Origin of the sequence: Kocuria sp. UBA5001, from assembly GCF_002398425.1 — a bacterium.
In the GTDB taxonomy this organism is placed as follows: Bacteria; Actinomycetota; Actinomycetes; order Actinomycetales; family Micrococcaceae; genus Kocuria; species Kocuria salsicia.
On the sequence record NZ_DGYR01000010.1, the window covers coordinates 57976 to 115646 of the forward strand.

A 57671-nucleotide genomic window follows, 5' to 3' on the forward strand; every position below is an offset into this window, starting at 1 on the left:
CCACGGTCACCGTGGGCCTGCCCTCCCCCGATGCGCGCTCCACCATCGCCCCGCTCGGACTCACCGCCGAGGCGCGGACCATCGTGGGCTCCTACCTGGGCTCCGCCGTGCCGTCGCGGGACATCCCCGTCTACCTGGACCTGTGGCGCGCTGGCAGGCTTCCCATCGAGGAGCTGATCACCGAGCGGGTGGCCCTCGCGGACATCAACGAGAGTTTCGACCAGCTCGCGGACGGCCGCGCGGTGCGTCAGGTCATCCTCTTCGAGGACTGACGCCCGCGGACACGCGCACCACCACGGCCCCACCAGGGCGACGAGCGGAGTCCTGTCCCCGGCCTCGGGGTGGACCGGCGCGTTGCACTGTCACGGCCACGCCGCGCCGCGGGACTGAGCACCCGCGCGGCCCCGCGGCGTCGTCGGTGCCCCGGGGATCAGGCCAGGCTGATGAGGTCCTGGTACTCCTGGCTCCACAGGTCCTCCACGCCGTCCGGGAGCATGACTACGCGCTCGGGCTCAAGGGCCTCCACCGCGCCCTCGTCGTGGGAGACCAGGACCACGGCGCCCTCGTAGGTGCGTAGCGCGTTGAGGATCTCGCGGCGCGACGCCGGGTCAAGGTTGTTGGTGGGCTCGTCGAGCAGGAGCACGTTCGCCGACGACGCCACCAGGGTGGCCAGCGCCAGGCGCGTCTTCTCGCCGCCGGAGAGCACCCCGGCGGGCTTGTCGACGTCGTCGCCCTGGAACAGAAAGGAGCCGAGGATCGTGCGGACCTGGGTGTCTGCGAGGTCCGGTGCGGCGGACTTCATGTTCTCCAGCACGGTGCGGTCCGTGTCCAGGGTGTCGTGCTCCTGGGCGAAGTACCCGAGCTTCAGGCCGTGGCCGGGGATCACCTCACCGGTGTCCGGCTCGGACTGCCCGGCGAGCATCCGCAGCAGAGTGGTCTTGCCTGCGCCGTTGAGGCCCAGGACCACCACTCGGGAGCCGCGGTCGATCGCGAGGTCCACGTCCGTGAAGATCTCCAGGGACCCGTAGGACTTTGACAGCCCCTGTGCGGTCAGGGGGGTCTTGCCGCAGTCCGCCGGCTTGGGGAAGCGGATTGCGGCCACCTTGTCCTGCACGCGCTCGCCCTCGATGCCCGCCATGAGCCGCTCGGCGCGGCGGATCATCTGCTGGGCGGCGGAGGCCTTGGTGGCCTTCGCGCGCATCTTGTTGGCCTGGTCCATCAGCACGCCAGCCTTCTTCTCGGCGTTCGCGCGCTCGCGCTTTCGCCGGGCCTGGTCCTGCTCGCGCTGCTGCAGGTAGTTCTTCCACGTCATGTTGTAGACGTCCACCACGCAGCGGTTGGCGTCCAGGTAGAGCACCTTGTTCACGACCATCTCCATGAGCTCCACGTCGTGGGAGATCATCAGCAGCCCGCCCTGGAAGCCGCGCAGGAACTCGCGCAGCCACACGATGGAGTCGTGGTCCAGGTGGTTGGTGGGCTCGTCCAGGAGCATGGTGTCCGCGTCCGAGAACAGGATCCGCGCGAGCTCCACGCGGCGGCGCTGGCCGCCGGAGAGCGTGTGCAGCGGCTGGTCCAGCACACGGCCGGGAAGATTCAGGTTGTTCGTGATCGTGGCGGCCTCGGACTCCGCCGCGTAGCCGCCGCCCGCGAGGAACTCGGACTCCAGCCGGTCGTAGCGGCGCATCGCCTTTGCGCGCACGGTCTCGTCCTCCGAGGCCATCTCCTCCTCGGTGCGGCGCAGCCGGGAGATCACGCCGGCGAGGTTGCGCGCGGAGAGGATGCGGTCCCGGGCCAGCTGGTCCATGTCGTCCACCTTGGGGTCCTGCGGCAGGTAGCCGATGGACCCGGAACGCGTGACCTCGCCGGCGGCGGGCAGCGTGAGCCCGGCCAGCACCTTGGTCATGGTGGTCTTCCCGGCTCCGTTGCGGCCCACCAGGCCCACCTTGTCGCCCTTGTCCACCCGGAAGCTCACCTCGTCCATGAGCAGGCGTGCTCCGGCGCGCAGTTCGAGGTTCGTGACGGTGATCAAGGGTGCAGGGCCTTTCGTGGGCGGTCTCGCTCGGGGCTGCTTCCGGGGCCGGTGCGCTCGTGCGCTGCGCGGGCCCGTGACACGGTCACGGGGTGCGGGCCTCCCGGGGCAGACAGAAACCCCGTGGATCCGGGGCACTGCCCAGTCTACCCGGGGCCGCAAATCGGCGCCGCGGCGTCGTCCCCGCCCCATGGCGCCGCCGCGCGCGAGGCGACAACTAGACTGCCTGCCATGACTTCTCCCGCGCGGGAAACCCGCTCCCTCACGTCCTTCGACCTCGCCAACATTGCCGTGTTCGCCGCCCTGACGTGCGTGCTGGCGCTGGCGCCGGCGATACCCGTGGGTGCCGTCGGTGTGCCCATCACGCTGCAGACGCTCGCCGTGTTCCTCACGGGCATGATCCTCGGAGGCTGGCGCGGTTTCCTGGCGCTGCTGCTCTACGTGGTGGTGGGTCTGCTGGGCGTGCCGGTCTTTGCCGGATTCGTTGGCGGACCGGCAGTGCTGGCCGGACCCTCCGCCGGCTACCTGCTCTCCTTCCCGTTCGCGGCCGCGCTCGTTGGCGCGCTCGCCCACCGCAGCGTGCGCGGTGAGCGGGTACGACGACGCGACGGCGCCACCTCCGTGGCTCCGGAACGGCGCGGGGGTCTCACCGTCAAACTGATCGGCGCGGGCCTCGCCGGTCTTGTGCTCTCCCACGTGGTGGGCACCGCGGGCCTGATGATCAACGCGGGGCTCGGACTCGGGGCGGCCGTTGTCACGGACCTCGCCTTCGTCCCCGGGGACATCGTCAAGGTGGTTGTCGCCGCACTGATCGCCGTGGCGGTGCACCGCGCGTTCCCCCGCATGGCCGGGGCGGTTCTCTGAGTGGCTGACGAGCCGCGTGCCGCCCCATCCCAGCAGCCGGGCGGGGAGACGCCGCACGGGGAAATCCCGGACTTGGAGCCCCCGCACCGGGAGTCCCTGTACTGCGCGGACGTGACCGTGACCGTGGAGGGACCTCGCGGACCCGTGACCGTGCTGGAGGGCGTGGACTGCGAGTTCACCGCACGGCGCACCGCGGTGGTGGGGCTCAACGGCTCCGGCAAGTCCACGCTGCTGCGGCTGTTCAACGGGCTCGTCACGCCGTCCTCGGGAGTGGTGCGGACGGGCAATGTGGACCCGGCGGCATTCCCCCGGCACGCCCGCTCCCTGGTGGGCTTCGTCTTCACGGACCCCGCATCCCAGATCCTCATGCCCACCCCGCTCGAGGACATCGAACTGTCCCTCCGGCGTGGCGTTCGGGACCGCGCCGAGCGCACCGAGCAGGCGATGGCCTGGCTGCGGCGGCTGGGCCTCGAGGACCGCGCGCACCACAGCGTCTTCGACCTCTCCGGGGGTGAGCGGCAGCTCGTTGCCCTGGCCGCCGTGCTGGCCGTGGAGCCCCGCGTGCTCGTGCTGGACGAGCCCACCACTCTGCTGGACCTGCGCAACCGGCTGCGCCTGCGCCAGCTCCTGGACGGCCTCCCCCAGCAGCAGCTGCTCAGCACCCACGACCTCGACCTCGCGGCCTCCGCGGACCACGTGGCGGTCGTCCACGAGGCACGCCTGATCGACCAGGGCCCGCCCGAGCGGATGCTGCACCTCTACCGGCACTGGTGCGAGAACGGCTTCCCCGGGAAGACCGCGGCGTGAGACGTCGCGCCCGCCCCCGGGGTGACGACCTGCTCGGCACCTACGTTCCCGGCACGTCCCCACTGCACCGCTGCCCGCTGTGGCTCAAGGCGCTCCTGGTTCTTGGAGCATGCCTGGTCGTCATGACCGCGCGGGACTGGCGGGTCTCCCTGGGTGCCCTCGCACTCACGGCGGCGGCCGCTGCCGCCTGCGGTCTGGGCGTGCGCCGGTGGGTGCGCTCGCTGCGCCCGCTGCTGCTGCTCGTCATCCTGCTGACGGCCTACCACCTCGTCGCCAATGGCCCGGCGCGCGCCGCCGACGTCGTGCTGTCCCTGCTCGCCGTGGTCACCCTCACGCGCCTGCTCATCTCGACCACGCCCCTCCCCCGACTCATCGACGGGCTCGTGCTGCTGTGCTCACCCCTGCGCCTCGCGGGCGTGGATCCCGAGCGCATTGGACTTGCGGTGTCCCTGATGATCCGCTCGGTCCCCTGGCTGTTCGGAGTCCTCACCTCCCTGCGCGATGCCGCCGCTGCCCGCACCGTGCGCCCGCACCCCGTGCAGCTGGTCACCCCCGCAGTCATCGCCACAGTCGACTACGCCCACCGCACCGGGGAGGCGCTCGCGGCGAGAGGACTCGAGTAGCCGCGCCACGGCGTCGTCCCCGCCCAATCGCCCCGGTGCCCGCACAGTGGCCCTATGCTTCCCCCATGAGCTTCAACGACAACTCCCAGCTGAACTCCGGGCGGGTCAGCTCCGGCGGCGGTGGTGGACGCGGCATCGCCGTGGGTGGAGGGCTGGGCGGTGTGGTCCTGCTGCTGATCGCGGGCCTGTTCTTCGGTCAGGACGGCATCGACGCCCTCACCGGCGGTGGCACCCAGGACACCGACGGGACCCAGCAGGTGGACTCCGGACTCGCGGACCGCTGCCGCACCGGCGCGGACGCCAACACTGACACCTCCTGCCGCATGGTGGCCACGGTGCAGTCCCTCGACCAGTTCTGGGGCGACTACCTTCCCCGGGCCACGGGGAAGCAGTACACGGAACCGGGGGTCGTGCTGTTCACCGGCACGGACAACACGTCGTGCGGCCAGGCGTCCTCGGCCACCGGCCCGTTCTACTGCCCGTCGGACTCGACCGTCTACCTGGACACCGGCTTCTTCGAGGAGATGCGCACCCAGTTCGGCGCGGATGCGGATGCCCTCGCCCAGGAGTATGTGATGGCGCACGAGGTGGGCCACCACATCCAGGACCTGCAGGGCACCCTGGGCAGGGCCCAGCAGGACCCAAGTGGCGCCAATTCCGGCGCGGTTCGCACCGAGCTGCAGGCCGACTGCTACGCGGGGATGTGGGCCCACCACGCCACCGAGTCCGGCGGTGCGGTGCAGCTGCAGCCGATCACACGCGCGCAGCTCTCGGACGCGATCGAGGCCGCCGGAGCCATCGGTGACGACCGCATCCAGGAGGCCGCCCGCGGTCGTGCCAACCCGGAGTCCTTCACGCACGGCACCGCTGCGCAACGCCAGGCCTGGTTCCTCACCGGGTACCAGACCGGCGATCTCACGGCCTGCAACACGTTCTCCGCGCGCAACCTGAACCACCCGGACGCGCTGAGCTAGGACGGAGGGGCGGGGCTCCGTACAAACGGACCGTTCCCCGTGCCGGCACCTCAGACGAGACCGGCCACCACCCTCGGGCCGACCTCTGCTCCGGGGTCCTGGCGCGGTTCAGGCCCGATCCGTGTTCCCCGCCCGCTCCAGCCACGGTGCGCGCATCGACGTGGGGCCCAGGTCCGCGATCGACCCGGCTCCCATGAGCATCATGTCCGTGCGGATCTGCGCCTCCAGCAGCTCGATCACCCGCGAGACACCCTGCTCGCCGCCGGCCATGAGTCCGTACAGGTACGCCCGCCCGATCAGCACGAAGTCCGCGCCGGCGCACAGCGCGGTCACCACGTCCGCGCCGGAGAGGACTCCGGAGTCCAGGATCAGGGGGACGCCCGGGCCCACCTCCTCGCGCACGCCCGGCAGAGAGGTCAGCGCCACGGGTGCCCGGTCCAGCTGGCGGCCGCCGTGGTTGGAGACCACGAGCCCGTCCGCGCCCACGCTCATGGCCCGCCGGGCGTCGTCGCGAGTGAGGACACCCTTCACGAACAGCTGGCCGTCCCACTGCTCGCGGATCCAGGCGAGGTCGTCCAGGTCCAGGCCGGGGTCGAACATCGAGGAGATCAGGTCCGCCAGCGTGGAGGACGTGTTCGAGAGGGACGCGAACTTCAGCGAGTCCGTGGTCAGGAAATTGAACCACCACTCGGGCCGGTAGGAGGCGTCCAGCACGGTGCCGGGCGTCAGGCGCGGCGGGATGACCATGCCGTTGCGGACGTCCCGCAGCCGCTGACCGGGAACTGGCGTGTCCACGGTGACGAGCAGCGTGCCCACACCGGCGGCCTTCGCGCGCTGCAGCAGGTCCAGCGACGCCGCGTGGTCGCGCCACAGGTAGAGCTGGAACCAGCGCTCGGCGTCCGGGGCGGCGTCCCGCACCTCCTCGATGGAGCGCGTGCCCATGGTCGACAGTGAGAACGGGATCCCGGCCTTCTCGGCGGCCCGCACTCCCCCGATCTCACCCTCTGCGTGCATGAAACGCGTGAACCCGGTGGGCGCGATCCCGAACGGCAGCGCGCTGCGGAAGCCCGCGATCTCCGTGCTGAGATCTGCCGTGTCAGTGCCGTGCAGGATCTTCGGCAGCAGCTCCACGGACTCGAACGCCTTGCGGCTGCGCCGGTAGGTCAGTTCTTGGCCGGCAGCGCCGTCCACGTAGTCGAACGCGGGTTTCGGGGTGCGACGCCGCGCGATCCGCCGCAGCGCCTCCACGTCCGCCGCCTTGGCGAGCCGGGCAGCACGGCGGTCCGGGTTGAAGGAGCCGAACCGCATGAGTGGCTTGAGCTCCGAGAGCTGGGGCAGGTGGCGTTGCACATGAGTCCTCACAGTCGCGGGTGGTCGGTTCCGAATCTAGCACCGTGCCCGGTGGCGGTCCCGCTCCGGGCGGACCGGACGGCCTGTGGAGGACCCGGACATTTTCCAGCGAGACCCCGGATACGGAACAGGGCACGACCGTGGTGGTCGTGCCCTGGTGGCGGTCATGTCCTGCCGTACCGTGGCGGTGGTTCGGACCTCAGATGTTGAAGCCCAGCGCCCGCATCTGGTCCCGGCCGTCCTCGGTGATCCGCTCCGGACCCCACGGGGGCATCCAGATCCAGTTCACGTGCCACTCGTCCACGGTGGGCGAGAGGTTCTGGGCAACCTGCTCCTCGATGACGTCCTGCAGCGGGCAGGCCGCCGTGGTCAGGGTCATGTCGAGGCGCAGGGAGTCATCGTCCTGGTACTGCAGGCCGTACAGCAGGCCCAGGTCCACGACGTTCACGCCCAGCTCCGGGTCGATCACGTTCTTCAGCAGGTCCTCGATCTCCGCGAGCGAGGCCTGGCCCTTGGGGCCCTGCTCCGCCGCGGCGGTCTCGGTGGAATCACTCACGGAATCCTCCTCCGGTCTCGTGTGCGCCGCGCCTACTTGGCGGCGGCCTGCACGTAGCGGTCGTAGCCCTCGTTCTCGAGCTGCTCCGCGAGCTCGGGTCCGCCCTGGTCCACCACGCGGCCGTCCGAGAACACGTGGACGAACTGCGGCTTGATGTAGCGCAGGATCCGGGTGTAGTGCGTGATCAGCATGATGCCGGTGTTGTCCTGCTCAAGGGCGCGGTTGACGCCCTCGGAGACGATCTTCAGGGCGTCGACGTCCAGACCGGAGTCGGTCTCGTCAAGCAGCGCGATCTTCGGCTTGAGGATCTCGAGCTGCAGGATCTCGTGACGCTTCTTCTCACCGCCGGAGAAGCCCTCGTTCACGTTGCGCAGCAGCATGTCCGTGTCGATCTTCAGCTTCTCCATGGCGGCGCGGACGTCCTTGGTCCACGTGCGCAGGGAGGGGGCCTCGCCGTCGACGGCCGTCTTGGCCGAGCGCAGGAAGTTGGAGGTGGTCACGCCCGGGATCTCCACGGGGTACTGCATGGCCAGGAAGAGCCCGGCGCGCGCCCGCTCGTCGACGGACATGGCCAGCACGTCCTGGCCGTCCAGGGTCACGGAGCCGGAGTCCACCTGGTACTTGGGGTGACCGGCGATGGTGGAGGCCAGCGTGGACTTGCCCGAGCCGTTGGGGCCCATGATCGCGTGCACCTCACCGGAGTTGATGGTCAGGTTCACGCCCTTGAGGATGGGCTTGGTGGTCTCGTCGTCCAGGATGACGGACGCGTGGAGGTCCTTGATCTCCAGAGTTGACATGGGGTGATTCTCCTTGTGGTCGTGGGCACAGGCCCGGTCACGGGCTCGGGTGCGACGTACGTGGGTGAGGGCTGCGGCGCGGGGCCGGTCTCAGTTCTCGGTGCGGGCGAGCTCGTCCTCGAGGGACGCGCGCAGCTGCTCCTCGAGGGCCTCGACGCCCACCTGCTGGATGATCTCGAAGAGGAATCCGCGCACGACCAGGCGGCGTGCCTGGTCCTCCGGGATGCCGCGGGACATCAGGTAGTACAGGTGCTCGTCGTCCAGCTGGCCCGTGGTGGAGGCGTGGCCTGCGCCGGCGATCAAGCCGGTCTCGATCTCCAGGTTCGGCACCGAGTCCATACGGGGGCCGTCGTTGAGGATCAGGTTGCGGTTGAGCTCGTAGGTGTCCGTGCCCTCGGCCTCCGCGCGGATCAGGACGTCCCCGACCCACACGCCGTGGGCGTTCTCACCCTGCAGCGCGGACTTGTAGTTCACGCGGGACTTGCAGCGCGGCACCGAGTGATCCACGAACAGGCGGGACTCAAGGTGCTGGCCCTCGTCCACGAACGTGAGACCGTACATGGCCACGTCGCCGCCGGTTGCGGTGAAGCGGGTGGACGGCGTGACGCGCACGAGGTCCCCTCCGAGGCTCACGAGCACGTGCTTGAACGTGGCGTCCTTGCCCAGGCGGGCCTGCTGCGAGGACGCGTGGACGGAGTCGTCCGTCCACTCCTGCAGCGAGACCACGGTGAGGGAGGCGCCGTCGGAGACGGAGAACTCCACGTTCTGGGACAGCACGGCCGTGCCCACGTGGCGCAGCACCACGAGCGCGCGGGAGTTCTCCCCCGCGTCGATCACCACGTGCTGGGCCGCCGGGCGGTCCGACTCGCCGGTGAACGTGACGATCAGGGGCTCCTGGACCTCCGCGTCACGGGGGATCGAGATGACGGTGGCCTCGCGGAAGGAGGACCACGCGTTTGCGGAGACCCGGTCCTCGGGGATGCCGGCCGAGCCGATGCGGGCGTCGTCGCGGGGCACCGAGGTGACCTCCACGGCGTCGTCCCCGGTGACGGAGACCGCGGGGGCTGGACCGTCCAGGGCGGCGTCGTCGAGACCGCGCAGCCGCTTCAGGGGCGTGAAGCGCCAGTCCTCGAGCGTGCTGGTCAGCGGCGGGAAGTCCGCGACGTCGTAGGACGTGAAGCGCCCGGCGCGCGAGGAGTCGGGCACACCCGAGATGTCACCGTGCTGCGTGTGCCTGATCTCGGGCTCACCAGCCTGGTTGCGGCCCTCCTGCAGGGTCTCGCCCTCCTGGCTCATGCCGGGGATGGCCACGCGGTCCTCACCGGTGGGGACCCCGCCCACCTCCTCGCTCGTGTCCTGGGTGTCGCGGGCGGTCTGATCAGTGGTGGACATATCAGCCAACGGATCCTTCCATTTGCAGTTCGATGAGACGGTTGAGCTCGAGGGCGTACTCCATGGGCAGCTCGCGGGCGATCGGCTCGACGAAGCCGCGGACGATCATCGCCATGGCCTCCTCCTCCGGCATGCCGCGCTGCATCAGGTAGAACAGCTGCTCCTCGGAGACTCGCGAGACCGTGGCCTCGTGGCCCATGGTGACGTCGTCCTCACGGATGTCCACGTACGGGTACGTGTCCGAGCGGGAGATCGTGTCCACCAGCAGGGCGTCGCAGACCACGTTGGACTTCGAGTGGGTGGCGCCCTCGCGCACCTGCACCAGTCCGCGGTAGGCCGAGCGGCCGCCGTTGCGGGCCACGGACTTGGAGACGATCGAGGAGGACGTGTTCGGGGCGATGTGCACCATCTTGGAACCCGTGTCCTGGTGCTGGCCCTCGCCCGCGAAGGCGATCGACAGGGTCTCGCCGCGAGCGTGCTCACCAGTCATGTAGACCGCCGGGTACTTCTGCGTGACCTTGGAGCCGATGTTGCCGTCGATCCACTCCATGGTGGCGCCCTCGTGGGCGATCGCGCGCTTGGTCACCAGGTTGTACACGTTGTTGGACCAGTTCTGGATGGTCGTGTACCGCACGCGTGCGTTCTTCTTGCAGATGATCTCCACCACGGCGGAGTGCAGCGAGTCCGTCTTGTAGATCGGCGCCGTGCAGCCCTCGATGTAGTGGACGTAGGAGTCCTCGTCCGCAATGATCAGCGTGCGCTCGAACTGGCCCATGTTCTCCGTGTTGATGCGGAAGTAGGCCTGCAGGGGAATGTCCACGTGCACGCCCTTGGGCACGTACACGAACGAGCCACCTGACCACACGGCGGTGTTCAGCGCGGCGAACTTGTTGTCGCCCACCGGGATCACCGTGCCGAAGTACTCCTCGAAGAACTCCGGGTGCTCCTTCAGCGCGGTGTCCGTGTCCAGGAAGATCACTCCCTGCGCCTCGAGGTCCTCGCGGATCTGGTGGTACACCACCTCGGACTCGTACTGGGCGGCCACACCGGCCACCAGGCGGTTGCGCTCCGCCTCCGGGATGCCGAGCTTCTCGTACGTATTGCGGATGTCGTCCGGCAGCTCCTCCCAGGAGCCGGCCTGCTGCTCGGTGGAGCGCACGAAGTACTTGATGTTGTCGAAGTCGATCCCCGAGAGGTCCGCGCCCCACGTGGGCATGGGCTTGCGGTCGAAGAACTTCAGGCCCTTCAGACGCAGCTGCGTCATCCAGTCCGGCTCGCTCTTCTTGGCCGAGATGTCCCGGACCACCTCTTCGTTGATGCCGCGGCGCGCGGAGGCGCCGGCATCGTTCTTGTCGGACCATCCGTACTGGTACTGCCCGATCCCCTCGAGCTCCGGGTTCATCTCCAGGATCTCGGAAATCGTGGTGTCGCCTGTCATGTCGCCCGCGGTCTCCGCGGGCACGATGCGCTCGGTCATGACAACCCTCCCTGTCGTGCGGTTGTGTGGTTGGTGGAGTGTGTGGATCCCGCGCTGCGAAGCTGCAGCGGGACGTGTGTGGTGCAGACGTGGGCCCCGGCCGCCATGGTGGACAGCCTGCGGACGTCCACGTCCAGCAGCTCGGAGATCAGCTCCGTCTCCTGCTCGCAGAACTCGGGGTGCTCGTTCGCGATCTCCTGGATGGGACAGTGGCCCTGGCACAGCTGGGCGGAGCGCAGCGCCACGCCCTTGGGGCCCCGCGGCGTGACCGTGGTGTGGGAGGCCACGAAACCGTCGCGGCTCATGGCTGCGGTGAGGGCGCTGAGGCGGTCCTCGACGTCGTCCCCGGCCGCTTCGACTTGCGGGCGGTAGCGCTCGCGCATCTGGTCCATGTGGCTTACGACGAACGCGCGGAGAAGCTCGTCCCCGCCCACCCGTTGCATCGTGTCGATGGCTTCCCGGGCCAGTCCCAGGTAGTCGTGGCCGAGCTGCTCGTGGCCCCCGGGGGCGACGACGTAGCGCCGGGCGGGGCGCCCCGCGCCGGAGCGCGTACTGCGCACCGGGGAGACCTCGATGATCAGTTCGGCCTCGAGCGCGTCCAGGTGGCGGCGCACGGCGGCCGGGGTGAGGCCGAGGTCCTTGGCGATCTGCGCCGCCGAGATGGGGCCGTGGGCGAGCACCAGGGAGAGCACCCGCGAACGGGTGGTGTCGTCCTGCTCCGAGCGGACCGCGGGTGCGCGGTCCGTGGCCGGTGAACTCATGCTCCGTGCAACATCCTTACGGGAGAGAGGTGAGTGGGGTGCGTTCGGCGCACCTGTCCGTCCCGGGGACGGCACCGCGCGCTGAACACGCAATACACAACGAGCGTATGCCTTATTCCATTCCCGTCAAAACGCTCCCGGTGCTCCGCGCCGCCCCCGGGAGCGGCCGTCCGGCACCCCCGCGCGCCGCGACGTCGTTCCCGGCCGCCGTGGCCGCGGGTGCTGCCGCGGGTCCGGCCGAGGTCCTAGACTGACCGGGTGCAGACCCCGCCCCACCCAGCTCCCGCCAGCCTGGACCAGACCTCCCGCCCCGCCCCCGTGGCCCTGCAGGTGGACGGTCTCGTGAAGACCTTCGAGGGCCGGGGAGAACCCGTCCGTGCCGTGCGCGGACTGAGCATGGCGGCGCACCAGGGCAGGATCACCGCCCTGCTCGGGGCCAACGGCGCTGGCAAGACCACCACCCTGCAGTGCGCCCAGGGGCTGCAGCGGCCCACCTCCGGCAGCGTCCGGCTGCTCGGTGAGGACCCGTGGCAGGCCTCGGCCCAGTTGCGCGCCCGCGTGGGCGTCATGCTCCAGGACGGCGGACTGCCCCAGTCGGTGCGCCCGGGAGAGCTGCTGCGGCACGTGAGCCGGCTCTACGCGGACCCGGTGCCCCTGGATGAGCTCGTGGAGCGGCTGGGCATCGGCCCGTTCCTCGGCACCGGCATCCGGCGGCTCTCCGGGGGCCAGAAGCAGCGCGTGGCACTGGCCGCCGCGCTCGTGGGCCGCCCGGACGTGCTGTTCCTGGACGAGCCCTCCGCCGGGCTCGACCCGCGCTCGCGCAACATCGTCTTCGACCTCGTGCAGCAGCTGCGCGACTCCGGCGTCTGCATCATCCTCACGACCCACCTCATGGACGACGCCGCCCGCCTGGCCGACTACGTCTACATCGTCAACCGCGGCACCGTGGCTGTGCAGGGAACGGTGTCCGAACTCGTGAGCGCCGAGCGGGAGGCACCTCTCGTGATGACCGTGACCCTCGCGCCGCAGGACGCGCACAGGCTGCGGGAGGATCCGCCCTGGCGCACGCCACGGTTCACGGACGTGACCTGGAGCGTCAAGGACCGCACCGTGACCCTCACCGGCCCCCTCGACGGCGCTCGCGTGCGCGAGGTCACGGGGTGGGCCACACTGGACGACCGACTGCCGGAGGCGCTGAGCGTGCAACCCCGATCCCTGGAGGACGTGTTCCTGGAGGTCTCCGGCGGTGATGTCCGATGAGCAGAACGCAGCACCTCCCCACTGCGGGCACTGCACCGCAGTCCCACCAGCTGACCGGCAGCGCCTCGCAGCGTCCCCGGGCGGCGTCGCTGTCCCGGCGCGTGCTGGCCCAGGCCCTCTTCGAGACCATGACCATGGTCCGCAACGGCGAGCAGCTGCTGCTGCTCGTGATCCTGCCCGTCATGGCGCTGGTGGGGCTGACGTTCACCGATCTTCTGGACCCCTACCGCGTGGACGGTGCCTCCCGCGTGGACGTGGCCGTTCCGGGCATCCTCGTGCTGTGCGTGATCTCCAGCGCATTCTCCGGGCAGGGCATCCAAACCGGTTTCGACCGCCGCTACGGGGTGCTGCGCCACCTCTCCACGACCCCGCTGGGACGGTCGGGGCTCATCGCGGGCAAGCTGCTGGCCATCCTGGCCGTGCTCGTCCTCCAGTACCTCGTGATCGCCGCCGTGGCCGCGTGGCTCGGGTGGCGACCCTCCGGTCTCGCGGTGCTGGGTTCGATCCCCCTGCTCGTCCTGGTGGCCGTCACGTTCACAGGCCTGGGGATGCTCATCGCCGGCACGCTGCGGGCCGAGGCCACCCTCGCCGTCCTCAACGTGGTGTGGGTGGCCCTTGCCGCGGGAGGTGGCGTCCTCTTCCCGCTCACCGCTCTGCCCGGCTGGCTCTCCCGGCTCGTGGCGCTGCTGCCGTCCTCGGCGGCGGGTGAGCTGGTGCGCGAGTGCTTCCTGGGGATACCGGCCACCCTGGCGCCGCTGCTCGTGCTGGGCGTGTGGGCGGTCCTCAGCTGGGCCGCCACCGTCAAGTGGTTCCGCTGGGTCTGATCGCAGGGAGGCACCTGATGTCCCCGCCGGGTCCGGGCACTCCGGGGACCGTCCGGCGTGCCTGAGACATCCCTGGGTCCTCGGGGGTTCCCAGGCCGCGCTGGCTACACTGGGAGCGTCTTCGTTCCCACTGCCCCTGGATGCACCGCTCATGTCTGACGCCGCCGCCCGTACCGCCACCGACTCCTTCTGGTGGCCCAGCACCGTGACCCCGTGGGTGCGGCGACTCGCCGTCGCCTCCCTGCTCACCAACTCGCTGCTGATCCTCACCGGTGGGCTCGTGCGGCTCACGGGATCGGGGCTGGGATGCCCCACATGGCCGCGCTGCTCGGCGGAGTCCTGGACGAACACCCAGGAGATGGGCATCCACGGGATCATCGAGTTCGGCAACCGACTGCTCACATTCGTGCTGGCGGTGGTCGCGGTGCTGATGTTCCTCTCCGTGATGCGGATGGTCCGCACGCACCCGAAGCTCTTCTGGCTCGCCCTCGCCCTGGGCATCGGTATCCCGCTGCAGGCGGTCGTGGGCGGGATCACCGTGCTGGTGGGCCTGCACCCGCTGATGGTGGGCGTGCACTACCTGATCTCCGCGGCCATGATCTCGCTGTCCACGCTGCTCGTGCTGAACACGCGCCGCGAGGGGCTCTCCGCCGTGGCGCACGACCAGCGTCCGGGTCAGCTGCACTCCTCCCGCACCGCCGTGCTCGTGCTCGGCATCCTCACGGGGCTGCTGAGCGCAGTGATCCTCTACGTGGGCACTCTCGTCACGGGCACCGGCGTGCACGCCGGGGACGACTCCAGCGCCCGCCTGGCCTTCGACTCCGTAGCCATCACGCGCGCCCACGCCGTTCCCGTGTACCTGCTGACCTTCACGGTCCTGGCCGGGATCGTGCTGTGCACGGTCAAGGGACTGCCCACGGTGCTGCGCAACGCGTACCTGATCATGGCTGCGATCATCGTGGCCCAGGGCCTGGTGGGCTACTACCAGTACTTCAACCACGTGCCGATCCCCGCGGTGGCCCTGCACATGGTCCTCTCCGCCGTGGTGATCTGGGCTGCCACGCGCGTGGTCTCGTTCTCCGTGTACCTCGCTCAACCCGAGCACGCCCACGCGGCCCCCGTCGACCTCGGGGAGAAGAACGACGCCGCGGCGCAGCCCGTCGGCTGAGCCCGGCGTCCTGCCGCGGGGGTTGCGGACCGGGTGCCAGGGCAGTTCTCGTCCCGGCGCGACATCGCCGGAGCAGGATCGCTCGGGCGGGTCCCGTTCCCGGGGGTCCAGAACGTGGGCGCCCCGTCACTCGACCCGGGGCACCCCCGGGCCCGGTGACGGGCCCTCGCACGCTCAGCGCGACGTCGACGACGGCGCCGTCTCACGCAGGCGCGCCACTGCCGTGGCGAGGGCGTCCCGGCTGTGGGACGGAATGGGCAGCAGGGGCCGGCGCGGGGCGCTCGTGCGCACACCGCAGACCTCCGCCAAGGCGTAGAGCACCGACAGCGGGCGTTCGTGGCCCATCAGCTGCATCAGCGGCCGCAGGGCCCGGCTCCACGCGGCGGCGTCCTCGGTCCTGCCCTGGGTCACTGCCTCGTGGAAGGCAACGAACTCGGGAGCCAGCAGCGCCGCCATGCCGCTGTGCCACGCCGCATCCGGGTGCTCGTCCACGATCAGCTGGTCACGACTTGCACCGTGCACGGTGCCGGGCTCCGACTGCTGGGCGAAGAGCAGCTGCCGCGAGTGGAAGAGCCTGCCGGATGCGGCGGTGTCCTTGAACGCGACCACGTCGTCCAGCCAGGACAGCTCCGCCGCGAGCTCGACCGGGTACGTGAAACCCGTGGTGGAGGGGTTGTTGTACAGGCACAGCGGCAGCGAGACGGCCGAGGCGACCGTTTCCACCTGGTCCGCGATCTCCTGCGACACCAGGGGAATGTAGCTCACGGGGCTCAGCACGAGCCCGTCCGCACCGTTGTTCTCCGCGGAGTAGGCGAGCTGAAGCACCTCCCGCGTGGTGATGGCCGAGATACCCACCCCCACCGGAACACCCGAGCCGGAGGCGGCCCTCACGGCCGTGCGCACGACGTCGGCGCGCTCCTGCGCGTCGAGGTAGGCAAAGAGCCCGGACGTTCCGAGGACGACGATGCCGGAGACGCCGCTGTGCGCGAGCCGCGCCACTGTGCATTCCAGGGAGTCGAGGTCCAGGGCGCCGCCGGGGTGCAGGGGGGTCACGGGATAGGCGGTCACGCCTGAGAACGTCATGGAGAGCATGGGACAAGTTTAGGTGAGCCTTACCGGTACCGGGCATCGACCGGTCGGATGATCCGACCGTGGCCGTTCAGGGCGAGCGCCCTACGGCGGGTGCAACCCGTAGTCTGAGCCGTGGCCCGCGCGGCTTCTGCGGACACGAGGGTGTCCGCGCAGCGACTAGAAGATGGGGCCGCCGACGAACGGGTCCAGCGCCACACCCACGAACACGAACGTGATGTAGGCGATGGAGCCGTGGAAGACGTACATGGCCTGCTTCAGGGTCGGCTTGCCCGCGGTGGCCAGGCCGTAGAGCTTGTGGCAGTGGTACGTGAACCAGCCCCCGGAGACCAGCGCAATGATGCCGTACACCCAGCCTGCCCCGCCCACGGGGATGAGCAGTAGCGAGCAGATCACGGTGGCCCACGCGTAGAGGACCACCTGGGCGCCGACGGTGCGCGCGGTGTCCACGGCGCCGAGCATGGGGACGCCCGCACGGGAGTAGTCCTCCGCGTACTTCATGGACAGCGGCCAGTAGTGAGGGGGCGTCCACAGGAAGATGAACGCGAAGAGCACCAGAGCCGGCCACTCGAGGGTGCCGCGCACCGCCGCCCACCCGATCAGCACGGGCATGCACCCCGCGATGCCGCCCCAGACGATGTTCTGGGCGGTGCGGCGCTTGAGGACGATCGAGTAGAACACCGCGTACAGGGCGATCGCCACCACACCGAGCACGCCGCACAGCACGCTCACGCCCAGAGTCAGCCAGGCCACGGCCACGGCGGAGAGCACCCAGGCGAAAACGAGGGCCTCGCGGTCGCTGACCTCACCCGTCACGAGCGGCCGCTTGGCCGTGCGGCGCATGAGCCGGTCCTCGTTGCGGTCGATGTAGCAGTTGAACGCGCCTGCGGCCCCGGCCGCGAGTGTGCCGCCCACAAGGGTGTTGAGCACGAGCCACAGGTTCGGCACACCCTGCTGGGCGAAGAACATGGTGGGGATGGTGGCCACCAGCAGCAGCTCGATGATCCGGGGCTTCGTCAGTGCCACGTAGGCCTTGATCTTGCGACCGGCCGTCATGGGGCCCTCGTACCCGACGGGCGCGACCTCCGAGATGCGACTCCCGGTGGCTCCGTGGCCGTGCGACGCGGGGGATCCCGAGGAGTCCGGGTGCGTCGCGGTGTCGAGGTGATTCACGGAATCGATGCTCCAAAGAACGTTGGTGGCCGGCCCGGGGGCGGCGTTGAACGGGCGGGGCGAGACGGGCTCGCACCGACACCCGGTCGCCAGTATAGCCGCCTGCGCCGCTCAGGGGCGCGGTGACGAGGCCCACGGTGAGCCGTGAGCGATCACCCGGGGCCACGTCCCTGACGCTCGCGGTCCCGCCGGACTAAGGTTGAGCGCGGAACAGGCGTTGCGGCCGGACCACCGTGGCCACGGAACGGGACCGGGCAGCGCCGCGCACCATCCACTCCCACGAAAGGGGCTCGCCACCGTGCCGAACCTTGATCAACCGTTGAACTGGACCGAGCAGGACGCCCGCGCGGTGGACACCGCCCGTGTCCTCGCCGCCGATGCCGTGCAGAAGGTCGGCAACGGCCACCCGGGCACCGCCATGTCCCTGGCCCCCGTGGCGTACATGCTCTTCCAGAAGGTGATGCGGCACGATCCCTCGGACGACCGCTGGACCGGGCGCGACCGCTTCATCCTCTCCCCCGGGCATACCTCCCTCACCCTGTACCTGCAGCTGTTCTTCTCCGGCTACGGCCTGGAGATGGAGGACCTCGAGTCGCTGCGCACGTGGGGCTCCAAGGTTCCGGGCCACCCGGAGTACCGCCACACCACGGGCGTGGAGATCACCACCGGTCCGCTGGGCCAGGGCCTGGCCTCCTCCGTGGGCTTCGGCTACGCGCAGCGCTACACCCGCGGTCTCTTCGACGCGGACGCCCCCGCCGGTGAGTCGCCGTTCGACCACAACATCTTCGTGATCGCCTCCGACGGAGACCTCGAGGAGGGCATCACCTCCGAGGCGTCCTCCCTGGCCGGGACCCAGCAGCTCGGCAACCTCGTGGTGATCTACGACGACAACAAGATCTCGATCGAGGACGACACCAACGTGGCGTTCAACGAGGACGTCCTGGCGCGCTACGCCGCGTACGGCTGGGACACCGCTCGCGTGGACTGGCGCAACGGCGGTGAGTACAAGGAGGACGTCGAGGCCCTGTACGACGCCGTGGTGGCGGCCACCAAAGTCAAGGACAAGCCCTCGATCATCGCCCTGAGCACGATCATCGGCTGGCCCTCCCCCACCAAGCAGAACACCGGCGGCGTGCACGGCTCCGCCCTGGGCGCGGAGGAGGTCGCGGCAACCAAGAAGATTCTGGGCTTCGACCCCGAGAAGTCCTTCCAGATTGAGCCGGAGATCCTCGCGCACGTGCGCGAGGTGGCCGAGCGGGGCAAGCAGGAGCGCGCCGAGTGGGAGAAGTCCTTCCAGGCGTGGCGCGAGGCCAACCCGGAGAAGGCCGAGCTCTACGACCGGATCAAGAACGAGGAGCTGCCCGAGAACTACGCGGCCGCGTTCCCCACCTTCCCCGCGGGCAAGGCCGTGGCCTCCCGCAAGGCCTCCGGCGAGGTCATCAACGCCATCGCCGGGACCTTCCCCGAGCTGTGGGGGGGCTCCGCGGACCTCGCGGGCTCCAACAACACCACGATCGAGGGTGCGGACTCCTTCATTCCGCAGAGCCGCTCCACGGCCAAGTGGAAGGGCTCCCCGTACGGCCGGGTGCTGCACTTCGGCATCCGTGAGCACGCGGCCGCGGCGATCGTCAACGGCATCGTGATGAGCAGCCAGACCCGGGCCTTCTCGGGCACGTTCCTCATCTTCTCGGACTACCAGCGTCCGGCGGTGCGCCTGGGTGCGCTCATGAAGGTGCCGTCCATCTACGTGTGGACCCACGACTCGATCGGCCTCGGCGAGGACGGCCCCACGCACCAGCCCGTGGAGCAGCTCTCGGCGCTGCGTGCGATCCCGGGGCTCGACGTCGTCCGGCCCGCGGACGCCAACGAGACCGCCGTGGCCTGGCGCACGATTCTCGAGAACCACGAGCACCCGGCAGGGCTGGCGCTGACGCGCCAGGATCTGCCCACGGTTCCCCGTGAGGATCTGCACCCGGAGTACGACGGTGAGAAGTTCGCCTCCGCCGAGGGCGTGGCCCGCGGCGGCTACGTGCTCGCGGACACCGAGGGCACCCCTGACGTGGTGCTTATCGGCACGGGTTCTGAGGTCCAGCTGGCCCTCGAGGCCCGGGAGCAGCTCGCGGCGAAGGGCGTTGCGGCCCGCGTGGTCTCCATGCCCTGCCGCGAGTGGTTCGACTCACAGGACGAGCAGTACCGCGAATCGGTCATCCCGAAGGCCGTCAAGGCCCGCGTGAGCGTTGAAGCTGGGATCCGCATGTCGTGGAACGACCTGCTCGGCGACGCCGGCCGCGCCGTGTCCTTGGAGCACTTCGGCGAGTCCGCCGACTACCAGACGCTCTACCGCGAGTTCGGCATCACGTCCGAGGCCGTGGCACAGGCAGCCGAGGAGTCCATCGCCGCCGCGAGGTGACCCCGCAGCTCAGCACAGCAGCAATCGTGGGCGGGGCTCCGGCCCCGCCCACCACACCCCAGATGCTCTTCTCTCACGAATCGAGGACAGAGAACATGACCACCCCCACCCAGAAGCTCTCCGACGCCGGCGTCTCCATCTGGCTCGACGACCTCTCCCGCCAGCGCCTCACCAGCGGCAACCTGCAGGAGCTCATCGACACCAAGAACGTCGTCGGCGTGACGACCAACCCCACGATCTTCGCCGCGGCGCTCGCCAACGGCGAGTCATACCGCGAGCAGGTCGCGGCGCTCGCCGCCGAAGGGGTCTCGGTCGACGACGCCGTGTTCCGCATCACCACGGACGACGTCCGTGAGGCGTGCGACCTCTTCGCCCCCGTGGCGGAGGCCACGCAGGGTGTGGACGGGCGCGTGTCCATCGAGGTGGACCCCCGCCTGGCGCAGGACGCCGACGCCACTGCCTCGATGGCGCAGAAGCTCTCCCAGACAATCGACCGCCCGAACGCGCTGATCAAGATCCCCGCGACCGAGAAGGGCCTGCCCTCGATCGCGGCCACGATCGCGGAGGGCATCTCCGTGAACGTCACGCTGATCTTCTCGCTCGAGCGTTACCGCGGCGTCATCAACGCCTACATGGAGGGTCTCGAGCGTGCGCTGGAGAACGGCAAGGACCTCTCCACGATCCACTCCGTGGCGTCCTTCTTCGTTTCCCGCGTGGACACCGAGGTCGACAAGCGCCTGGACGCCGTCGGTTCCGCGGAGGCCGTGTCCCTCAAGGGCAAGGCCGGCCTGGCCAACGCGCGTCTCGCCTACCAGGTCTACGAGCAGTCGCTCCAGACCGAGCGCTGGAAGCGTCTTGCCTCCGCCGGCGCCAACCCGCAGCGTCCGCTGTGGGCCTCCACCGGTGTGAAGGACCCCAACCTGCCGGACACCCTGTACGTGACCGAGCTGGTGGCCCCCAACACCGTGAACACCATGCCGGAGAAGACGCTGGACGCCACGTACGACCACGCGGACGTCACAGGTGACACCGTGAGCGGCACCTACGAGGACTCCGCCGAGGTCCTCGACGCGGTTGCCCGTCAGGGCGTGTCCTACCGGGAGGTCGTGGAGCTGCTCGAGACCGAGGGCCTCGAGAAGTTCGACAAGTCCTGGGAGGAGCTGCTCGAGACCGTGCGCACGGCGCTCGACGCCGCGAGCTGACCTCGTCTCGCCGCCCGCGGCTGTGCAGGAGCACCCGGTGCCCCACGACCGCGGGTGGCGGTCCCGTTGCAGCACCACTTCCGGGCGGTGTGGCCCAGCCGCTGCACCGCCCACCCACCACGTTTGAGGAGGCTCCCCGTGAGCTCATTGTCATTGCAGGCCGCCGGTGCCGCGCGAGAGGCGATCGACACGAACGTCCCCCGCCTGGTCGCCGAGAATTTCGCGTCCAAGCTTTTTGCGCAGGACCCCGCCCTCTGGGGCGCCGCCGCGGAGCAGGAGGCGGCAGTCCGCCTCGGGTGGACGGACGCCGTGAGCGTCTCCCGTCCGCTCGTACCGGAGATCGAGGAGTTGCGGGACGACTTCGCCCGCGAAGGTGTCACGCGTTTCGTGCTCGCGGGCATGGGCGGTTCCTCCCTGGCTCCCGAGGTGATCACCCGCAGCGCCGGCGTGGAGCTGTTCGTGCTGGACTCCACCGACCCCGAGATGGTCACCAAGGCGCTCGAGGACCTCGAGCACACCGCGCTGATCGTCTCCTCCAAGTCCGGCTCCACGGTGGAGACGGACTCCGCGCGCCGAGTGTTCATCGACGCTTTCCAGCGCGCCGGGTTGGACGCCCCTTCGCGGATCGTGGTGGTCACGGACCCGGGCTCCCCCATGGACTCGGCCTCGCGTGAGGCGGGCTACCGCAAGACCTTCAACGCGGACCCGAACGTGGGCGGGCGCTTCTCCGCGCTCACGGCGTTCGGACTCGTGCCCTCCGGACTCGCCGGCGTGGACGTCGCGGCGCTGCTCGACGACGCCGAGGAGGCCGTCGAGATGCTGCGCGAGGACGACGAGAACAACATCGGCCTGCAGCTCGGTGCCGCCCTGGGCGGTACCTCACCGCTGCGCGACAAGATCGTGCTCGTGAACCAGGGCGCGCCGTTCGTGGGCTTCGCGGACTGGGCGGAGCAGCTGATCGCCGAGTCCACCGGCAAGTCCGGCACGGGCGTGCTGCCCGTGGTCGTGCACGACGGCGCCCCCGAGCTGACCTCCGGCGCGTCGGACGTGCTGGTCGTCTCGCTCGTGGCTGAGGAGGACATGGACCCCGAGCAGTCCGAGGGGGTGCGCGTGGCCGGTTCGCTGAGCGGCCTCATGATGGCCTTCGAGGTCGCGATCGCGGTGGCGGGCCAGCTGCTGGGCATCGACCCGTTCAACCAGCCGGACGTCGAGTCCGCCAAGGCGGCAACACGCGAGCTTCTGGCCTCCAAGCCCGAGCCCTCACCCGCGGCCGCCACGGACGGGGAGATCGAGATCCGCGGCGCCGAGGACGTGCTGCGCGGCGCGACCACCGTGCCCGCGGCCCTCTCGGCGCTTCTGGAGCAGCTGCCTGAGGACGGCTACGTGAGCGTCCAGGCGTACTTCGACCGGCTCGGCTGGACCGAGCTGGAGTCCGTGCGGGACGTGCTGGCGCGGCGCACCGGGCGTCCCGTGACCTTCGGGTGGGGCCCGCGTTTCCTGCACTCCACCGGCCAGTACCACAAGGGCGGTCCCGCCCAGGGTGTCTACGTGCAGATCACTGCGGCCACGGACACGGACGTGGACATCCCCGGCATCCCCTTCACCTTCGGCGAGCTCATCAACGCGCAGGCGGACGGGGACGCCACCGTGCTCGCCGAGCACCACCGCCCTGTCCTGCGGCTGCGGCTGCTGGACCGGGAGGCCGGGGTGGCCCAGCTGCTGCGCGCGGCGTCCGAGCTGTGATCCCCACCCGACAACCCGCGAACGGACGGCGAGCCTGTGCCTGAGAACACCCAACACAACCCCCTGCGTGATCCACGCGACCGGCGTCTGACACGCGTCGCGGCGCCGTCGGCCCTCGTCCTCTTCGGCGTCACCGGCGACCTCGCGAAGAAGAAGCTGCTGCCGGCCATGTACGACCTCGCCAACCGCAGCCTGCTCCCTCCGGCCTTCTCCCTCGTGGGGTTCGGCCGGCGGGACTGGAACGACGCCCAGTTTGCGGAGTACGTCAAGGAGCACGTCGCCGAGCACGCCCGCACGCCCTACAACGAGGACCTCTGGAACCAGTTCGCCTCGGGGCTGCGGTTCGTGCACGGCGAGTTCGACGACGACGACGCCTACGTGCGTCTCGCGCAGACGCTCGACGAGCTCGACCGCGACCGCGGCACCCGCGGCAACCACGCGTTCTACCTGTCCATCCCGCCCAAGACGTTCGAGGTGGTGTGCCAGCAGCTGGCGGACCACGACCTCGCAGACTCGCAGGACAGCAAGGGCTGGCGGCGGGTGGTCATCGAGAAGCCGTTCGGCCACGACCTCGACTCCGCCCGGGAGCTGAACGCGATCGTGGAGCGGGTCTTCCGCCCGGACAGCGTGTTCCGCATCGACCACTACCTGGGCAAGGAGACGGTGCAGAACATCCTGGCGCTGCGCTTCGCCAACCAGATGTTCGAGCCCCTGTGGGACGCCCGGTACGTGGACCACGTGCAGATCACAATGGCCGAGGAGATCGGCATCGGCTCCCGCGCCGGTTACTACGACGGCGTGGGTGCGGCCCGTGACGTCATCCAGAACCACCTGCTGCAGCTGCTGGCGTTCACGGCCATGGAGGAGCCGGCCTCGTTCAGCGCGCACAACCTGCGCCGGGAGAAGGCCAAGGTCCTCGAGTCCGTGGTGCTGCCCTGTGACCTCGGTGAGCACTCGGCCCTGGGCCAGTACACGTCCGGTCTGCAGGGCGGCGAGTTCGTCAAGGGCTTCCACGAGGAGTCGGACATCCCCGCTGACTCTCGCACCGAGACCTTCGCGGCCCTGCGCGTGGACATCAACAACCGCCGCTGGGCGGGCGTGCCGTTCTACCTGCGCGCGGGCAAGCGGCTCGGCCGGCGGGTCACGGAGATCGCGGTGGCATTCAAGAAGTCCCCGAACCTGCTCTTCCGGGACACGGACAACGAGGAGTTCGGCCAGAACGCCATCGTGATCCGCATCCAGCCGGACGAGGGCGTGACCATCCGCTTCGGCTCCAAGGTCCCCGGCACGCAGTCGGAGATCCGGGACGTCACCATGGACTTCGGCTACGGCCACGCGTTCACGGAGTCCAGCCCGGAGGCGTACGAGCGGCTGATCTTCGACGTGCTGCTGGGCGAGCCGCCCCTGTTCCCGGACCACTCCGAGGTGGAGCTGTCCTGGAAGATCCTGGACCCGTTCGAGAACTACTGGTCCGAGCACCAAGTGCAACCCGAGCCGTACGCGCCCGGTTCATGGGGTCCGGAGTCGGCCCACGAGTTGATGGCCCGTGACGGCCGGGTCTGGAGGCGACCGTGATTGTTCAGATGGAGAACACCACCGCAGCGAAGATCGAGAAGAAGCTCAACCAGCTGCGGGACGAGAACGGCGTGGTGACGCTCGGGCGCGTGCTCACGCTGGTGATCCTCGCGCAGGCGGGGCACTCGGAGATGGCGGTCGAGGCGGCGAACTACGCGAGCCACGAGCACCCGTGCCGGATCATCGTGCACGTGGCGCACTCGCGCACGGACGAGACCCGCCTGGACGCGCAGCTGCGCGTGGGCGGCGACGCTGGCGCGTCGGAGGTCATCCTCATGCACGGCTACGGCGACCTCGCCGAGCCCACGGAGACCCTCGTCTCCGCGCTGCTGCTGCCTGACGCCCCCATTGTGGCGTGGTGGCCGCACGACTTCCCGCAGAACCCCAGCGAGAGCTCGATCGGCAGGATCGCGCACCGACGCATCACGGACTCATCCCGCGCAGACGAGCCGTTCGCCTCGCTCACGCAGCTCGCGCGGCAGTACACCCCCGGCGACACGGACCTCGCGTGGACGCGCATCACGAACTGGCGCGTCCAGCTCGCGGCGGTCCTCGACCAGGTGGGCCCCGTTGCAGTCAGGGAGATCGTGCTCGAGGGCAACGCCGTGGCACCGTCCATGCTGCTGCTGGGCGTGTGGCTCTCGCAGCGGCTCGGGGCCAAGGTCACCATCCGCACGGACGGCTCCGGCCGGGCCCTGGACCGCGTTGCCCTGCTCACGGACAAGGGCGCCGTGGAGATCAACCGCCCTGGCCGCACCGTTGCCGTGCTCTCCCAGCCCGACCAGCCGGACCAGCAGATCGCCATGCCCGTGCGAGACCTGAAGACCTGCCTGGCCGAGGAGCTGCGGCGGCTCGACGCGGACGAGGTCTACGGCGAGGTGATCCGCGCGGGTCTCGACGCCGCGGAGGTCTGCACGGCGGCCCAGGCCAAACAGGAGGTGGGCGACGTCGTCGAGGCCGAGGACGCCGTCGTCGAGACCGGTTCAGAGCACATGACGGCGGAAGCAGCAGACCGGGGTGGGGCTGCTGCCCGCGACGGTGAGGGGGACACCTCGACGTCGGGGTCTGACGAGGCCGACGGGGCGGTGCGCCCATGAGCGCGACCCTGCCGCCCCAGCCGCGACTGGTCCCCCACGACGGGGAAGACCGCCTCGCGCGGGACACAGCCGCCCGACTCTTGGAGGTCTTGGAGGCCGCCCAGGACGAGCGCGGAGAGGCCACGGTGCTGCTCACCGGCGGCGGCATGGGCACGCGTGTGATCGGTGAGGTCGCCGCGAGCCCGGATGCCGCGCTGATCGACTGGTCGCGCGTCAACGTGTGGTGGTCCGACGAGCGCTTCCTCCCCGGCGCGGACCCCGAGCGCAACGGGGTCCAGGCCGCGGACGCGTGGGACGAGACCCTCGAGCTTGACTGGGACCGTGTGCACCCCGTGGCCGGTTCGGATGAGATCAGCACCGCCGACGAGGCCGCGGCCGACTATCGCGCGGAGCTTGCAGCGGCCGCGGAGGCCGAGGGCTCGACCGGGGACCTGCCGCACGTGGACGTCGCCCTCCTGAGCCTGGGTCCGGACACGCACGTGGCGTCCCTGTTCCCGGGGCGGAAGGACGTGCTGCGCACCGACGCGACCGTGTTCGCGGTCGCCGACTCCCCCAAGCCCCCGCCCGAGCGTGTGACGATGTCCCTGCCCGCGATCAACTCCGCGCACAAGGTCTGGCTGCTCGTCTCCGGCGCTCCCAAGGCTGACGCCCTGGCGAGCATCCGCCGTGCCGGTGTCACGCCGGTGGAGGCGCCGGGCAGCGCGGTCCGTGGCACTCAGGAGACCCTGTGGCTCGTCACCGAGGACGCGCTGCCGGGGGTACCGGAGGACCCGGACGGATCGTCCGCGCAGTCCGAGGACTGAGCAGGGGACCCGTGTTGGCCACGACGAAGGCCCGGACCGTGACGGTCCGGGCCTTCGCTCTGTGCCAGTGCCTGCTGGTTGTGACGTGGCGCTGCGTGGTGGATGCCGTGGAGCGCCTGCTCAGGCCACCGGGTTGAACCGGAGGACCAGCGCGTAGCCGACGATGGCCAGCACCCAGATGATCGCCAGCACGGTGGTGATGCGCACGACGTTCTTCTGCGCCGCACCGGAGGTGTTCAAGGACTGTGTCATTCCGCCGCCGAACATGTCCGACAGACCACCGCCTTTGCCCTTGTTGAGCAGGACGAACATGATGCACAGGATGCTCGTGACCACGATGACCGCCTGGAGGGCGATCAGGAGGATCTCCACGAAATGCCTCGATTCACATAGAACTGGGGGTGAGCAACGCGCCGACCGAAAGCTGACGCGACATCACTGATCGGTGACCAGGTGCTGCTCGAACCGTGCAATCTTAGCAAACTCCTCCGCATCGAGGCTGGCACCGCCCACGAGGGCACCGTCCACGTCCGGACCCGCCATGATGGAGGCCACGTTCGAGGACTTCACCGAGCCGCCGTAGAGCACACGGGTGGCGCGCGCGAACTCCGCGCCGTAGAGGCTCTCGAGCTCCGCACGCACGGCCTTCGCCATCTCCTGCGCGTCCTCGGGGCCGGCGACCTCACCGGTGCCAATGGCCCACACGGGCTCGTAGGCCACCACGAGGCCTTCGAGTTCGCCGGCGGTCAGCTCCGCGAGGCTGCCGCGCAGCTGCTCAAGCGTGTACTCCACGTGACGCCCGGCCTGGCGCTCCTCGAGCCCCTCCCCCACGCACAGCATGGGGGTGAGGCCGTGTCGGATCGCGGCACGGATCTTGTCCCGGCACTGCTCGTTCGTCTCGTGGTGGATGAGGCGTCGCTCGGAGTGGCCCACCAGTACGTAGCTGCAGCCGAGCTTGGCGAGGAACTCACCGGAGACGTCGCCCGTGTAGGCCCCCTTGTCCTGGTCGGAGAGGTCCTGTGCCCCGTACTTGATCTGCAGGCCGTCCCCCTCCACCAGGGACTGCACCGATCGCAGGTCCGTGAACGGCGGGAAGACCACCACCTCCGCACGGGAGTAGTCGTGCTTGGCGTCCTTGAGCGTCCACGCGAGCTTCTGGACCAGCGCGATGCCCTGCGTGTGGTCCATGTTCATCTTCCAGTTGCCCGCGATCACGGGCGTCCGGTCGAAAACTCCGTTGGTCTGCGTGGTCATGCTGAGACTCCTTCGCTCGGATGGCTGGTGCTTTGTGGGGCGCTCACGCGCCGAGGGCCACCACGCCCGGAAGCTGCTTGCCCTCGATGAATTCCAGGGAGGCGCCGCCGCCTGTGGAGATGTGGCCGAACTGCTCGTCCCGGTAGCCCAGGTTGCGCACGGCGGAGGCGGAGTCGCCGCCGCCGATCACGCTCATGGCGTCGGACGTGGCCAGCGCCTGCGCCACGGCCTTGGTGCCGTTGGCGAACGGGGCCATCTCGAACACGCCCACCGGGCCGTTCCAGAACACAGTCTTCGCCGCGGCGATCTTCTCCGCGAAGATCTTTGCGGACTCGGGCCCGATGTCCAGGCCCAGGCCGGAGTCGCCGATGGAGCCGCCCTCGATGTCCGCCACGGGGCGCACCTCGTGCTCAGCGTCCTCCGAGAAGTTCGCGGCGTAGACGACGTCCACGGGCAGCACGATCTCTGTGCCGGCCGCCTCCGCCCGGTCCAGGTAACCCTTGACGGTGTCGATCTGGTCCTTCTCCAGCAGTGACGAACCCACGGCGTGACCCTGCGCGGCGAGGAAGGTGAAGACCATGCCGCCGCCGATCAGCAACGAGTCCGCCTTGCCGATCAGGTTGTCGATCACAGCGAGCTTGTCGGAGACCTTGGAGCCGCCCATGACCACCACGAACGGGCGCTCTGGGTCCGAGATGACCTTGCTCAGCACGTCCACTTCCGTCTTCACCAGATCACCCAGGTAGCTCGGCAGCTCGTACGCGATGTCGTACACGGAGGCGTGCTTGCGGTGCACGGCGCCGAAAGCGTCGTCCACGTACGCGCCGTTCTCACCGGTCAGCGCGGCGAGCTCCTTGGCGAACTGCTGCCGCTCGGCGTCGTCCTTGGAGGTCTCGCGCGGGTCGAAGCGGACGTTCTCGAGCACCAGGATCTGGCCGTCCTCGAGCGCGTCCGACTTGGCCTTCGCGTCTTCGCCGACCACGTCAGTGGCGACGACTACGGGTGCCTCGGAGAGCTTGGCCAGCCGGTCAGCGGCGGGCTTGATGGAGTACCTCGGGTCCACGGTTCCCTTGGGCCGTCCCAGGTGCGCCATGACGATGACGCGCGCACCAGCCTCCGCGAGCTTGCTGAGGACGGGCAGGGACGCGCGCACGCGTCCGTCGTCCGTCACCGTGGAGCCGTCGAGCGGAACGTTGAGATCCGAGCGCACGAGAACTCGGCGCCCCGAGACCCCCTCGGCAATGAGATCGTCGAGCGACTTGGCCATGTCCGTCATCCTTTCCCTGGGGTGATCACGATCTGACGACAGTGGCGCCGGCACCCTCGGGGCACCGGCGCCACTGAACGGTCTGACTCAGAGCTTATCGGCCACGTACGAGACGAAGTCCACCAGGCGGATGGTGTAGCCCCACTCGTTGTCGTACCAGGCGATGACCTTGACCTCGTTGTCGATGACCTTGGTCAGCGGCGCGTCGAACACCGTGGAGACGTCGTAGCCCTCGATGTCCTTGGAGACCAGCGCCTCTTCCGAGTACTCGATGATGCCCTTGAAGGGGCCCTCCGCAGCCTTCTTCACGGCGGCGTTCACGGCCTCGACCGTGACGTCCTCGCGCACGTCCACGGTGAGGTCCACGAGCGAGCCCGTGGGGACCGGCACGCGGACGGCGAAGCCGTCCAGCTTGCCCTTGAGCTCCGGGAGCACGAGGCCCACAGCGGCTGCGGCACCGGTGGTCGTGGGAATGAGGTTCAGCGCGGCCGCGCGGGCACGGCGCAGATCCTTGTGGGGGGCGTCGTGCAGGCGCTGGTCACCCGTGTAGGCGTGGATGGTGGTCATCAGGCCGCGCTCGATGCCGAACTCGTCGTTGAGAACCTTGGCCAGCGGCGCCAGGCAGTTGGTGGTGCAGGAGGCGGCCGAGACGATGTTCATGGTCTCGGGGTCGTAGGATTCCTGGTTCACGCCGTAGACGAAGGTGCCGTCAACCTCCTTGCCCGGGGCAGACAGGACGACCTTCTTGGCGCCCGCGTCCAGGTGCGCCTTGGCCTTGGGACCGGTGGTGAAGCGACCGGTGGACTCGATCACGATGTCCACGCCGAGCTCGCCCCAGGGCAGCTTGGAGGGGTCAGGCTCGGCCAGGAACTTGACCTTGTGGCCGTCCACCGTCATGACGTCCCCGTCCAGGGAAACGTCCGTGCCGAGACGGCCCATCACGGAGTCGAACTCGAAGAGGTGCTTGAGCGTCTCCGGATCGGTGAGGTCGTTCACCGCGACCAGCTCGATGTCGTGGCCGTGGTGGCTGTACAGCGCCCGCGCGAAGTTGCGGCCGATGCGCCCGAAACCGTTGATGCCAACCTTGACTGTCACTGCGATCTCCTCTGTGTCGTGGTGCGGCAGGCCGCGGTCGTCATGGCCGCGCTACCGTGATGTTGGATCGAAACCAATCGGTCTCATTCCCACACCGCAGTGGCCGCCCATCGGGCGGTCCCGCCTGGTCTTTCGGCTCTATTCTACCGGGATCCGGGCCGCTGCGACAGTGGCAAAACCGAGTTTTCACGTCTCATTCACCTGACCCCACACAAACCCACATGAGGTCGGACCCGCCAAGAGGCCGCCAGTCAGGCGTTGGACCGGGCCGGGTCCGTCTGCTCGGCGTGCTCCGCACTCGCGTGGGCCGCGAACTCGGACGTGGTGGCCACGCCGAGCTCCTCCGCGCGGCGGTCAGCCATGGCGAGCAGGCGTCGGATCCGCCCCGCGATCGCGTCCTTGGTCAGCGGGGGCTCGGACAGCCTGCCCAGTTCGTCCAAACTCGCCTGCTTGTTGGCCACCCGCAGCCGACCCGCGGCACGCAGGTGCTCGGGCGCCTCGTCGCCCAGGATGGCGAGGGCGCGCTCGACCTTGGCGCCCGCGGTGACGGCGGCCTGGGCGGAACGGCGCAGGTTGGCGTCGTCGAAGTTGGCGAGCCGGTTCGCCGTGGCCCTCACCTCCTTGCGCATGCGGCGGTCCTCCCACTGCAGCAGGGCCCGATGGGCACCCAGACGGGTGAGCAGCGCCGCAATGGTGTCGCCGTCGCGCACGACCACCCGGTCCACTCCGCGGACCTGCCGCGCCTTGGCGAGCACGTCCAGGCGCCGGGCCGAGCCCACGAGCGCAAGTGCCGCCTCTGGACCCGGGCATGTGAACTCCATGGCGGCCGCCCGCCCCGGCTCCGTGAGCGAGCCGTGGGCCAGGAACGCTCCTCGGATCACGGCGGCGGACTCCTCCACACTGCCGTTGACCACCGTGGGCGGCAGTCCCCGCACCGGGCGCCCGTGGGCGTCCAGCAGACCCGTGCGACGGGCGAGGGCCTCACCGTCCTTGGCCACCCGCACCACCCAGGTGCGGTCGCGGCGCAGCCCCCCGCCGCTGATCACGCCGAGCTCGCAGTCGTGGCCGAAGACCTCTCCCACGGTCCGGGCCGTGCGCCGGGCCACGGACTCGGTGTCGAGCTCCGCCTCCACAACGATCCGTCCGCCCACAATGTGCAGACCACCCGCGAAGCGCAGCAGGGCGGAGAGCTCCGCGGCGCGCACGGCCGACTTGCGGACCTGCAGATGGGCGAGTTCTTCCTTGACCGAGGCGGTCAATGCCATGACGGACGATCTCCTTGACGCTAGGTGGACGGAGGGGTACGGGGCCGTCAGCCCCGCGCGTTCATGATCTGCTGGTAGGCGGCGGCCAGTTTGAAGGGGTTGTGCGCGGAGCTGCCGTTCTTCTCCCGCAGGGAGTCCCAGTGCACCTCCGCTCCCAGCTGGGCGGCCGCGGCCTCGACGTCCTTGGGCGACTCGGCCGCCGAGGGGTCCGCGAGGACGACGTCGAGGCGCAGCTCGGGCGCGTAGCGCTGAAGCACGCGCAGCTGGTCTCCCGAGCCCATGCTGAGGGTCTCCGAGTCCCGCGAGAGGTTGAGCGTGACGAGACGCTTGGCCGGGGACGCGCAGATCGCGTCCCGCAGCTCGGGCAGCAGCAGGTGAGGCAGCACCGAGGTGTGCCACGAACCGGGACCGAGCACCACCCACGCCGCCTCCTCGATCGCGGAGACGGCCTCCGGGCACGCCGGGGCGTCCGCCGGGCTGAGCCGCACGTTGCACACGTCCGCCTCCTTGGCCAGCCGGGACTGGCCGGTGACGGTTCGCACGATCTTCTCAGGGGGGCACGCCGTCGTCGGGCTGCTGCCCGGGGAGACATCTCCCTCGATCACGAGCGGCTCGCAGCTCATGGGCAGCACCTGGCCGCGGGCGCCGAGCAGCGCGCCGGCCCAGCGCAGACCTTCCACGGGGTCCCCGAGAAGCTCCCACAGCGTCACGATGAGCAGATTGCCGAGGGCGTGGTTGTCGAGCCCCTCGTCGGGGTGCTGCTCGACGCTGAAGCGGTGCTGCATGACGTCGCTCCACGTGCGGCCCCACTGGGAGTCGTCGCACAGGGCGGCCAGCGCCATCCGGAGGTCACCGGGGGGTAGCACGCCGAGGTCATCGCGCAGCCGGCCGGAGGATCCACCGTCGTCCGCGACCGTGACGACCGCCGTGAGAGCCGGCGCCAGCAGCCGCAGGGCCGAGAGGCTCGCGGAGAGACCGTGGCCACCGCCCAGGGCGACCACGGAGTCCGCGTCCGTGAGGGATTCTCGCGCGGAGGGGTCCAGGGAGTGGTAGGGATCCACGTCGCGGCGGCTGCTCAGCGGCAGCCGGGGCAACGCACCCGTCGAAGGAAATGTGCTCATGGGATCCGTCATGTCAGGGGGCGGGACTATTCGCGGCCCATGTCCCGGTGCTGGATGTTCACAGTCACCCTCGGGGACTTGCCAAGCCTCCGGGCGACCTCCTCGGTGATCGCGACCGAGCGGTGCTTACCGCCCGTGCAGCCGATGGCGATGGTCGCGTAGTGCTTGCTCTCGGTGCGGTAGCCCGCGAAGACCGGTTCGAGCATGGCCACGAAGCGGTCCACGAAGGTCTGGGCGCCCTCGTCGCCGAAGACGTAGTCCCGCACCTCGGGATCCTTGCCCGTACGGGGGCGCAGCGCGGGGACCCAGTGCGGGTTGGGGATGAACCGCACGTCCGCCACGAAGTTCGCGTCCGCGGGCACCCCGTACTTGAAGCCGAAGCTCATCACGGTCAGGCGCAGCACCACGGGCCCGCTCGTGGAGAACATGTCCGCCACGGCCCGGGTCAGGGCGTGCACGTTGAACGAGGAGGTATCCAGCACCGAGTCCGCCGTCTCGCGCAGGTCCTTCAGCGTCTCCCGCTCCGCCCTGATCCCGTCCAGGATCCGCCCGCCGCCCTGCAGGGGGTGGGGCCGGCGCTGGTGCTCGTAGCGCGAGACCAGCACCTCGTCCGACGCCTCGAGGTAGAGCACCGAGAACTCGACGCCTGAGGTCTCCAGCGCGGCCAGGGTCTCCTTCATGTCGTTGAACAGGGCCTTGCCGCGTACGTCGATCACGACCGCCAGCTTGGGCAGGGTCTGCGGGGCGCGGCACGCCAGGTCCGCGAGAGTGCCGAGCATCTGTGGCGGCAGGTTGTCCACCACGTACCAGCCCAGGTCCTCCAGTGCGTTCGCGGCCGTGGAACGGCCCGCGCCCGACATCCCGGTGACGATGAGCAGCTCCGTCGTGGGAGGCTTCACCGGCTCCAGCGCGTGGTGTGCGGCATCCGGGGGTGGGGTGCTCATGGGGTGAAGGACCGCCTGATCTGCCGACTGCAAGGTTCCCCTCCAGGGTAGACCAGTTTCACGTCAGTCGAGCAGCTCTCCGGTCTCCGTATCGATCACGGGCTCGCGCACGGCGGACTCCCGGCCGCCCAGGGCCTCCGCGACCTTCACCGCCAGCGCGGGGCCGAAGCCGTTGACCTCGAGGATCTCCTCCGCGGAGGCCGCCCGCAGCTTCTTGACCGAGCCGAAGTGCTTGAGCAGCGCCTTCTGCTTGGCCGGGCCCAGCCCGGGGATCTCGTCCAGGGCGGAGACCGTCATGGCCTTGGAGCGCTTCTGCCGGTGGAAGGTGATCGCAAAGCGGTGGGCCTCGTCCCGGACCCGCTGCATCAGGAACAGCCCCTCGGAGGCGCGCGGCAGGATCACGGGGAACTCGTCGTCTGGGACCCAGACCTCCTCCAGGCGCTTGGCCAGGCCCACCACGTGCACGTCCGTGACCCCGAGGTCGTCCAGTGCCTGCTGGGCGGCGGCCACCTGGGGCGGGCCGCCGTCCACGATCACGAGGTTGGGCGGGTAGGCGAACGCGCGCGACGACGCGTCCTCCGTGTCCGCCTCGACCTCGCCCGTGCTCACGCCCTTCTCCTCGGCGCGGCGCTGCTGCTCCACGTGGCGGGAGAACCGGCGGTGGATCACGTCGTACATGGAGGCGGTGTCGTCCCGGGCGGCGTCACCGGTGATCGAGAACTTGCGGTACTCGGACTTGCGGGGCAGGCCGTCCTCGAACACGACCATGGAGGCGACCACGTTGGTGCCCTGGACGTGGGAGATGTCGTAGCACTCGATGCGCATGAGCGCGTCCGGCAGCCCGAGCGCCTCCTGCAGCTGCTGCAGCGACGCGGAGCGGGTGGTGAGGTCTCCCGCGCGGCGGGACTTGTGCAGCGCCAGCGCCTGCCGGGCGTTCTCCGCCACGGTCTCCAGCAGCTGCGCCTTCTCCCCCCGCTGGGGCCGCTGGATGCTCACGTGCGAGCCGCGCAGCTCGCTCAGCCACCCGCGCAGCTCGTCCGTCTCGTCCGGCTCCGCGGACACGTAGACGGTGCGCGGGATGGTGTCCTGGCGGTAGGCGAGCTCGGAGGTCCTGCGGTGCTGGCCCACCACGTCCTCGCTGCCCTGGGCGGCACTCCTGCGCCGGGTCCGGGCGGGCTGCGCGAGCCCGGACTGCGCCTCCCCGTAGACCTGCTGCAGCAGGTTGGTCATCAGCTCGGCGGTCGTCACGTCCTCGACCTTCTCTGTGACCCACCCACGCTGGCCACGGATGCGCCCGCCGCGCACGTAGAACACCTGCACGGCGGCCTCGAGCTCGTCCTCGGCGATCGCGAAGAAGTCCGCGTCCGTGCTGTCCGGCAGAACCACCGTGTTGCGCTCGAACGCGCGCTCCAGGGCGGCGACGTCGTCCCGCCGGGCCGCGGCCGTCTCGAAGTCCATGCGCTCGGCGGCCTCGTTCATCTGGCGCGTCAGCTCGCGGATGTACGGCTTGGCGTGCCCGGCCATGAACCGGCAGAGGTCGTCAGCGAGCTCCCGGTGGTCCTCCCGGGAGATCTCCCCCACGCAGGGTGCGGAGCACTTGTCGATGTAGCCCAGCAGGCACGGCCGGCCGCTGCGCTCGGCCCGCTGGAACACGCCCTTGGTGCACGTGCGCACGGGGAACACCCGCAGCAGCGCGTCCAGGGTGTCGCGGATGGCCCACGCCTGGGAGTAGGGGCCGAAGTAGCGGTTGCCCGGCTTCTTCTCCCCCCGGGTGACCATGGCGCGCGGGACGTCCTCGGACATCGTCACGGCCAGGTACGGGTAGGACTTGTCGTCCCGGTAGGCGATGTTGAACCGCGGCGCGAACTCCTTGATCCACGTGTACTCGAGCTGCAGGGACTCGAACTCGGAGCCCACCACGGTCCACTGCACCGCGGCGGCCGTGGTCACCATGGCCCGCGTCTTGGGCGCGAGCTGGTTCAGCGGCGCGAAGTACGAGGACAGGCGGTTGCGCAGGTTCTTGGCCTTGCCCACGTAGATGACGCGGCCGTGCTCGTCCCGGAAGCGGTAGACGCCCGGATTGGTGGGGATGTCCTGTCGTGCCGGCCTGTAGCTTGCCGGATCAGCCATTCCCCAGGTCCCTCTGCGCCGACGGCGACACGTTGTAGACGTCCTTGCGGGGCTGGCCCGAGAGCCCGGCAATGGTGTCCATCACCTGGGCCACGAGATCCTTGCGCATCCGCCCGGTCTGGCGCATGCCAGCGGCGGGCACGGTGATGGGCTCCCCCACGTGCATCTCGAACTTGGCGGGGCGGATCATCGTGGCCCCCGGGGGCTGCAGCCGCTGGGTGCCGATCATGCCCACCGGCACCACGGGAGCGCCCGTGAGCAGGGCGAGGTAGGCGACGCCGGAGTGGCCCCGGTAGAGGTAGCCGTCCCGGGAGCGGGTGCCCTCCGGGTAGATCCCGAAGACCCGGCCCTGCTGCAGGTGCTCGACCGCCGGCTGCAGCGCGGCCACGGACTCGCTCTGCAGCCCGCGGGCCACCGGGATGATGTCGATGAACTCGAAGGCCTGACGCATCAGGCGGCCCTTGATCCCCGGGCTGTTCACGTACTCGGCCTTCGCGATGAACTTCACGCGGCGCGGCATGAACGCGGAGATGATGACCGAGTCCAGGAAGGTGAGGTGGTTGGAGGCGATGATGACGGGCCCCGTCTCGGGGAGCCGGTCCACGCCCGTGATCACCGGTCGGCAAAGCAGCTTGAGGGTCCGGGCCACCGTGGCCTTGGTCACGTCGTACTTGGTGATCATCGCTCGCGCTCCCTACTGCTCCGTGTATGGCAGGAGCAAGTGTGCCAAATCACCGGGCTCGTGGGCGAGTGCGGCACATTCGCCCTCCAGCTCGCCGGGCTGAGCGAAGCCCCACAGCGCGCCCACGCAGTCGATGCCGTGGCTGCGTGCGCCGTCCGCGTCGTAGCTGCGGTCCCCCACCATGACCGTGCGGGTGGGGTCGGGGGGCAGCGCCCCGAGCCTGCGCAGGGCCTCGCCGATGATCGCGGGCTTGTCGTGCAGGGGTCCGGGCGCGTTCGCGGCACCGGGGCCGTTCCCCGCACCCGCACCGGGACCGGCGAGGTCGTCCGCAGCGCCGGAGACGGTCTCGAAGTACCCGGCGAGGTCGAAGCGCTCGACCACGGTGGTCGCGATGCGCTCGGGCTTCTGCGTGGCGACGGCCTGCCGCACGCCCCGCTGCGCGAGGGTGTCGAGCACCTCCCGGATCCCGGGGTAGAGGCGCGTGCGCTCGAGGCCCTCGGTGAGGTAGCCGGCCCGGTAGACGGAGACCACCTGTCGGATCTGATCCTCCGGGACGTCGGTGTAGCGCCGCAGGGACTCCCCGATGGGCGGTCCGACGAAGCGTTCGAGGTTCTCCGGGACGTCGAACCCACACGTCCACAGCGCCTCCGCGATGCCGTCCGTGATGGCCCCGGCGGGGTCCAGGACGGTGCCGTCCAGGTCCCACAGCACCACGGGCCGCTGCGGGCTCACGCCCGCTCCCCCGACGTCGCCATCTCCCGCGTGGCCGGCTCGCCCGCCTCGTGGGCGGCTTCCCTCGCGGCGGAGCTCTCGAGCACCTCGCGCAGGAACTGGCCCGTGTAGCTGTCCTCGTTGCGGGCCACCTGCTCCGGGGTCCCCTCGGCCACGACCGTGCCACCGCCCGAGCCGCCGTTGGGGCCGAGGTCCACGATCCAGTCCGCGGACTTCACGACGTCCAGGTTGTGCTCGATGGTCATGACGCTGTTGCCCTTGTCCACGAGGCTCTGCAGCACCATCAGCAGCTTGCGGATGTCCTCGAAGTGCAGACCCGTGGTGGGCTCGTCCAGGACGTAGATGGTGCGCCCGTTGGAGCGCTTCTGCAGCTCCGCGGCGAGCTTCACGCGCTGGGCCTCGCCACCGGAGAGGGTGGTGGCAGGCTGGCCCAGGCGCACGTAGCCCAGGCCCACCTCCACGAGGGTGTTGAGGTAGCGCGCGATCGCGGTGAACGGGGCGAAGAACTCGGCCGCCTCGTCGATGGGCATGTCCAGCACCTCGGCGATGTTCTTGCCCTTGTAGTGCACCTCGAGGGTCTCGCGGTTGTATCGGGCCCCCTTGCACACCTCGCACGGAACGTAGACGTCCGGCAGGAAGTTCATCTCGATCTTCAGCGTGCCGTCACCGGAGCACGCCTCGCAGCGCCCGCCCTTGACGTTGAAGGAGAACCGGCCCTGCTGGTAGCCGCGGACCTTGGCCTCCTGGGTCTCCGCGAAGAGCTTGCGGATCCGGTCGAAGACCCCCGTGTACGTGGCGGGGTTGGAGCGCGGGGTGCGCCCGATGGGGCTCTGGTCCACGTGCACCACCTTGTCCAGGTGCTCCAGCCCGTCGATGCGCCGGTGGCGACCCGGCACCTGCTTGGCACCGTTGAGCTGGTTGGCCAGGCTCGTGTAGAGGATGTCGTTGACGAGCGTGGACTTCCCGGAGCCGGAGACACCCGTGACGGCCACGAAGACCCCCAGGGGGAAGTCCACCGTGAGGTTCTGCAGGTTGTTCTCGCGCGCCCCGACCACCGTCAGCTGGCGCTTGGGGTCGATCGGGCGGCGCTTCCGGGGCACCTCGATGAGCCTGCGCCCGGTGAGGTAGTCCGCGGTGATGGACTCCCGGTTGTGCAGCAGCTCGTCGTAGGTGCCGGAGTGCACCACGTCACCGCCGTGCACGCCGGCGCCGGGTCCCACGTCCACGACCCAGTCGGCCTCGCGCATGGTGTCCTCGTCGTGCTCCACCACGATGAGCGTGTTGCCCATGTCCCGCAGCCGCAGCAGGGTGTCGATCAGGCGCCGGTTGTCCCGCTGGTGCAGGCCGATGGAGGGCTCGTCCAGGACGTAGAGCACGCCCACGAGCCCGGCGCCGATCTGCGTGGCCAGCCGGATCCGCTGCGCCTCTCCGCCGGAGAGGGTGGCCGCGGCGCGCTCGAGGTTGAGGTAGTCCAGCCCGACGTCGATCAGGAACGTCAGGCGCGCCACGATCTCCTTGAGCACTTGGTCGCCGATCTTCGCCTCGCGGCTGTCCAGCTCCAGCTGCTCGAAGAAGGTCAGGGAGTCCCGCATGGGCAGCCGGGTGGCCTCCGCGATGTTCTTCCCGCCCACGGTCACGCCGAGGATCGTGGGGTTCAGCCGCGCGCCCCCGCACTCGGGGCAGGCCACCTGCCGCATGTACTGCTCGTAGCGGTCCTTGGCGTGGTCCGACTCGGTCTCCTCGTGCTTGCGCTTGATGTAGCCGAAGACCCCCTCGAAGCCCTGGGTGTAGCGCCGCTCGCGGCCCCACCTGTTCTTGTAGGCCACGGTGACCTTGTAGTCCTTGCCGTGCAGGATCGCCTTGCGCGCCTTGGTCGGAAGGTCCTTCCAGGGCGTGACGAGGTCGAAGCCGACCTCCTCGCCGAGCCCGGCCAGCAGCCGGTTCCAGTAGTCGCTCGTGGCCTTGCCGAGGGACCACGGTGCAATGGCACCCTCCACGAGGGAGAGGTCCGGGTTCGGGACCACGAGGTCCTCGTCCACCTCGAGCCGCGAGCCGATGCCGTCGCACTCGGGGCACGCGCCGAAGGGCGCGTTGAAGGAGAAGGAGCGGGGTTCGATCTCGTCCGTCTGCAGCGGGTGCTCGTTGGGGCACGCGAGGTGCTCGGAGAACGTGCGCCGGGCATCCGCCCACGGGGACTCCTCCCCCTCTCGGGTCACGAGCTCCACCACCACGCGCCCGGAGGCCAGGTTCAGGGCGGTCTCCACGGAGTCCGTGAGCCGCTGCCGGGCGTCCGGCTTGGCGGTCAGGCGGTCCACCACGACGTCGATGGTGTGCTTGTACTGCTTCTTCAGCTTGGGAGCGTCCTCCAGCTGGACGGTCTCGCCGTCCACGACGGCGCGCGCGTAGCCCTGCTGGCTCAGCTGCTGGAACAGGTCCTGGAACTCGCCCTTGCGGCCCTTGACCACGGGTGCGAGCACCATGAAACGGGTGCGTTCGGGCAGCTCGAGCAGCTGGTCCACGATCTGCTGCGGGGTCTGCTTGGTGATGGGCTCCCCGCACACGGGGCAGTGCGGGTGGCCGATGCGCGCCCACAGCAGACGCATGTAGTCGTAGATCTCGGTGATGGTGCCCACCGTGGAGCGCGGGTTGCGGGAGGTGGACTTCTGGTCGATGGACACCGCCGGGGAGAGCCCCTCGATGAAGTCCACGTCCGGCTTGTCCACGCGCCCCAGGAACATGCGCGCGTAGGAGGACAGGGACTCGACGTAGCGCCGCTGACCCTCCGCGAAGATGGTGTCGAACGCGAGCGAGGACTTCCCGGACCCGGACAGGCCCGTGAACACGACCATGGAGTCCCGCGGGATGGTGAGGTCCACGTTCTTCAGGTTGTGCTCGCGCGCCCCCTGCACCACGATCTCCGTGAGGTCCGAGACCCCGGAGGCACGGGTCTTCGGCGCGTGCTCGTGTGCCGTGCGCTCGGCGAGCACGGACGTGGACTGGGCATCGGATGAAGGGGTTCGCTCTGACACGGCTGCAACTCTAGTCGCTGCCTCCGACACTCTTGGCGGCCCCGCGTCAGGCGCGGTGGCGGCCGCGCCCGGACGAGCTCTGCTCAGGCGACCCGTGATCCGGGGACCCGTACTCGGGCGCCCCGTGCTCAGGCGACCCCGCCTGCCCGTCCGGCTGCGCGGCGTCGTCGTCGGCACTGCTGGCCACCGCAGCGGAAACCGAGGGGTCCGAGGGGCCCGTCGTCGCGGGAGCCGCCGCGTGCGAACCGCGGGGCGACAGGGCCTCCTCGCCCCGGCGCTCGTGGGCGGAGCGGCGCAGGCCGGAGGCGCGCGCGTCGACCACGGGGATCTGCCCCGTCTCGGCGTGCTGCATGCGCAGCCCGGCGGCCGCAACCGGGTCCATGCGGCGCTGGACCACCGTGATCTGCCCGGTCTCCGGGTCCACCTCGGCCACGTCCACCGTGGCCCGCAGCGGGACCTCCACCATGAGCAGCACGCACGCCAGGGTGACCAGGGACGCGATACCCGCCACCAGGAAGAGCAGACCGGTGCCCGTGCCGTAGGCCTCGCGGATCGCTTCCAGCACGGCGGGCGGCAGGCCCGCGAGGTCCATCGAGGCGGCGTCCGGCGTGGCGGAGGAGTCCATGCCGTGCTCGGCGGCGAAGGCCGTCATCTGCGTGGAGAGGTGACGGGTGAGCAGCGCGCCGAAGAGCGAGACGGCCACGGCGCCGCCCACGGTGCGAAAGAAGGCCACGGCCGAGGACGCCGCACCCATGTCCTTGAGCCCCACGGTGTTCTGCACCGCGAGCACGAGGTTCTGGTTCAGCGTGCCCACGCCCAGGCCCACGAGGCAGATGAACACCCCCACGAGCCACGCCGGCGTGGTGTGGTTCAGCTGCGAGGCGAGGAACAGGCCCGTGGAGAGCACCATACCGCCCACGATCAGCACGCGCTTCCACCGGCCGAAGCGGGTGATCAGCTGCCCCGCGACCATGGACCCCAGGAACGAGCCGACCACCTGCGGGAGCATGAGCAGGCCGGACTCGGTGGGCGTGTAGCCCTGGCCAAGCTGGAAGTACTGGCCCAGGTAGGTGGTGGAGGCGAACATGGCACCGCCGGTGGCGATCGCGGCGATGATCGCGAGCACGGTGGTGCGCTCCGTGATCACGTTCAGCGGCATGGCGGGCTCGCTCGCACGCCGCTCCACGGCCACGAACGCCACCGTGCCGAGCACGGTCACCACGATCAGCGCGATCGACTGCCACGAGCCCCACTCGAAGAGCTTGCCCGCAAAGGAAACCCACAGCAGCAGCCCGGAGGTGGCCACCGCGAGCAGGGCCATGCCCAGCACGTCCACCTTGGGTGTCTGCTCGCGCCGGACCTCCGGCACGCGCAGCGTGCGCACGATCAGCACCGCCGCGAGGACGGACAGCGGCACGGGGATCAGGAAGCACCAGCGCCAGCCGAAGGCGTCCACGATCAGCCCGCCCAGCAGCGGCCCCACGGACGTGGCCACGGCCATCACGGCCCCCATGTACCCCGCGTAGCGCCCCCGCTCGCGCGGGGCGATGATCGCTCCCAGGATGGTCTGGGACAGCGCCGTGAGACCTCCCATGCCCACGCCCTGGATCACGCGGGCCACCACGAGCATGGTGATCGAGCCGGCGAGACCCGCGACCGCCGAGCCGACCACGAAGATGGCGATGGCGCCCAGCAGCAGCTTCTTCTTGTCGAAGAGGTCGGCCAGCTTGCCCCACACCGGGGTGGTGACGGCGTTGGCGAGCAGCGTGCCCGTGACCGTCCACGACAGCGCGGTCTGGTCCCCGCCGAGATCCGCCATGATGACGGGCAGGGCGGTGCCGATGATGGTCAGGGTGACCATCGCCATGAAGAACGCGGCGAGGATTCCGGTCAGGGCCCGCAGGACATCGCGGTGCTCCTGGTCGGGGGTGCGGGCGGTGCGGGCGGGGCGGCCCGGGTCCTGGGTGGCTGTCACGAGCGGGTCTCCTCTCCGCGCTCCGGGGACACCGGTGCGGCGGGTTGCGGGGGTGGGGTGTGGGACTCAGTCTCCCGGGCAGCGGGCGGTGTGCTCTCCCGGCCGGTGCCCAGCGACCGCGTCAAAAGGTCCGTGAGACTGGACAGGTCCTCGCGGGTGCGGCGCGCCTGGGCCTCGTCCAGCCCGGCCAGCCGGGCGGCGAGGTGTTCGGCGTCCTGGCGCAGGTGCGCCTCAAGCGCCCGGCGACCGGTCTCCGTGATGTCCACGATCTGGGCGCGGCCGTCCTGAGGGTCCTGCGCGCGGGCCACGTGGCCCAGCTGCTCCAGGGCCGCGAGGTGCCGGCTCATCCCGGACGCCCCCAGGCTGGACTCGGCCACCAGGTCCTTCGCGCGGCGACCAGGCCGGCACGAGAGGAACGTGAGGACGTTCACCTGCGACGTCGACAGCTCCCGGTGCGCCGCCGTCTCCTTGAGCACCCGGCGGGTGGCCCGCTGCAGCTCGAACAGGTCGCGGACGAGCTCCTCGGCGGTCTCGCGGGACAGGGGCACGGGCACGGGCACCTCCCGGGCGGGGTCGGAGGGCACACGGGTGCCACGGAAAGATATTTGTTTCACGCAACTATATGGTGCGATGCGTGCCGCGTCCACGGGGACGGTGTTGGATCCGCCACACCCCGCGCGTCGCACGGCCTGGACCGTTCGCCCGCAACCGGGCTGCGGCCTAGACTCTCTGCCATGATCGCCACCCAGACAGAGGTCACGGAGCTCACCGACATCACGATTCGGCGCATCTCCGTGAGTGACATGGACAACAACGTGTACCTGCTGACCTCCAAGGCGGAGGGCACGCAGGTGCTCATCGACGCCGCGGACAACGCCCGCGCCATCGCCGGGATGGTCGCCGCGGGCTCGGGTGACTGCTCGGACTGGGCCAACCTCCAGCTGATCGTCACCACGCACTCGCACTGGGACCACGTGCGGGCACTGGAGGAGGTGGCCACGCACTCGGAGGCCATGACCGCGTGCGGCGCGGCGGACGAGAACGACATCGCGGTGCCCATGGACCTCACCTTCGAGAACGGGGACACCGCCGAGCTGGACGGCTTCGAGCTGGAGGTCATCGAGCTGCGCGGGCACACCCCCGGTTCCATTGCGCTCGTCTACCGGGACCCGCACGGCCCCGCCCACATCTTCACCGGCGACTCACTCTTCCCGGGCGGTCTCGGCAAGACGGGCTCCCCCGAGGCGTTCCGGCAGCTCTACACGGACGTCACGCAGCGGATCTTCGACCGCTTCGACGACGACACCGTGATCCACCCCGGCCACGGTGCCCCCACAACCCTCGGCGCGGAGCGGCCGCACCTGCGGGAGTGGGAAGAGCGCGGCTGGTGAGCCCCGCCTCCTCCTCCGCCCCGTCCACCCCGGACCACGACGCCGCGGCCGCACGCTCCGCGGCGGACCGCGCCGCCTACGTGGCCGTCCTGGTGTTCCCGCTCCTCGTGTTGGCCGGCGGCCTTGCGGGGTACCTCCTCGCGCCCGCGGTCCACCAGGCCGCGGGATGGACGAATCCGCTGCTCGGTCTCGTGATGTTCGGGATGGGACTCACCCTGCGCCCGGCGGACTTCGCGCTCGTGGCCAAGCGCCCGGTGCCCATCGTGGTGGGGGTGCTCGCGCAGTACGTGGTGATGCCCGGGGTCGCCGTGCTCGTCTCGTGGCTGATGCAGCTGCCTCCGGAGATCGCCGCCGGCGTGATCCTTGTGGGCTGCGCCCCGGGCGGCACGGCGTCGAACGTGGTCTCGTACCTGGCTCGCGGTGACGTGGCCGTGTCCGTGACCATGACCTCGATCTCCACCCTGCTCGCTCCCCTGCTCACACCGTTGCTGACGCTGTGGCTCGCCGGTGCGTACATGCCGCTCGACGGCGCCGCCATGGCCCGTTCGATTGCGATGGTCGTGCTGCTGCCCGTGGTGCTCGGGCTGGTGGTCCGCCTCGCTCTGCCTCGCGTGGTCGTCCGCCTGCTCCCGGTGCTGCCGTGGTTCTCCGTGGTGGTGATCGCGGCCATCGTGGCCATCGTGGTCTCCGGGTCCGCGGACAAGATCGTGCAGGCGGGGCTGCTTGTGCTCGTCGCCGTGGCCGTGCACAACGTGCTCGGGCTGCTCCTCGGCTGGGCCGTGGGCCGGGTGACGGGCCAGCCCGCGCCGGTGCGGCGCACGACTGCCATCGAGGTGGGCATGCAGAACTCGGGTCTCGCCGCCGGTCTCGCGGCGCAGTACATGTCCCCTGTGGCCGCCCTGCCGGGTGCCGTGTTCTCCGTCTGGCACAACCTCGCGGGCGCGGTCTTCGCGCTGCTGTGTCGCCGGGTGGATGCCCGCGCCACGGCACGCAGCGAACTCTAGGCCGGTCGTCGCCCGCGGGCACGAAGGCCACATCCCGCCGTGCCCTGGCCGCCTGAAGGAACCCCTTCCCGCCCGCGGGGCGCGGCGCCTGCGCGTCCCCCCACTGGGGCGAGAGCGACGTCGTTCTGCGTGTCAGGGGCTCCCGATAGGCTGGCTGGGATGAAACTCCTCGACTCCCTGGCACCCGATCTCTCCGCACCCGGCCACCACTACCTGCGGGGCGACTTCGCGTCCAACCCGCTGGACGAGGATGAGGTCTACGAGGGCTTCCTCGGCTGGATCGCGTCACGGGACATGGAGCTCTACCCCGCCCAGGACGAGGCCGTGCTGGAGGTGGCCAACGGGTCCAACGTGATCCTGGCGACCCCCACGGGCTCGGGGAAGTCCACCGTGGCCGTGGCCGCGCACTTCGCGGGGCTCGCTCGCGGGCAGCGCTCGTACTACACGGCACCCATCAAGGCACTCGTGTCCGAGAAGTTCTTCGACCTCTGCGAGATCTTCGGCGCGGAGAACGTGGGCATGGTCACCGGCGACTCCGCCGTGAACCAGGACGCCCCCATCGTGTGCTGCACCGCGGAGATCCTCGCCAACGTGGCACTACGGGAGGGCCCGGACGCGGACCTCGGCGTGGTGGTCATGGACGAGTTCCACTTCTACGCGGACCCCCAGCGCGGGTGGGCGTGGCAGGCCCCGCTCATCGAGCTGCCCCAGGCCCAGTTCCTCCTCATGAGCGCGACCCTCGGGGACGTCTCCCGCATCGAGCAGCGGCTCGAGGAGACCACCGGGCGCGCCACGGCGCTCGTGACCTCCACCGAGCGGCCCATCCCCCTGCACTACTACTACTCCGAGCGCCCGATCCACGAGGAGCTCGAGGAGCTGCTCACCACCCACCAGGCCCCGGTCTACGTGGTGCACTTCTCCCAGCTGCAGGCCGCGGAGCAGGCGCAGAGCCTGATGTCCGTGGACGTGCTGAGCAAGGACGAGAAGCAGCGGGTCGCGGAGCTCATCAAGGACTTCCGGTTCTCGGCCGGCTTCGGCAAGACGCTGAACCGGCTCGTGCGCCACGGAATCGGCGTGCACCACGCGGGCATGCTGCCCAAGTATCGCCGGCTCGTGGAGCAGCTCGCCCAGACCGGGCTGCTGAAGGTCATCTGTGGCACAGACACCCTGGGCGTGGGGATCAACGTGCCCATCCGCACGGTAGTGATCACGGCGCTGTCCAAGTACGACGGCCGCCGCACCCGCCGGTTGAGCGCGCGCGAGTTCCACCAGATCGCCGGTCGTGCCGGCCGTGCCGGGTACGACACCGCCGGAACGGTGGTGGTCCAGGCCCCGGAGCACGTGATCGAGAACGAGCGGGCCATGGCGAAGGCACGGGCCAAGCACGGGGACGACCAGAAGAAGCTGCGCCAGGTGCCCAAAAAGAAAGCGCCCGAAGGATTCGTGTCCTGGAGCCGCAAGACCTTCGACCACCTGGTGGAAGCCACGCCCGAGCCCCTCACCTCGTCCTTCGACGTCACCCACTCCATGGTGCTCAACATGCTCCAGCGCCCCGGGGACAACATCACCGCGGGCTACCGGCTGCTCACCAGCGTGGACGAGCCCCGGGCGCGCCAGCGCGCTCTCGTGCGCCAGGCCCTCGCCATCCTCAAGGAGCTGCTGCGCGCCGGGGTGGTCGTGCGGCTGCCCGAGCCGGACGAGACGGGGCGCCGCTACCGGCTCACCGTGGAGCTGCAGGAGAACTTCGCGCTCAACCAACCGCTGTCACCATTCGCCCTCGCCGCGCTGGGACTGCTGGACCCGGAGTCCGAGACGTACGCCCTCGACGTCGTCTCCGTCATCGAGGCCACCCTCGAGAAGCCCCGGCAAGTACTGAACCTGCAGGAGAAGAAGGTCAAGGGCGAAGCGCTGGCCGCCATGAAGGCCGAGGGTCTCGAGTACATGGAGCGGATGCGCGAGCTCGACGAGATCACCTACCCGCAGCCGCTGAAGGAGCTCCTCGAGCAGGCGTTCGAGACCTACCGGAGTTCCGCGCCCTGGGTCTCCCAGTTCGAGCTCTCCCCCAAGTCGATCGTGCGGGACATGTACGAGCGCGCCATGACGTTCGGGGACTACGTGCAGTTCTACGGTCTGGCCCGTTCCGAGGGCATCCTGCTGCGCTACCTCTCGGACGCCTACAAGGCCCTGCGCCAGACGGTGCCCGTGGACGCGAGCACCGAGGCGCTCACGGACCTCGTGGAGTGGCTCGGCGAGAGCATCCGCCAGACCGACAACTCCCTGCTGGACGAGTGGGAGAAGCTCGCCTCCGGTGTGGAGTCTCCCTCCGGGACCAGCGTGGACTCGCTCGAGGAGCTCGTGGCGGAGCAGCCCGAGGGCGTCACCTCCAACACGCGGGCCTTCCGCGTCATGGTGCGCAACGCCCTGTTCCAGCGCGTGGAGCTCTTCGCTCAGGAGAAGGACAAGGTCCTCGGCGCGCTCGACGAGAAGACCGGGTGGAACCGCGACCGGTGGGCAGACGCCTTGGACGCCTACTTCGCCGAGTACGAGGACATCTACACGGATGCCCAGTCCCGCGGGCCGGCTCTGATCCGCATCAACGAGAACCCCGACGGTCTCGCGGGCTTCTGGACGGTCACGCAGGTCTTCGACGACCCCGACGGTCACCACGACTGGGGCATCAATGCGCGCATCGACCTCGCCGCCTCGGACGAGGACGGCTTCCCCGCGGTCCTTGTAGACAACGTGGGCAACGTGACGGAGACGGGGCGGTAACGCACTGCCGCTGATATGCGGTTTTAAACGCATAACATGCTGTCATGCAGTGCTGATCGCATAAAGCAGAGGGAGTCATCGTGTTCGTCCTGACGATCGACCGACGCGCGTCACGCCGTGACGGCCCGGCGCTGGAGATCTCCGCGCTGCGCGACGAGCTGCAGCACGGCCTGCCCCGCCCGGTTCTCGGCTGGGACGTGAGCGCGGGGGACGAGCTCCAGGCCCTGTACGACGACGCTGCGGCCGCCCTGAGCGCGCTGCTGCACCTCGCGGACTCGGCCCGGTGGCACGTCGGCCTGGGCATCGGCCCCGTGGACCTGCCCCTGGGCGACTCCGTACGGGAGTCCACGGGCCCGGCGTTCGTCGCCGCCCGTGACGCGGTCACCCGTGCGAAGGACCACGGCGCCCCGGTGGTGAGCGGCAACGAGTGGGCCGAGCGGACGGGAATCGTGCTGGATCTCGTGTGCGCCGTCCGGGACCGCCGGACGGACGCCGGGGCCCGGGCCGCTGCCCTGGCCGACGACGGGCAGACCCAGCAGCAGATGGCCACCTCCCTGGGAATCGCCCAGTCCTCGGTGTCACGACGACTCGCAGCCGCGCTGTGGCACGAGGAGCACGCGGTGCGGGAGACGCTCGTGGCGCTGCTGGACCTCGCCGATCAGGGGCGGGATTCATGACGGCGCTGCGCCCCCTGGCCACCGTTGCGCTGCCGCTCGTGCTCGTGGCGGTCACGGCGGTGTGGACGTGGCTCGCAGGCACCGCACCGGGGGTGTGGACCTTTCCCGCCCTCCTCGTGGCCGGCACCCTGTCTGGGGATCCCGTGGTCCGCGCGGTCTTCTCCTTCGCGGACGTCTCCGACGAGCGCCCCGCGCCTGAGGTGAGCCCCTGGACCGAGTCCGATGCCGTGGCCGACCCCGTGGACCCGCCCCTGCGCGGAGGACTTGTGATCGGCGCACTCGAACGCGCAGCGGCGATCGTCTCGCTCATGACCGGCATGGTGGCCGGGATCGCCGTGATCGTGGCTGTCAAGGGTCTCGCCCGCTACGGCGAGTTCACCAACGCGCAGCAGCGGGAGCAGTTCATCATCGGCACGCTCGTCTCCCTGCTGTGGGCGGCCCTGTTCGCTGGTGCCGGCCTGTGGTGCACGACGCCGCCCGGGCCGTTCGGCACCTGACGGTTCCGTCTCCCAGACCGGGTCGATCGGCGTCGTCGGCCCTCAGCGGTCCGCGTCGAGATCTGGGGAGGGCGTGCTGACCCGGCCGGTCTCGGCGAACTCCCGGTGCTGGCCGCGCGCTGTCTCCAGCATCGCGCGGAAGCGGGCCCGCGACGTGATCAGCTCGTCCTTGTGCTTCTCCGAGATCCGGGGGAAGTGCGCGTGCGCCTCGGCGATCTGCCGCGCGAGGGCGTTGCGCTCCTCGGCCGGTGCGCCCGCGGGCAGCGCCAGGTAGCGCTCCGTGAGGTCCTGGACGCGCTGGATGGTGCGCAGCGCCTGCCCCTTGGGACTGTAGAGGGACACCAGCACGGTGATCACGAGCACCGAGATGATCACGGCGAGAGACGCTCCGATGCCGATCTCGACCACGGGCACGTGGGCGCCGTCGTTGATGAAGGGCAGCGTGTTCTCGTGCAGGGCGTGCAGGACGAGCTTCACACCGATGAACGCCAGGATGAGCGAGAGGCCCCACGACAGGTAGATGAGGCGGTCCAGCAGCCCGTCGATCAGGAAGTACAGCTGGCGCAGGCCCATGAGCGAGAATGCCGTGGCCGTGAAGACGATGTAGGGCTCCTGGGTCAGCCCGAAGATCGCGGGGATCGAGTCGAGCGCGAAGAGAATGTCCGTGCCGCCGATCGCGACCATGACCAGCAGCATGGGAGTCAGCGCGCGCTTGCCCTCGTGGACCGTGAAGAGCTTGTCGCCGTCGTAGTAGTCCGTGGTGTGGAAGACCTTCCGGGCCAGGCGCACCACGATGTTGTTGGCGTCGTCCTCCTTGCCCTCGCTGATCTCCCCCTTGATGAGGTTGCCAGCCGTGAGGATGAGAATCAGGCCGAAGAGGTAGAACACCCAGGAGAACGCGTTGATCGCCGCGGCGCCCACGAAGATGAACGCGGTGCGGGCAATGAGTGCGAAGACGATGCCGAAGAGCAGCACCTTCTGCTGGTCCGCGCGGGGCACGGCGAACGAGCCCATGATGATGAGGAACACGAAGAGGTTGTCCACGGACAACGCCTTTTCCGTGATGTAGCCGCCGTAGTACTCGGCCATCAGGGTGGGGCCGTCCAGCCACAGGATCACGAGCCCGAAGAGCAGCGCGATCCCCACATAGACAGCGGACCAGATGGCCGCTTCCCTGATGGTGGGTTCGTGCGCCTTGCGGACGTGGAAGACGAAGTCGTAGGCCAGCAGGCCGAGGATCAGGGCAATCGTGATGCCCCACTGGAGGGAGGTGATCTCCACAGGGAGTCTCCTTGCGGGTCGAGAAACCACACAAGTCTCTCCCCCACGCCCGTGATGTCCGGTGCAACGACCGGAGTGCGCGGTTTGGCGTGGTCCGTGCCCGGCCCGACGATGGCGTCGGACGTACTGACGGACACGGAAGGTGAGGGATACTCCCTTGCTTGCCGTCGATCATACCGGAGCCGCCGGCCGGCCGCGGGGTCAGTTCCGCGCGCGACCCTTCGCGTCCGCGATGCGCTGCTCCCGCAGACCGTGAGCCCGCTCGAGGAGGTCGTGGTAGCGGGTCTCGGACTCGATGAGCTCGTCCCGGTACTTCTCCTTCACGTTCGGCAGCTGCGCGCGGTACTTGTTCATCTTCTGGGCCGCCTTGGTGCGTTCCTCCACCGGAGCGCTCTCCGGGGTGTCGAGGTAGCGCTCGGCCCACAGCTGGGCCCCATTGATGATCCGCACGGCACGGCCCTTGGGGCTGTAGAGCGAAGCGAGGACGGTCAGCACCAGGACACCGATGATGACGGCGAGCGAGAACCCGGTGCTCACCTCGACCACGTGCACGGGCTCACCCCCGTTGATGAAGGACAGGGTGTTCTCGTGCAGCGCATGCAGGATGAGCTTCACGCCGATGAACCCGAGGATGAGCGCCAGGCCCCAGGAGAGGTAGATGAGGCGGTCCAGCAGCCCGTCGATCAGGAAGTACAGCTGGCGCAGGCCCATGAGCGAGAACGCGGTGGCCGTGAAGACGATGTAGGTCTCCTGGGTCAGCCCGAAGATCGCGGGGATCGAGTCGAGCGCAAACATGATGTCGGTGAGCCCGATCGCCACCATGACCAGGAGCATGGGGGTCATCATGCGTTTGCCGTCCACCTCGGTGAACAGCTTGTCCCCGTCGTACTCGTCCGTGGTCTTCAGGAAACGCTTGGCCAGGCGCACCATGACGTTGTTGGCGCCGTCCTCCTCGTCCACGTCCGTGACCTCGCCCTTGACCAGGTTGCCTGCGGTGTAGATGAGAAAGATGCCGAACACGTAGAACAGCGCGGACCAGCGGTTGATGGCTGCCGCCCCCACGAAGATGAACAGGGTCCGGGCGATCAGCGCCACCACGATCCCGAACAGCAGCACCTTCTGCTGGTCCGCCCGCGGCACCTTGAAGGACGCCATGATGATGAGGAACACGAACAGGTTGTCCACGGACAGTGCCTGCTCCGTGATGAACCCGGCGTAGTACTCCGCCGCAAAGCCCGGCCCGTCCCAGATCAGCACGATCAGCCCGAACAGCAGCGCGAGGGACACGTAGAGGCTCGTCCACAGCGCCGCTTCCTTGATGGTGGGCTCGTGCGGCTTGCGCGCGTGGAAGATGAAGTCGTAGGCGAGCAGGCCCAGGATCACCGCGATGGTGATCCCCCACTGCAGTCCGGAAATCTCCACGAGTACCCCTTAGACGAGAGCGTTGCTGGGAGCAGCCCGTGAACGGACCACACAGATGTGGAAGTGTACCCGACCGCCGAGCCGCCAGGCACGGTTCAGGAGGGCTCAGGCGTGCCCGGCGTCCTTCATGCGGCGTAGCTCCTTCTTGAGGTCCGCGATCTCGTCCCTCAGCCGCCCGGCGAGCTCGAACTTCAGTTCCGCCGCGGCATTGCGCATCTGCTCGCTGAGCTCCTCGATGAGCTGCACCAGGTCCTCGGCCGGGGCCGCCGCGACACCGTCCCGCAGCAGCTTGGACTCCGCTGCCGCTGCCGCCTGGTCCCTGCCGGGGGCCCTGCCACGCGTACCGCCGTCTTTGCCCTTGACCGGCGCGGTGTGGTTGTTCGCGGCGGAGCGCTGGGCCAGCAGGGTACGGGTGTCCTCGTCCTCTCGGGCCAGCTGATCCGTGATGTCCGCGATCTTCTTGCGCAGGGGTTGCGGGTCGATCCCGTGCTCTTTGTTGTACGCCACCTGGATCTCCCGGCGGCGGTTCGTCTCCTCGATCGCCACGTCCATGGAGCGCGTGATCTTGTCCGCGTACATGTGGACCTCGCCCGAGACGTTGCGGGCGGCTCGGCCGATCGTCTGGATCAGCGAGGTGGTGGAGCGCAGGAAGCCCTCCTTGTCCGCGTCGAGGATCGCCACCAGGGACACCTCCGGCAGGTCGAGGCCCTCGCGCAGCAGGTTGATGCCCACGAGGACGTCGTACGTGCCCATGCGCAGGTCCCGCAGCAGCTCCACGCGCTTGAGGGTGTCCACGTCCGAGTGCAGGTACTGCACGCGCACCCCGTGCTCCATGAGGTACTCGGTGAGGTCCTCGGCCATGCGCTTCGTCAGGGTGGTCACGAGCACACGCTCGTTGCGCTCCACCCGCAGCTCGATCTGCTCCAGGAGGTCGTCGATCTGGCCCTTGGTGGGCTTGACGATCACCTGCGGGTCCACCAGCCCGGTGGGGCGGATGATCTGCTCCACCACCGAGTCCACCTTGGACATTTCGTACGGGCCAGGTGTGGCGGACATGTACATGGTCTGCCCGATGCGCTCCAGGAACTCGTCCCACTTCAGGGGCCGGTTGTCCATGGCGGAGGGCAGCCGGAAGCCGTGCTCCACCAGTGTGCGCTTGCGGGACATGTCCCCCTCGTACATGCCGCCGATCTGAGGCACGGTCACGTGGGACTCGTCGATGATGAGCAGGAAGTCGTCCGGGAAGTAGTCCAGCAGACAGTGCGGGGCCGAGCCGCGGGGACGGCCGTCGATGTGCAGGGAGTAGTTCTCGATGCCGTTGCAGTAGCCCATCTGCTCCATCATCTCGAGGTCGTACTGCGTGCGCATGCGCAGTCGCTGTGCCTCGACGAGCTTGTTCTGTGACTCCAGCTCCTGCAGCCGCTCCTGGAGCTCCTTCTGGATGGACTCGATGGCCACCGCCATGCGCTCGGCGCCGGCCACGTAGTGCGAGGCGGGGAAGACGTACATCTCCTGCTCCTCGTTCACGATCTCGCCGGTGAGAGGGTGCAGCGTGTAGATGGCCTCGATCTCGTCCCCGAAGAACTCGATGCGCAGCGCCATCTCCTCGTACATGGGGATGATCTCCACGGTGTCCCCGCGCACGCGGAACGTGCCGCGGTGGAAGTCCATGTCGTTGCGCACGTACTGCATGTTGACGAACTGGCGCAGCAGGGCGTCCCGGTCCATCTCCTGGCCCACGGCCAGGGTGACCATCTGCTTGACGTACTCCTCCGGCGTGCCAAGGCCGTAGATGCACGAGACGGTGGAGACCACCACGGTGTCCCGGCGGGTGAGCAGGGAGTTCGTGGCGGAGTGGCGCAGCCGTTCGACCTCCTCGTTGACGGAGGAGTCCTTCTCGATGAAGGTGTCCGTCTGCGGGACGTAGGCCTCCGGCTGGTAGTAGTCGTAGTAGGAGACGAAGTACTCGACGGCGTTGTTGGGCAGCAGCTCCCGCAGCTCGTTCGCGAGCTGCGCGGCGAGCGTCTTGTTCTGCACGAGCAGCAGTGTGGGCCGCTGCACGGCCTCGATCAGCCACGCGGCGGTGGCGGACTTGCCCGTTCCCGTGGCGCCCATGAGCACCACGTCCTTCTCACCGCCCTGGATGCGTTCGGCGAGCTCGGCGATGGCCTTGGGCTGGTCACCGGCGGGCTGGAACTCGGAGACGACCTCGAAGGGGGCGACCACGCGGTTGATCTTCTGGGCGAGCGACATGGCATCAGGGTACGCGCAGGCTCAGACACGACGACGCCCGCGCACCGCCGCGGGCCCCGCGGGTTCCGGCGCCTTCCCAGGACCCGGTCTCAGGCCGCCTCCCGGTTCCACCACTCGTCCACCTGCGCCTCCAGCTCCGCGATGCTGCCGGTATTCTCGAGCACGGTGGTGGCCACCGCCCGCCGGTCCTCGTCCTTGGCCTGGGCGGCGATCCGGCGTCGGGCGTCCTGCTCGGCCATTCCCCGGTCCTCGACCATGCGCCGGACGCGCTCGGCCTCCGGCGCCTCGACCACGAGCACACGGTCCATCTGCTCGTGCTGGCCGGTCTCCACGAGCAGGGGGATGTCGTGGACCACCACCCCTCCCGGTGGCACGTCGGCGAGCAGCCGTGACGTGCGCGCACGCACGAGCGGGTGCATGATCCCGTTGAGCGCCTCGAGCTGAGCCGGGTCCCCGAAGACGATCCTGGCCAGCGCCGCGCGGTCCAGGGCGCCGTCGTCGCGCACCACGGCCGGACCGAAGTGCTCGAGAACCGCCTCGTAACCCACCGCGCCGGGTTCCTGCAGCTCGCGGGCGATCGCGTCCGCGTCCACGACGAGCGCGCCGTGCTCCGCAAGCCGGCGCGAGACCGTGGACTTCCCGGAGGCGATCCCCCCGGTCAGCCCCACGCGCAGCACGTCAGCGCGATCCGGTCTGGTGAACAGTTCCTTCATGGTCGTGGCCTTCTTCCGTGCTCTCGTGGTCCAGGACGGGCTGGATCTGATCCTGCCAGATCTCGCGCACCTGCTCCCGGACGCGCTCGACGTCCCTGTCGTTGACGATCATGCGGTCGGCGACGTCGCGGGTCTCCCCGTCCGACGGGGCCTGGTCGACGAGGTCCCACGCGACGTCGGCCGCCACGCCCTCCGTGCGGCGCAGCCGTTGCACGCGCTCCTCAACGGGCGCCTCCACGGCGACCACGAGGTCGAAGCGGTCCCGCTGCTCCGCCTCCAGGGGATCCCTGACCACCTGGACCATGACGCGATCGGTACCCGCCTCACGCGCCCGACGCCGCGCGCTCTCGCGCATCTCGGGCATGAGCAGCTCATGGGCCCTGGCTCGCGCGGTCTCGTTGCGGGCCATGAGCTCGTCAAGCGCGACGGCGACGTCCGCCGCGGGGGTGTCTGCCGCCGTGGGCAGCTGCTCCCCGAAGATCCGCTCGACCTCCGCGCGCGTGCCGGACCCTGGTTCCAGCAGCTCCTGCCACATCTGGGCACTGTCCAGGACCACAGCGCCGAGCTCCTCGAAAGCCCGGGCCGCGGTCCGCTTGCCCGACGACGCGCCCCCCGTGAGCGCCAGTTGGTAGACCGGGCGCCCCTCCCGCTCACGCTGCCAGTGCCACGTGCGCGGCTGGTGGGTGTCGTGCTCGGGTTCCGTGCCCACCTCGTACTCAGGGCGGATCACGTAGTCCGAGACGGCCGTGCCGTCCTCCTGCGCGCGGCGGTGGTACTCCTCGGCCGGCAGCACGCGCTTCCACTGCCGTGTGCGCATGGGCCGTGCCGTTCCCGCGTCCTGGCGCAGCGCCTGCAGGAGCATGACCGCCTGGAGCACCTCGAGCAGCATCACGGGAGCGCCGATCACGATGATGACCTCCTGCAGCGCGTTGAGCCCGTTCTCCCCCGACGTCGCAATGATCGCCGTGCAGACGGCACCCACCGCGAGCGTCCAGAAGATCCGCTGCCGCCGGGGCCCCTCGTCCTCGTGGCCGTTGGCCATAGCATCCATCACCAGGGCACCGGAGTCGATGGAGGTGATGAAGAAGATGGTGATCACGATCAGCGCCACGAACGCGGTCACCGCGAACCACGGCATGGTCTGCAGGAACTGGAACAGAGCTGCCTCCGGATTGCCCTGTGTGACGATGGTCTCCGTGAGCGTTGCCCGCGTCTCGGGGGCGCGGTCGATCCGGATGGCGTTGTAGCCGTAGATCGCCATCCACACGACCACGAACGCCGAGGGCACTCCAAGCACCCCCACCACGAACTCTCGGATGGTGCGCCCGCGGGAGATCTTGGCGACGAACATGCCGACGAAAGGCGCCCAGGTGACGGTCCAGGCCCAGTAGAACACTGTCCAGTCCCCGGACCACGTGCCACCCCCGTAGGTGTCGTTGAACAACGCGAGGGTGGGCAGCTGCTGCGCGTAACCACCCACTGACTCCACGATCGCGCGCATCGTGTCCATGGACGCGCCCGCCATGAGCACAAAGAGCAGCAGGGCCACGGCCAGCACGATGTTCGCGTAGGACAGCCGCTTGACGCCCTTCTCCATGCCCGCGAGCACGGATGCCAGGCCCACCGCCGTGATCACGGCGATGATCGCCGCCTGGATCCACCCGGCCATGGGGATCCCGTACACGTACGTGAGCCCGCTGTTGATCTGCAGTGCACCCAGGCCCACGGAGACGGCCAGGCCGAACACCGTGGCCACGATGGAGAGGATGTCGATCGCCTTTCCCCACGGCCCGTGGATCCCGTCCCCGAGCAGGGGGTGGAAGGCGGAGGGGACCCGCGGCGGCAGCTTGCGCTTGTACGTGAAGTACCCGAACGCCAGGCCGGGCACCGCGAGGATCGCCCACATGTGCACGCCGAAGTGGAAGTTCGCGATGTTCAGCGCCTCCACCGCAGCGCGGTCGGACTCCGGTTCCGTCCCGTACATGGGCGGGTTCGCGTAGTGGGTGATGGGCTCGGCCACGCCCCAGAACATCAGCACGGCACCCACGCCGGCCGCGAAGAGCATTCCGAACCAGGTGAGGCCCGAGTACGTGGGTTGGGAATCGTCGTCGCCGATCTTCACGCGGCCGTAGCGGCTCACTGCCAGGCCCACCGCGAAGATGACCAGCGCCGTCACGCTGAACGTGTAGAACCACCCGGTGCGGTAGCGCAGCACGTGGGCGATGCTCCCGAAGATGCCCTGCACCGGGCCCGGGAAGAGCCCCATGGCGGCGGTGAACACCACGATGAGCGCCGCGGAGACGAAGAAGATCGAGGGCGTGGTGCGCAGCCCGAGTCGGTCGTGGAGTCGGTGGAGCACGGAGGGGCCCTTCGGCTGGGGGATGGGGTCGGACGGCCCGGTCCCGCGACCGGCCGCACCCACTGTAGCGGCCGACGACGCCGCGGTCGGCGCGGTGCCCAGCACCCGTCCCTACACTGGGAGCGTGTCCCCCGAACTCTTCGCCGAACCTGCCGCCGCCCCGCGCGTGTCGTACACCGTGCCCCGGGCGGGAACCGTCCACTCGGCGGAGCTGGAGATCAAGAAGTCGCGCTTCCTGGCCCTGCTCACCCGCGTGGACACCGAGGACGAGGCCCGGCAGTTCATCGCACGCACCGCCTCCGAGCACCGCGACGCGCGCCACCACTGCTCCGCGTTCCTGGTCGGCCCCCACCGTGAGATCGGCCGCTCCTCCGACGACGGCGAACCGGCCGGCACCGCGGGCGTGCCAATTCTGCAGGCGCTGTCCTCCCACCTCACGGCGAAGCAGCGCGAGGCGGACGGGGCCGGTGACCTCTCGGACGTGTGCGCCGTCGTCGTCCGCTGGTTCGGCGGGATCAAGCTCGGGGCGGGAGGCCTGGTGCGCGCGTACTCCGGCGCCGTCACTGCCGCGCTCCAGGACGCACCCCTCATACGGCGCGTCCGCTGCCGCGAACTCTCCCTGCCCGTGCCGCACGCGGACGCCGGGCGCGTGGAGGCCGAGATCCGGGCGCGCGACCTCGTCGTGCAGCCCACCAGCTACGGGTCCGAGCACGCGATCCTCCACGTCCTCGTGCCGGACACACCCTCCGAGCTCGACGCCGCCCGGGCCGTCCTCGCCACCGTCACCTCGGGACACGGGGAGCCCGTGACCGGGGAACCCACGTGGCAGGACGTCCCTGCTCTCTGACGCACCCGTTCTTTCGGGCACGTGCCCTCACACCGGCCCCTGCCCGCAGAGCCGCCGCCGCGGTCGAACGGGTCCTGTCTGCCCCCGCTCTCCCACCGTGCTGCCCCCGCTCTCCCACCGTGCTGCCCGCACGACGTGGCGCGGCAACGGCCCCGCGCAGGAAAGACACCCCGGACACCTGAGACACCCCGGAAACGCGAGAGGCCCCGCACCCGTGACGGGTGCGGGGCCTCTCGGCGACGGTCAGCGTGCGTCACCCACCGGAACCGGCGGGGTGACGCTCACGCGTGACTCAGTGACCGGTGAGCTTCTCGCGCAGCGCGGCCAGAGCCTCGTCCGAGGCCAGCGTGCCGGAGTCCTCGGCCGACTGCTCGGAGGAGTAGCTCGTGGGACCGGACGCGCGGCTCGGAGCCGGCGAGGAGGACGAAGACGACGAGGAAGAGGAGGACGACGTGGTCGTCGCGGCTTCCAGGTCGTCCTGGATGTGCTTGCGCACCTGCTCCTTGTGGGCCTCCCAGCGGGACTGGGCCTGAGCGTACTGCTCCTCCCACGCCGCGCGCTGGTCCTCGTAGCCCTCGATCCACTCGTTGGTCTCGGGATCGAAGCCCTCGGGGTACTTGTAGTTGCCCTGCTCGTCGTACTCGGCGGCCATGCCGTACTGGGCCGGGTCGAACTCGGTGGACTCGGGGTCCACGCCCTCGTTGGCCTGCTTGAGGGACAGCGAGATGCGGCGACGGTCCAGGTCGATGTCGATGACCTTGACGAAAAGCTCCTCGTTCACGGAGACGACCTGCTCGGCCATGTCCACGTGGCGCTGCGCCAGCTCGGAGATGTGCACCAGGCCCTCGATGCCGTCCTCGACGCGCACGAACGCACCGAAGGGAACCAGCTTGGTGACCTTGCCCGGCACGACCTGGCCCAGGGCGTGGGTGCGGGCGAAGAGCTGCCAGGGATCCTCCTGGGTGGCCTTCAGGGACAGGGAGACGC

The 57671-nt window shown here is 69.7% G+C and carries 48 protein-coding genes (2 of these 48 only partly in view); 20 read left to right on the top strand and 28 right to left on the bottom strand.

Annotated features, from left to right (window positions below; all coding sequences use genetic code 11):
* Positions 1–272 carry the 3' portion of an alcohol dehydrogenase catalytic domain-containing protein gene (locus B3G12_RS06575; RefSeq protein ID WP_094394000.1) on the top strand. The gene continues 838 nt to the left of window position 1, outside the view, so only the last 272 of its 1110 coding nucleotides appear in the window; the start codon falls outside the window, past its left edge; its stop codon occupies positions 270–272.
* Between the two features lie 158 nt (positions 273–430).
* On the opposite strand, the gene abc-f is transcribed toward B3G12_RS06575, so the two are convergent.
* A complete protein-coding gene (abc-f, locus tag B3G12_RS06580) occupies positions 431–2029 on the bottom strand; it encodes a ribosomal protection-like ABC-F family protein (RefSeq protein WP_055086230.1) in 1599 nt (532 codons plus the stop codon).
* A gap of 231 nt (positions 2030–2260) precedes the next feature.
* On the opposite strand from abc-f, the gene B3G12_RS06585 reads away from it, so the two are divergent.
* From B3G12_RS06585 to ypfJ, 4 genes are all read left to right on the top strand, one after another.
* Complete coding sequence (locus tag B3G12_RS06585; protein ID WP_055086228.1) at positions 2261–2893, top strand: biotin transporter BioY; 633 nt, start codon at positions 2261–2263, stop codon at positions 2891–2893.
* A gap of 72 nt (positions 2894–2965) precedes the next feature.
* Positions 2966–3700: an energy-coupling factor ABC transporter ATP-binding protein gene (locus B3G12_RS06590; RefSeq protein ID WP_145010271.1), complete on the top strand. Its 735-nt coding sequence runs from the start codon at positions 2966–2968 to the stop codon at positions 3698–3700.
* On the top strand, positions 3697–4323 hold the full coding sequence (locus tag B3G12_RS06595; RefSeq protein ID WP_260983361.1) for an energy-coupling factor transporter transmembrane component T family protein: 627 nt from the start codon (positions 3697–3699) through the stop codon (positions 4321–4323). Before B3G12_RS06590 ends, B3G12_RS06595 begins: the two co-directional genes overlap by 4 nt.
* Positions 4324–4388: 65 nt before the next feature.
* Entirely contained in the window at positions 4389–5297 is a 909-nt protein-coding gene (gene ypfJ / locus B3G12_RS06600; protein ID WP_290499763.1) for a KPN_02809 family neutral zinc metallopeptidase, read from the top strand.
* A gap of 108 nt (positions 5298–5405) precedes the next feature.
* Here ypfJ and B3G12_RS06605 read toward each other — a convergent pair whose 3' ends face one another.
* From B3G12_RS06605 to B3G12_RS06630, 6 genes are all read right to left on the bottom strand, one after another.
* Positions 5406–6647 (bottom strand): alpha-hydroxy acid oxidase, encoded by a 1242-nt coding sequence (locus B3G12_RS06605; protein ID WP_290499764.1) that lies wholly within the window; start codon positions 6645–6647, stop codon positions 5406–5408.
* Between the two features lie 199 nt (positions 6648–6846).
* Positions 6847–7203, bottom strand: a complete 357-nt coding sequence (locus tag B3G12_RS06610; protein ID WP_396350887.1) for a metal-sulfur cluster assembly factor — start codon at positions 7201–7203, stop codon at positions 6847–6849.
* Between the two features lie 32 nt (positions 7204–7235).
* A complete protein-coding gene (gene sufC / locus B3G12_RS06615) occupies positions 7236–8000 on the bottom strand; it encodes a Fe-S cluster assembly ATPase SufC (RefSeq protein WP_094394010.1) in 765 nt (254 codons plus the stop codon).
* Positions 8001–8090: 90 nt separating this feature from the next.
* The gene (sufD, locus tag B3G12_RS06620; protein WP_290499765.1) at positions 8091–9392 is read right to left on the bottom strand and encodes a Fe-S cluster assembly protein SufD; all 1302 of its coding nucleotides are present in this window, start codon (positions 9390–9392) and stop codon (positions 8091–8093) included.
* 1 nt (position 9393) lies between these two features.
* Complete coding sequence (gene sufB, locus B3G12_RS06625) at positions 9394–10869, bottom strand: Fe-S cluster assembly protein SufB (protein WP_094394012.1); 1476 nt, start codon at positions 10867–10869, stop codon at positions 9394–9396.
* On the bottom strand, positions 10866–11630 hold the full coding sequence (locus B3G12_RS06630) for a helix-turn-helix transcriptional regulator (protein ID WP_094394014.1): 765 nt from the start codon (positions 11628–11630) through the stop codon (positions 10866–10868). Before B3G12_RS06630 ends, sufB begins: the two co-directional genes overlap by 4 nt.
* A gap of 258 nt (positions 11631–11888) precedes the next feature.
* Between B3G12_RS06630 and B3G12_RS06635 the strand changes: the two genes are divergently transcribed.
* From B3G12_RS06635 to B3G12_RS06645, 3 genes are all read left to right on the top strand, one after another.
* Entirely contained in the window at positions 11889–12890 is a 1002-nt protein-coding gene (locus B3G12_RS06635) for an ABC transporter ATP-binding protein (RefSeq protein ID WP_244944651.1), read from the top strand.
* Positions 12887–13714, top strand: coding sequence for an ABC transporter permease (locus B3G12_RS06640; RefSeq protein ID WP_290499766.1), 828 nt, complete (start codon positions 12887–12889; stop codon positions 13712–13714). The genes B3G12_RS06635 and B3G12_RS06640 overlap by 4 nt, the downstream gene beginning before the upstream one ends.
* 151 nt (positions 13715–13865) lie before the next feature.
* Entirely contained in the window at positions 13866–14882 is a 1017-nt protein-coding gene (locus B3G12_RS06645) for a COX15/CtaA family protein (protein ID WP_144942661.1), read from the top strand.
* Positions 14883–15056: 174 nt separating this feature from the next.
* On the opposite strand, the gene B3G12_RS06650 is transcribed toward B3G12_RS06645, so the two are convergent.
* A complete protein-coding gene (locus B3G12_RS06650; RefSeq protein WP_290499767.1) occupies positions 15057–15974 on the bottom strand; it encodes a dihydrodipicolinate synthase family protein in 918 nt (305 codons plus the stop codon).
* A 156-nt stretch (positions 15975–16130) separates the two neighbouring features.
* A complete protein-coding gene (locus B3G12_RS06655) occupies positions 16131–17027 on the bottom strand; it encodes a heme o synthase (RefSeq protein ID WP_094394788.1) in 897 nt (298 codons plus the stop codon).
* Positions 17028–17442: 415 nt separating this feature from the next.
* Between B3G12_RS06655 and tkt the strand changes: the two genes are divergently transcribed.
* The 6 genes from tkt (at position 17443) to pgl (ending at position 25974) form a co-directional block, all read left to right on the top strand.
* Positions 17443–19554, top strand: coding sequence for a transketolase (gene tkt, locus B3G12_RS06660; protein WP_094394023.1), 2112 nt, complete (start codon positions 17443–17445; stop codon positions 19552–19554).
* Between the two features lie 95 nt (positions 19555–19649).
* Complete coding sequence (gene tal / locus B3G12_RS06665) at positions 19650–20756, top strand: transaldolase (protein ID WP_290499768.1); 1107 nt, start codon at positions 19650–19652, stop codon at positions 20754–20756.
* 138 nt (positions 20757–20894) lie between these two features.
* Positions 20895–22499, top strand: coding sequence for a glucose-6-phosphate isomerase (locus B3G12_RS06670; protein WP_290499769.1), 1605 nt, complete (start codon positions 20895–20897; stop codon positions 22497–22499).
* Positions 22500–22535: 36 nt separating this feature from the next.
* A complete protein-coding gene (gene zwf / locus B3G12_RS06675; protein WP_290499770.1) occupies positions 22536–24074 on the top strand; it encodes a glucose-6-phosphate dehydrogenase in 1539 nt (512 codons plus the stop codon).
* Complete coding sequence (locus B3G12_RS06680) at positions 24071–25171, top strand: glucose-6-phosphate dehydrogenase assembly protein OpcA (protein ID WP_349678119.1); 1101 nt, start codon at positions 24071–24073, stop codon at positions 25169–25171. The genes zwf and B3G12_RS06680 overlap by 4 nt, the downstream gene beginning before the upstream one ends.
* Positions 25168–25974, top strand: a complete 807-nt coding sequence (gene pgl, locus B3G12_RS06685; protein ID WP_144942657.1) for a 6-phosphogluconolactonase — start codon at positions 25168–25170, stop codon at positions 25972–25974. Before B3G12_RS06680 ends, pgl begins: the two co-directional genes overlap by 4 nt.
* A gap of 120 nt (positions 25975–26094) precedes the next feature.
* Here the strand turns inward: pgl and secG are convergent, their stop codons facing one another.
* From secG to B3G12_RS06750, 13 genes are all read right to left on the bottom strand, one after another.
* Complete coding sequence (gene secG, locus B3G12_RS06690) at positions 26095–26346, bottom strand: preprotein translocase subunit SecG (RefSeq protein WP_144942656.1); 252 nt, start codon at positions 26344–26346, stop codon at positions 26095–26097.
* 63 nt (positions 26347–26409) lie between these two features.
* Complete coding sequence (gene tpiA, locus B3G12_RS06695) at positions 26410–27228, bottom strand: triose-phosphate isomerase (protein WP_094394033.1); 819 nt, start codon at positions 27226–27228, stop codon at positions 26410–26412.
* A gap of 43 nt (positions 27229–27271) precedes the next feature.
* Positions 27272–28495 (bottom strand): phosphoglycerate kinase, encoded by a 1224-nt coding sequence (locus tag B3G12_RS06700; RefSeq protein WP_144942655.1) that lies wholly within the window; start codon positions 28493–28495, stop codon positions 27272–27274.
* A gap of 87 nt (positions 28496–28582) precedes the next feature.
* The gene (gene gap, locus B3G12_RS06705; protein ID WP_144942654.1) at positions 28583–29590 is read right to left on the bottom strand and encodes a type I glyceraldehyde-3-phosphate dehydrogenase; all 1008 of its coding nucleotides are present in this window, start codon (positions 29588–29590) and stop codon (positions 28583–28585) included.
* Positions 29591–29841: 251 nt separating this feature from the next.
* Positions 29842–30855, bottom strand: a complete 1014-nt coding sequence (whiA, locus tag B3G12_RS06710) for a DNA-binding protein WhiA (protein ID WP_144942653.1) — start codon at positions 30853–30855, stop codon at positions 29842–29844.
* A 47-nt stretch (positions 30856–30902) separates the two neighbouring features.
* Complete coding sequence (locus tag B3G12_RS06715; RefSeq protein ID WP_144942652.1) at positions 30903–31976, bottom strand: gluconeogenesis factor YvcK family protein; 1074 nt, start codon at positions 31974–31976, stop codon at positions 30903–30905.
* 26 nt (positions 31977–32002) lie between these two features.
* On the bottom strand, positions 32003–32920 hold the full coding sequence (gene rapZ / locus B3G12_RS06720; RefSeq protein WP_290499771.1) for an RNase adapter RapZ: 918 nt from the start codon (positions 32918–32920) through the stop codon (positions 32003–32005).
* Between the two features lie 63 nt (positions 32921–32983).
* Positions 32984–35050 carry an excinuclease ABC subunit UvrC gene (gene uvrC, locus B3G12_RS06725; protein ID WP_290499772.1) on the bottom strand — a complete coding sequence of 689 codons (2067 nt, stop codon included), beginning with the start codon at positions 35048–35050 and terminating at the stop codon, positions 32984–32986.
* Positions 35043–35732, bottom strand: coding sequence for a lysophospholipid acyltransferase family protein (locus tag B3G12_RS06730; protein ID WP_144942649.1), 690 nt, complete (start codon positions 35730–35732; stop codon positions 35043–35045). The genes uvrC and B3G12_RS06730 overlap by 8 nt, the downstream gene beginning before the upstream one ends.
* A 12-nt stretch (positions 35733–35744) precedes the next feature.
* The gene (locus B3G12_RS06735) at positions 35745–36464 is read right to left on the bottom strand and encodes an HAD hydrolase-like protein (protein WP_244944652.1); all 720 of its coding nucleotides are present in this window, start codon (positions 36462–36464) and stop codon (positions 35745–35747) included.
* Positions 36461–39451, bottom strand: a complete 2991-nt coding sequence (uvrA, locus tag B3G12_RS06740) for an excinuclease ABC subunit UvrA (protein ID WP_290499793.1) — start codon at positions 39449–39451, stop codon at positions 36461–36463. Before uvrA ends, B3G12_RS06735 begins: the two co-directional genes overlap by 4 nt.
* A gap of 88 nt (positions 39452–39539) precedes the next feature.
* Entirely contained in the window at positions 39540–41468 is a 1929-nt protein-coding gene (locus tag B3G12_RS06745) for an MDR family MFS transporter (protein ID WP_290499773.1), read from the bottom strand.
* On the bottom strand, positions 41465–42115 hold the full coding sequence (locus B3G12_RS06750) for a MarR family winged helix-turn-helix transcriptional regulator (RefSeq protein ID WP_290499774.1): 651 nt from the start codon (positions 42113–42115) through the stop codon (positions 41465–41467). The genes B3G12_RS06745 and B3G12_RS06750 overlap by 4 nt, the downstream gene beginning before the upstream one ends.
* Positions 42116–42202: 87 nt before the next feature.
* Here B3G12_RS06750 and B3G12_RS06755 point away from each other — a divergent pair, with 87 nt between their 5' ends.
* From B3G12_RS06755 to B3G12_RS06775, 5 genes are all read left to right on the top strand, one after another.
* Positions 42203–42859: an MBL fold metallo-hydrolase gene (locus B3G12_RS06755; RefSeq protein ID WP_290499775.1), complete on the top strand. Its 657-nt coding sequence runs from the start codon at positions 42203–42205 to the stop codon at positions 42857–42859.
* Positions 42856–43863, top strand: coding sequence for a bile acid:sodium symporter family protein (locus tag B3G12_RS06760; protein ID WP_290499776.1), 1008 nt, complete (start codon positions 42856–42858; stop codon positions 43861–43863). The genes B3G12_RS06755 and B3G12_RS06760 overlap by 4 nt, the downstream gene beginning before the upstream one ends.
* Before the next feature lie 159 nt (positions 43864–44022).
* A complete protein-coding gene (locus B3G12_RS06765) occupies positions 44023–46635 on the top strand; it encodes a DEAD/DEAH box helicase (protein ID WP_290499777.1) in 2613 nt (870 codons plus the stop codon).
* Positions 46636–46715: 80 nt separating this feature from the next.
* Positions 46716–47312: a transcriptional regulator gene (locus B3G12_RS06770; protein WP_144942646.1), complete on the top strand. Its 597-nt coding sequence runs from the start codon at positions 46716–46718 to the stop codon at positions 47310–47312.
* The gene (locus tag B3G12_RS06775; RefSeq protein ID WP_144942645.1) at positions 47309–47809 is read left to right on the top strand and encodes a hypothetical protein; all 501 of its coding nucleotides are present in this window, start codon (positions 47309–47311) and stop codon (positions 47807–47809) included. Before B3G12_RS06770 ends, B3G12_RS06775 begins: the two co-directional genes overlap by 4 nt.
* A 42-nt stretch (positions 47810–47851) precedes the next feature.
* Here the strand turns inward: B3G12_RS06775 and B3G12_RS06780 are convergent, their stop codons facing one another.
* From B3G12_RS06780 to B3G12_RS06800, 5 genes are all read right to left on the bottom strand, one after another.
* Positions 47852–49090: a TerC family protein gene (locus B3G12_RS06780; RefSeq protein WP_144942644.1), complete on the bottom strand. Its 1239-nt coding sequence runs from the start codon at positions 49088–49090 to the stop codon at positions 47852–47854.
* Between the two features lie 201 nt (positions 49091–49291).
* The gene (locus B3G12_RS06785) at positions 49292–50512 is read right to left on the bottom strand and encodes a TerC family protein (RefSeq protein WP_290499778.1); all 1221 of its coding nucleotides are present in this window, start codon (positions 50510–50512) and stop codon (positions 49292–49294) included.
* Positions 50513–50617: 105 nt separating this feature from the next.
* The gene (uvrB, locus tag B3G12_RS06790) at positions 50618–52765 is read right to left on the bottom strand and encodes an excinuclease ABC subunit UvrB (protein WP_145009200.1); all 2148 of its coding nucleotides are present in this window, start codon (positions 52763–52765) and stop codon (positions 50618–50620) included.
* Between the two features lie 89 nt (positions 52766–52854).
* Positions 52855–53478 (bottom strand): dephospho-CoA kinase, encoded by a 624-nt coding sequence (gene coaE, locus B3G12_RS06795; RefSeq protein WP_244944655.1) that lies wholly within the window; start codon positions 53476–53478, stop codon positions 52855–52857.
* Positions 53444–55837 (bottom strand): dephospho-CoA kinase, encoded by a 2394-nt coding sequence (locus B3G12_RS06800; protein ID WP_290499779.1) that lies wholly within the window; start codon positions 55835–55837, stop codon positions 53444–53446. Before B3G12_RS06800 ends, coaE begins: the two co-directional genes overlap by 35 nt.
* Positions 55838–55961: 124 nt before the next feature.
* Here B3G12_RS06800 and B3G12_RS06805 point away from each other — a divergent pair, with 124 nt between their 5' ends.
* On the top strand, positions 55962–56684 hold the full coding sequence (locus tag B3G12_RS06805) for an IMPACT family protein (protein ID WP_244944656.1): 723 nt from the start codon (positions 55962–55964) through the stop codon (positions 56682–56684).
* A gap of 292 nt (positions 56685–56976) precedes the next feature.
* Here the strand turns inward: B3G12_RS06805 and rpsA are convergent, their stop codons facing one another.
* On the bottom strand, positions 56977–57671 hold the final stretch of the coding sequence (gene rpsA / locus B3G12_RS06810) for a 30S ribosomal protein S1 (protein ID WP_055084751.1). Its footprint extends 802 nt past the window's final position; the window shows 695 of its 1497 coding nt (coding positions 803–1497); its start codon lies beyond the right edge, outside the window; the stop codon is at positions 56977–56979.

What these genes read in the sequence shown, in the direction of transcription:
- sufB (WP_094394012.1), bottom strand. Translation starts at nt 10,869, where the DNA reads ATGACCGAGCGCATCGTGCCCGCGGAGACCGCGGGCGACATGACAGGC.
- sufC (WP_094394010.1), bottom strand. Translation starts at nt 8,000, where the DNA reads ATGTCAACTCTGGAGATCAAGGACCTCCACGCGTCCGTCATCCTGGAC.
- uvrC (WP_290499772.1), bottom strand. Translation starts at nt 35,050, where the DNA reads ATGGCTGATCCGGCAAGCTACAGGCCGGCACGACAGGACATCCCCACC.
- tal (WP_290499768.1), top strand. Translation starts at nt 19,650, where the DNA reads ATGACCACCCCCACCCAGAAGCTCTCCGACGCCGGCGTCTCCATCTGG.
- pgl (WP_144942657.1), top strand. Translation starts at nt 25,168, where the DNA reads ATGAGCGCGACCCTGCCGCCCCAGCCGCGACTGGTCCCCCACGACGGG.
- coaE (WP_244944655.1), bottom strand. Translation starts at nt 53,478, where the DNA reads ATGAAGGAACTGTTCACCAGACCGGATCGCGCTGACGTGCTGCGCGTG.
- uvrB (WP_145009200.1), bottom strand. Translation starts at nt 52,765, where the DNA reads ATGTCGCTCGCCCAGAAGATCAACCGCGTGGTCGCCCCCTTCGAGGTC.
- B3G12_RS06755 (WP_290499775.1), top strand. Translation starts at nt 42,203, where the DNA reads ATGATCGCCACCCAGACAGAGGTCACGGAGCTCACCGACATCACGATT.
- B3G12_RS06655 (WP_094394788.1), bottom strand. Translation starts at nt 17,027, where the DNA reads ATGACGGCCGGTCGCAAGATCAAGGCCTACGTGGCACTGACGAAGCCC.
- B3G12_RS06700 (WP_144942655.1), bottom strand. Translation starts at nt 28,495, where the DNA reads ATGGCCAAGTCGCTCGACGATCTCATTGCCGAGGGGGTCTCGGGGCGC.
- sufD (WP_290499765.1), bottom strand. Translation starts at nt 9,392, where the DNA reads ATGTCCACCACTGATCAGACCGCCCGCGACACCCAGGACACGAGCGAG.
- B3G12_RS06715 (WP_144942652.1), bottom strand. Translation starts at nt 31,976, where the DNA reads ATGAGCACATTTCCTTCGACGGGTGCGTTGCCCCGGCTGCCGCTGAGC.
- B3G12_RS06730 (WP_144942649.1), bottom strand. Translation starts at nt 35,732, where the DNA reads ATGATCACCAAGTACGACGTGACCAAGGCCACGGTGGCCCGGACCCTC.
- B3G12_RS06630 (WP_094394014.1), bottom strand. Translation starts at nt 11,630, where the DNA reads ATGAGTTCACCGGCCACGGACCGCGCACCCGCGGTCCGCTCGGAGCAG.
- whiA (WP_144942653.1), bottom strand. Translation starts at nt 30,855, where the DNA reads ATGGCATTGACCGCCTCGGTCAAGGAAGAACTCGCCCATCTGCAGGTC.
- B3G12_RS06765 (WP_290499777.1), top strand. Translation starts at nt 44,023, where the DNA reads ATGAAACTCCTCGACTCCCTGGCACCCGATCTCTCCGCACCCGGCCAC.
- tpiA (WP_094394033.1), bottom strand. Translation starts at nt 27,228, where the DNA reads ATGACCACGCAGACCAACGGAGTTTTCGACCGGACGCCCGTGATCGCG.
- B3G12_RS06640 (WP_290499766.1), top strand. Translation starts at nt 12,887, where the DNA reads ATGAGCAGAACGCAGCACCTCCCCACTGCGGGCACTGCACCGCAGTCC.
- ypfJ (WP_290499763.1), top strand. Translation starts at nt 4,389, where the DNA reads ATGAGCTTCAACGACAACTCCCAGCTGAACTCCGGGCGGGTCAGCTCC.
- B3G12_RS06775 (WP_144942645.1), top strand. Translation starts at nt 47,309, where the DNA reads ATGACGGCGCTGCGCCCCCTGGCCACCGTTGCGCTGCCGCTCGTGCTC.
- B3G12_RS06585 (WP_055086228.1), top strand. Translation starts at nt 2,261, where the DNA reads ATGACTTCTCCCGCGCGGGAAACCCGCTCCCTCACGTCCTTCGACCTC.
- B3G12_RS06650 (WP_290499767.1), bottom strand. Translation starts at nt 15,974, where the DNA reads ATGCTCTCCATGACGTTCTCAGGCGTGACCGCCTATCCCGTGACCCCC.
- B3G12_RS06645 (WP_144942661.1), top strand. Translation starts at nt 13,866, where the DNA reads ATGTCTGACGCCGCCGCCCGTACCGCCACCGACTCCTTCTGGTGGCCC.
- rapZ (WP_290499771.1), bottom strand. Translation starts at nt 32,920, where the DNA reads ATGAGCACCCCACCCCCGGATGCCGCACACCACGCGCTGGAGCCGGTG.